The sequence below is a fragment of the Sinorhizobium saheli genome (assembly GCF_001651875.1).
Lineage (GTDB): Bacteria > Pseudomonadota > Alphaproteobacteria > Rhizobiales > Rhizobiaceae > Sinorhizobium > Sinorhizobium saheli.
This window is the reverse complement of the sequence record NZ_LNQB01000101.1, coordinates 1-55,565: the sequence shown is the minus strand read 5'-3', so window position 1 is coordinate 55,565 and position 55,565 is coordinate 1. Positions and strand designations below refer to the sequence as shown.

50 protein-coding genes and 5 pseudogenes (1 of these 55 running past the window's edge) are annotated in these 55,565 nt (G+C 64.5%); 24 read left to right on the top strand and 31 right to left on the bottom strand.

The features are described from left to right. Positions 1-1,861, bottom strand: partial view of a 3-hydroxyacyl-CoA dehydrogenase NAD-binding domain-containing protein gene (locus tag ATB98_RS25970; RefSeq protein WP_066879008.1) — the 5' portion only. Its footprint begins 185 nt before the window's first position; 1,861 of the gene's 2,046 nt are visible here — the first part of the coding sequence; the start codon lies at positions 1,859-1,861; the stop codon falls past the left edge of the window. Between the two features lie 288 nt (positions 1,862-2,149). Between ATB98_RS25970 and paaG the strand changes: the two genes are divergently transcribed. The 3 genes from paaG to ATB98_RS25955 all read left to right on the top strand — a co-directional run bounded on the left by paaG (position 2,150) and on the right by ATB98_RS25955 (position 4,261). Next, the gene (gene paaG, locus ATB98_RS25965; RefSeq protein ID WP_066879006.1) at positions 2,150-2,941 is read left to right on the top strand and encodes a 2-(1,2-epoxy-1,2-dihydrophenyl)acetyl-CoA isomerase PaaG; all 792 of its coding nucleotides are present in this window, start codon (positions 2,150-2,152) and stop codon (positions 2,939-2,941) included. Beyond that, positions 2,938-3,408, top strand: a complete 471-nt coding sequence (gene paaI / locus ATB98_RS25960; protein ID WP_066879004.1) for a hydroxyphenylacetyl-CoA thioesterase PaaI — start codon at positions 2,938-2,940, stop codon at positions 3,406-3,408. The genes paaG and paaI overlap by 4 nt, the downstream gene beginning before the upstream one ends. Before the next feature lie 256 nt (positions 3,409-3,664). Continuing rightward, the gene (locus ATB98_RS25955) at positions 3,665-4,261 is read left to right on the top strand and encodes a TetR/AcrR family transcriptional regulator (protein ID WP_066879002.1); all 597 of its coding nucleotides are present in this window, start codon (positions 3,665-3,667) and stop codon (positions 4,259-4,261) included. Positions 4,262-4,309: 48 nt separating this feature from the next. Here the strand turns inward: ATB98_RS25955 and ATB98_RS25950 are convergent, their stop codons facing one another. The 10 genes from ATB98_RS25950 to ATB98_RS25905 all read right to left on the bottom strand — a co-directional run bounded on the left by ATB98_RS25950 (position 4,310) and on the right by ATB98_RS25905 (position 12,432). Further along, on the bottom strand, positions 4,310-4,819 hold the full coding sequence (locus tag ATB98_RS25950) for an acyl-CoA thioesterase (RefSeq protein ID WP_066879000.1): 510 nt from the start codon (positions 4,817-4,819) through the stop codon (positions 4,310-4,312). 4 nt (positions 4,820-4,823) lie between these two features. Beyond that, positions 4,824-6,881: a phenylacetic acid degradation bifunctional protein PaaZ gene (gene paaZ / locus ATB98_RS25945; RefSeq protein WP_066878998.1), complete on the bottom strand. Its 2,058-nt coding sequence runs from the start codon at positions 6,879-6,881 to the stop codon at positions 4,824-4,826. A gap of 15 nt (positions 6,882-6,896) precedes the next feature. Next, on the bottom strand, positions 6,897-7,673 hold the full coding sequence (locus tag ATB98_RS25940) for a Phenylacetic acid catabolic protein (RefSeq protein WP_066878996.1): 777 nt from the start codon (positions 7,671-7,673) through the stop codon (positions 6,897-6,899). A 23-nt stretch (positions 7,674-7,696) separates the two neighbouring features. Continuing rightward, positions 7,697-8,770 carry a 1,2-phenylacetyl-CoA epoxidase subunit PaaE gene (gene paaE, locus ATB98_RS25935; RefSeq protein ID WP_066878994.1) on the bottom strand — a complete coding sequence of 358 codons (1,074 nt, stop codon included), beginning with the start codon at positions 8,768-8,770 and terminating at the stop codon, positions 7,697-7,699. Between the two features lie 28 nt (positions 8,771-8,798). After that, positions 8,799-9,323 carry a 1,2-phenylacetyl-CoA epoxidase subunit PaaD gene (gene paaD / locus ATB98_RS25930; protein WP_066878991.1) on the bottom strand — a complete coding sequence of 175 codons (525 nt, stop codon included), beginning with the start codon at positions 9,321-9,323 and terminating at the stop codon, positions 8,799-8,801. A gap of 9 nt (positions 9,324-9,332) precedes the next feature. Then, positions 9,333-10,118, bottom strand: coding sequence for a 1,2-phenylacetyl-CoA epoxidase subunit PaaC (gene paaC, locus ATB98_RS25925; protein WP_066878990.1), 786 nt, complete (start codon positions 10,116-10,118; stop codon positions 9,333-9,335). After that, positions 10,118-10,402 (bottom strand): 1,2-phenylacetyl-CoA epoxidase subunit PaaB, encoded by a 285-nt coding sequence (gene paaB / locus ATB98_RS25920; protein WP_066878988.1) that lies wholly within the window; start codon positions 10,400-10,402, stop codon positions 10,118-10,120. Before paaB ends, paaC begins: the two co-directional genes overlap by 1 nt. A gap of 16 nt (positions 10,403-10,418) precedes the next feature. Then, on the bottom strand, positions 10,419-11,423 hold the full coding sequence (paaA, locus tag ATB98_RS25915) for a 1,2-phenylacetyl-CoA epoxidase subunit PaaA (protein ID WP_066878986.1): 1,005 nt from the start codon (positions 11,421-11,423) through the stop codon (positions 10,419-10,421). Positions 11,424-11,435: 12 nt separating this feature from the next. Further along, positions 11,436-11,855, bottom strand: a complete 420-nt coding sequence (locus ATB98_RS25910) for a hypothetical protein (protein ID WP_066878984.1) — start codon at positions 11,853-11,855, stop codon at positions 11,436-11,438. 109 nt (positions 11,856-11,964) lie between these two features. Next, on the bottom strand, positions 11,965-12,432 hold the full coding sequence (locus tag ATB98_RS25905) for an Lrp/AsnC family transcriptional regulator (protein ID WP_066878982.1): 468 nt from the start codon (positions 12,430-12,432) through the stop codon (positions 11,965-11,967). A 126-nt stretch (positions 12,433-12,558) separates the two neighbouring features. On the opposite strand from ATB98_RS25905, the gene ATB98_RS25900 reads away from it, so the two are divergent. The 3 genes from ATB98_RS25900 to ATB98_RS25890 all read left to right on the top strand — a co-directional run bounded on the left by ATB98_RS25900 (position 12,559) and on the right by ATB98_RS25890 (position 16,403). Continuing rightward, a complete protein-coding gene (locus ATB98_RS25900; RefSeq protein ID WP_066878980.1) occupies positions 12,559-14,637 on the top strand; it encodes an alpha-ketoacid dehydrogenase subunit alpha/beta in 2,079 nt (692 codons plus the stop codon). A 2-nt stretch (positions 14,638-14,639) separates the two neighbouring features. Next, a complete protein-coding gene (locus ATB98_RS25895; RefSeq protein WP_066878977.1) occupies positions 14,640-15,845 on the top strand; it encodes a dihydrolipoamide acetyltransferase family protein in 1,206 nt (401 codons plus the stop codon). A 69-nt stretch (positions 15,846-15,914) separates the two neighbouring features. Beyond that, positions 15,915-16,403: an SRPBCC family protein gene (locus ATB98_RS25890; protein ID WP_066878975.1), complete on the top strand. Its 489-nt coding sequence runs from the start codon at positions 15,915-15,917 to the stop codon at positions 16,401-16,403. Between the two features lie 39 nt (positions 16,404-16,442). Here the strand turns inward: ATB98_RS25890 and melA (ATB98_RS25885) are convergent, their stop codons facing one another. The 6 genes from melA (ATB98_RS25885) to melA (ATB98_RS25860) form a co-directional block, all read right to left on the bottom strand. After that, entirely contained in the window at positions 16,443-17,816 is a 1,374-nt protein-coding gene (melA, locus tag ATB98_RS25885; RefSeq protein WP_066878973.1) for an alpha-glucosidase/alpha-galactosidase, read from the bottom strand. 22 nt (positions 17,817-17,838) lie between these two features. Next, positions 17,839-19,509 carry an ABC transporter ATP-binding protein gene (locus tag ATB98_RS25880; RefSeq protein ID WP_066878971.1) on the bottom strand — a complete coding sequence of 557 codons (1,671 nt, stop codon included), beginning with the start codon at positions 19,507-19,509 and terminating at the stop codon, positions 17,839-17,841. Positions 19,510-19,520: 11 nt separating this feature from the next. Continuing rightward, entirely contained in the window at positions 19,521-20,648 is a 1,128-nt protein-coding gene (locus ATB98_RS25875) for an ABC transporter permease (RefSeq protein WP_066878969.1), read from the bottom strand. A 2-nt stretch (positions 20,649-20,650) separates the two neighbouring features. Beyond that, the gene (locus ATB98_RS25870) at positions 20,651-21,658 is read right to left on the bottom strand and encodes an ABC transporter permease (protein ID WP_066878967.1); all 1,008 of its coding nucleotides are present in this window, start codon (positions 21,656-21,658) and stop codon (positions 20,651-20,653) included. Positions 21,659-21,776: 118 nt separating this feature from the next. After that, positions 21,777-23,858 (bottom strand): ABC transporter substrate-binding protein, encoded by a 2,082-nt coding sequence (locus ATB98_RS25865; RefSeq protein ID WP_066878964.1) that lies wholly within the window; start codon positions 23,856-23,858, stop codon positions 21,777-21,779. Positions 23,859-24,183: 325 nt separating this feature from the next. Next, the gene (gene melA / locus ATB98_RS25860; RefSeq protein WP_066878962.1) at positions 24,184-25,656 is read right to left on the bottom strand and encodes an alpha-glucosidase/alpha-galactosidase; all 1,473 of its coding nucleotides are present in this window, start codon (positions 25,654-25,656) and stop codon (positions 24,184-24,186) included. A 197-nt stretch (positions 25,657-25,853) separates the two neighbouring features. On the opposite strand from melA (ATB98_RS25860), the gene ATB98_RS25855 reads away from it, so the two are divergent. Beyond that, complete coding sequence (locus tag ATB98_RS25855; RefSeq protein WP_066878960.1) at positions 25,854-26,789, top strand: AraC family transcriptional regulator; 936 nt, start codon at positions 25,854-25,856, stop codon at positions 26,787-26,789. A gap of 70 nt (positions 26,790-26,859) precedes the next feature. Then, entirely contained in the window at positions 26,860-27,909 is a 1,050-nt protein-coding gene (locus ATB98_RS25850) for a LacI family DNA-binding transcriptional regulator (RefSeq protein WP_066878957.1), read from the top strand. Here ATB98_RS25850 and ATB98_RS25845 read toward each other — a convergent pair. After that, positions 27,906-28,319, bottom strand: a complete 414-nt coding sequence (locus ATB98_RS25845) for a type II toxin-antitoxin system VapC family toxin (protein ID WP_066878955.1) — start codon at positions 28,317-28,319, stop codon at positions 27,906-27,908. The two genes, ATB98_RS25850 and ATB98_RS25845, sit on opposite strands and share 4 nt — an antisense overlap. After that, entirely contained in the window at positions 28,316-28,564 is a 249-nt protein-coding gene (locus ATB98_RS25840; RefSeq protein ID WP_066878953.1) for a plasmid stabilization protein, read from the bottom strand. The genes ATB98_RS25845 and ATB98_RS25840 overlap by 4 nt, the downstream gene beginning before the upstream one ends. Positions 28,565-28,759: 195 nt before the next feature. On the opposite strand from ATB98_RS25840, the gene ATB98_RS25835 reads away from it, so the two are divergent. The 5 genes from ATB98_RS25835 to ATB98_RS25815 all read left to right on the top strand — a co-directional run bounded on the left by ATB98_RS25835 (position 28,760) and on the right by ATB98_RS25815 (position 35,171). Next, positions 28,760-30,034 carry an ABC transporter substrate-binding protein gene (locus tag ATB98_RS25835; RefSeq protein WP_066878950.1) on the top strand — a complete coding sequence of 425 codons (1,275 nt, stop codon included), beginning with the start codon at positions 28,760-28,762 and terminating at the stop codon, positions 30,032-30,034. A 79-nt stretch (positions 30,035-30,113) separates the two neighbouring features. Further along, on the top strand, positions 30,114-31,013 hold the full coding sequence (locus tag ATB98_RS25830; protein WP_066879156.1) for a carbohydrate ABC transporter permease: 900 nt from the start codon (positions 30,114-30,116) through the stop codon (positions 31,011-31,013). Beyond that, a complete protein-coding gene (locus tag ATB98_RS25825) occupies positions 31,010-31,831 on the top strand; it encodes a carbohydrate ABC transporter permease (protein ID WP_066878948.1) in 822 nt (273 codons plus the stop codon). The genes ATB98_RS25830 and ATB98_RS25825 overlap by 4 nt, the downstream gene beginning before the upstream one ends. 8 nt (positions 31,832-31,839) lie before the next feature. Beyond that, positions 31,840-34,104, top strand: coding sequence for a glycoside hydrolase family 2 protein (locus tag ATB98_RS25820; protein ID WP_066879153.1), 2,265 nt, complete (start codon positions 31,840-31,842; stop codon positions 34,102-34,104). Continuing rightward, the gene (locus tag ATB98_RS25815; protein ID WP_066878946.1) at positions 34,101-35,171 is read left to right on the top strand and encodes an ABC transporter ATP-binding protein; all 1,071 of its coding nucleotides are present in this window, start codon (positions 34,101-34,103) and stop codon (positions 35,169-35,171) included. Before ATB98_RS25820 ends, ATB98_RS25815 begins: the two co-directional genes overlap by 4 nt. Positions 35,172-35,214: 43 nt before the next feature. Here ATB98_RS25815 and ATB98_RS25810 read toward each other — a convergent pair whose 3' ends face one another. Together ATB98_RS25810 and ATB98_RS25805 are read right to left on the bottom strand one after the other, a co-directional pair. Next, positions 35,215-35,595, bottom strand: a complete 381-nt coding sequence (locus tag ATB98_RS25810; RefSeq protein ID WP_066878944.1) for a VOC family protein — start codon at positions 35,593-35,595, stop codon at positions 35,215-35,217. Between the two features lie 105 nt (positions 35,596-35,700). Then, positions 35,701-36,582: a LysR family transcriptional regulator gene (locus tag ATB98_RS25805; protein ID WP_066878942.1), complete on the bottom strand. Its 882-nt coding sequence runs from the start codon at positions 36,580-36,582 to the stop codon at positions 35,701-35,703. 147 nt (positions 36,583-36,729) lie between these two features. Between ATB98_RS25805 and ATB98_RS25800 the strand changes: the two genes are divergently transcribed. Together ATB98_RS25800 and ATB98_RS25795 are read left to right on the top strand one after the other, a co-directional pair. Beyond that, entirely contained in the window at positions 36,730-37,320 is a 591-nt protein-coding gene (locus ATB98_RS25800) for a GNAT family N-acetyltransferase (protein WP_066879150.1), read from the top strand. After that, positions 37,317-38,507: an MFS transporter gene (locus ATB98_RS25795; RefSeq protein ID WP_066878940.1), complete on the top strand. Its 1,191-nt coding sequence runs from the start codon at positions 37,317-37,319 to the stop codon at positions 38,505-38,507. Before ATB98_RS25800 ends, ATB98_RS25795 begins: the two co-directional genes overlap by 4 nt. Positions 38,508-38,519: 12 nt before the next feature. Here the strand turns inward: ATB98_RS25795 and ATB98_RS28435 are convergent. Then, a pseudogene (locus ATB98_RS28435) lies at positions 38,520-39,422 on the bottom strand (LysR family transcriptional regulator); the annotation flags it as partial. Positions 39,423-39,542: 120 nt separating this feature from the next. On the opposite strand from ATB98_RS28435, the gene ATB98_RS25785 reads away from it, so the two are divergent. Then, positions 39,543-40,154, top strand: a complete 612-nt coding sequence (locus ATB98_RS25785; protein WP_066878936.1) for a glutathione S-transferase family protein — start codon at positions 39,543-39,545, stop codon at positions 40,152-40,154. Positions 40,155-40,166: 12 nt separating this feature from the next. Continuing rightward, positions 40,167-41,108, top strand: a complete 942-nt coding sequence (locus tag ATB98_RS25780; RefSeq protein ID WP_066878934.1) for a pyridoxamine 5'-phosphate oxidase family protein — start codon at positions 40,167-40,169, stop codon at positions 41,106-41,108. A 114-nt stretch (positions 41,109-41,222) separates the two neighbouring features. Here the strand turns inward: ATB98_RS25780 and ATB98_RS25775 are convergent, their stop codons facing one another. After that, entirely contained in the window at positions 41,223-41,651 is a 429-nt protein-coding gene (locus tag ATB98_RS25775; protein WP_066878932.1) for an OsmC family protein, read from the bottom strand. A gap of 230 nt (positions 41,652-41,881) precedes the next feature. Next, positions 41,882-42,316, bottom strand: coding sequence for a GFA family protein (locus ATB98_RS25770; protein ID WP_066878930.1), 435 nt, complete (start codon positions 42,314-42,316; stop codon positions 41,882-41,884). Positions 42,317-42,600: 284 nt separating this feature from the next. Here ATB98_RS25770 and ATB98_RS30630 point away from each other — a divergent pair, with 284 nt between their 5' ends. The 3 genes and pseudogenes from ATB98_RS30630 to ATB98_RS28420 form a co-directional block, all read left to right on the top strand. Further along, positions 42,601-42,696, top strand: a complete 96-nt coding sequence (locus ATB98_RS30630) for a twin-arginine translocation signal domain-containing protein (RefSeq protein ID WP_084435812.1) — start codon at positions 42,601-42,603, stop codon at positions 42,694-42,696. Positions 42,697-42,996: 300 nt separating this feature from the next. Next, positions 42,997-43,454, top strand: a pseudogene (locus ATB98_RS28425) (L-seryl-tRNA(Sec) selenium transferase); the annotation flags it as partial. Positions 43,455-43,651: 197 nt separating this feature from the next. Then, positions 43,652-44,118, top strand: a pseudogene (locus ATB98_RS28420) (transposase); the annotation flags it as partial. 427 nt (positions 44,119-44,545) lie between these two features. Here the strand turns inward: ATB98_RS28420 and ATB98_RS25750 are convergent. The 3 genes from ATB98_RS25750 to ATB98_RS25740 all read right to left on the bottom strand — a co-directional run bounded on the left by ATB98_RS25750 (position 44,546) and on the right by ATB98_RS25740 (position 50,080). Then, positions 44,546-47,761, bottom strand: a complete 3,216-nt coding sequence (locus ATB98_RS25750) for a beta strand repeat-containing protein (RefSeq protein WP_066878922.1) — start codon at positions 47,759-47,761, stop codon at positions 44,546-44,548. 1,145 nt (positions 47,762-48,906) lie between these two features. Then, the gene (locus ATB98_RS25745) at positions 48,907-49,545 is read right to left on the bottom strand and encodes an NrsF family protein (RefSeq protein ID WP_066878920.1); all 639 of its coding nucleotides are present in this window, start codon (positions 49,543-49,545) and stop codon (positions 48,907-48,909) included. 1 nt (position 49,546) lies between these two features. After that, positions 49,547-50,080 (bottom strand): sigma-70 family RNA polymerase sigma factor, encoded by a 534-nt coding sequence (locus ATB98_RS25740; protein WP_066878918.1) that lies wholly within the window; start codon positions 50,078-50,080, stop codon positions 49,547-49,549. Positions 50,081-50,352: 272 nt separating this feature from the next. Between ATB98_RS25740 and ATB98_RS25735 the strand changes: the two genes are divergently transcribed. The 4 genes from ATB98_RS25735 to ATB98_RS25720 are packed head-to-tail and all read left to right on the top strand — an operon-like array spanning position 50,353 to position 52,931. Next, on the top strand, positions 50,353-50,676 hold the full coding sequence (locus tag ATB98_RS25735; RefSeq protein ID WP_066878916.1) for a BufA1 family periplasmic bufferin-type metallophore: 324 nt from the start codon (positions 50,353-50,355) through the stop codon (positions 50,674-50,676). A 36-nt stretch (positions 50,677-50,712) separates the two neighbouring features. Continuing rightward, on the top strand, positions 50,713-51,639 hold the full coding sequence (bufB, locus tag ATB98_RS25730) for an MNIO family bufferin maturase (protein ID WP_066878914.1): 927 nt from the start codon (positions 50,713-50,715) through the stop codon (positions 51,637-51,639). Beyond that, positions 51,626-52,426: an HvfC/BufC N-terminal domain-containing protein gene (locus ATB98_RS25725; RefSeq protein ID WP_066878912.1), complete on the top strand. Its 801-nt coding sequence runs from the start codon at positions 51,626-51,628 to the stop codon at positions 52,424-52,426. The genes bufB and ATB98_RS25725 overlap by 14 nt, the downstream gene beginning before the upstream one ends. Position 52,427: 1 nt before the next feature. Beyond that, complete coding sequence (locus ATB98_RS25720; RefSeq protein ID WP_066878910.1) at positions 52,428-52,931, top strand: DoxX family protein; 504 nt, start codon at positions 52,428-52,430, stop codon at positions 52,929-52,931. Positions 52,932-53,220: 289 nt separating this feature from the next. On the opposite strand, the gene ATB98_RS25715 is transcribed toward ATB98_RS25720, so the two are convergent. From ATB98_RS25715 to kdpF, 4 genes and pseudogenes are all read right to left on the bottom strand, one after another. Then, positions 53,221-54,249, bottom strand: coding sequence for a sulfate ABC transporter substrate-binding protein (locus tag ATB98_RS25715; RefSeq protein ID WP_066878908.1), 1,029 nt, complete (start codon positions 54,247-54,249; stop codon positions 53,221-53,223). A 462-nt stretch (positions 54,250-54,711) separates the two neighbouring features. Next, positions 54,712-54,878 (bottom strand): annotated as a pseudogene (locus ATB98_RS29250) (potassium-transporting ATPase subunit KdpA); the annotation flags it as partial. Between the two features lies 1 nt (position 54,879). Beyond that, positions 54,880-55,367, bottom strand: a pseudogene (locus tag ATB98_RS28415) (potassium-transporting ATPase subunit KdpA); the annotation flags it as partial. Positions 55,368-55,391: 24 nt separating this feature from the next. Beyond that, positions 55,392-55,478: a K(+)-transporting ATPase subunit F gene (gene kdpF, locus ATB98_RS30625; protein ID WP_084435810.1), complete on the bottom strand. Its 87-nt coding sequence runs from the start codon at positions 55,476-55,478 to the stop codon at positions 55,392-55,394. Between the last annotated feature and the right edge of the window lie 87 nt (positions 55,479-55,565).

Below are 55,565 nucleotides of genomic sequence, written 5' to 3'. Positions count from 1 at the left end.
AGGCCCTGAGCGCCGTCCCGTCCGCGACAATACGAGCCGCCTCGTTGACCATCGGCCAGAGGATGCAGTCGACCATCGCCGCCTCGCCCCAGGCGCGGCGGGGCCATCCCTTCGCCTCCTCGGCAATGATCGCCGCGACGGTCTCCGAGGGGCGCGGCGTGCGGTCGCCGGGCTGGTAGTCGTACCAGCCGCCGCCGCTCTTCTGGCCGAAGCGCCCGATCGCCGAGAGGCGATCGGCGATCGGCGCGAAGGCGGTCTCGCCCCGCGCCCGGGCGGCCCGGCGCTGGAGGGCGGCGATATCGAGGCCGCCAAGGTCCTGCACCTCGAACGGTCCCATCGGCAGGCCGAACCCGCGCAGGGCGGCGTCGACCGCCGCGGGGGTGGCGCCGGTAAGAAGAAGCCGCTCGGCTTGCGCCCGCGTCACCTTGAGGATGCGGTTGCCGATGAAGCCGTCCGAGATGCCGGCGCGCACCGGAACCTTGTTCAGCATCCGCGCCAGGACGAAGCCGGTCGCCAGCACTTCCGGCGCTGTCGCCGTCGTCGGCACGATTTCCATGAGCCTCATCACATGCGCCGGGCTGAAGAAATGCAGGCCGAGGAAGCGCTCCGGGTGGCCGATGCCCTCCGCGATCCGCTCCGGATCGAGATAGGAGGTGTTCGTCGCGAGCACCGCGTCGCGACGGCAGGCGGCGGCGAGCCGACGGAAGACCTCGCGCTTCACCTCGAGATCCTCGAAAACCGCCTCGACGACAAGGTCGACATCGGCGAGCGCCGCATAGTCGGTGGTGGCGGTGACGCCGGCCATCCGGTCAACGGCAGCATCGATTGAAATTCGGCCGCGTTTCGCGGCGCCGTCGAAAATCGCCCGCAACCTGGCGAGGCCCCGCTCCAGCGAGAGATCGTCGCGCTCGACCAGGATGAGCGGCAGCCCGGCATCGCGCAGGGCGGCGGCAATGCCGGCGCCCATGGTGCCGCCGCCGATCACCGCCGCCGATTTGATCGGCCGTGGCGCGACACCGGCAAGCTCCGGAGGCCGCGTCGCCGCCCGCTCGGCGAAGAACACGTGGCGCAGCGCCGCGGCCTGGGCCGAGCCGCGGAGCGCCAGAAAGGTTTCGCGCTCGAAGGCCGTCGCCGTCTCGAAATCCGCCTCCGCCGCACGGCGCATGCAGGCGAGCGCCTTCAGCGGCGCCACCTCCCGCTTCGCGCGGGCGGCGACGGTCTTTTCCGCCGCCTCCCAGAAGCCTTCCGCCGGCGGGGCGACGGGGCGATCGCCAAGCGCCGGCGGCAGCGGCCGTCCGAGCGCCGCGCGGGCGAAATCGACGGCGCCGGCGACGAGGTCACCCTCGATCACGGCGTCGATCAATCCGGCCTCCTGCGCCTCGCGCGCTCTGAGCGGCGATCCGGTGGTGACCATGTCGACGGCCGTCTCGACGTCCGCGAGCCGCGGCAGGCGCACCGTTCCGCCGGCGCCCGGCACGATACCGAGGCGCACTTCCGGCAGGCCGACGCTCGCGGACGGGACGGCGACGCGGAAGCGGCAGCCGAGCGCCACCTCGAAGCCGCCGCCGAGCGCGCTGCCGTGGATCGCCGCGACCCAGGGCTTCTCCGCCCGTTCGATCCGCGCGACGAGGTCCGGCAGGTGCGGCGGCCGAGGGGGCTTATCGAACTCGCCGACATCGGCGCCGGCGATGAAGGTGCGGCCGGCGCAGACGAGCACCACCGCCTTGACGGACGGATCGGCATCGAGCCGCTCGGCCGCCTCGTAGAGCTGCCGGCGGAGCGCCTGCGACAGGGCGTTGACCGGCGGGTGGTCGACGGTGACGATGGCGATCTCGCCGCGGTGTTCGATGCTGGCGGTCATGGCTGGATTCCAGGGTCGCCTTCGCAAACGCCTCGGCGGTGAGCCTGGTGACAGGCGCCTCCTCTTTCGCGGCTTTCGCCGTATACTGGGCGGCTCGGCGCCTCGGGAAAGGCGGAGACCAGCCTTCGGCGATCCTGCGCCGCTTGCAAGCTCGCGGCAAGCGCCGCGGATGCCGCTCGAAAAACTCGCTTCATGTCCACTCCTTCCGGCGGGTTTATCATTGACTGACCGGTCGGTCTATGCAAGTGTTTTCTACGGGCCGCCGCGGGTTGGCGGCAGGGAGGAACCATGTCCCAATCCGACACCGTCCTGTCGGCGCTTGCGGACGGCGTGCTGCGCCTGACGCTCAACCGCCCCGACAAGCTCAACGCCTTCAACGACGAAATGCATCTCGCACTGCGTGCCGGTTTCGAGCGTGCACATGCGGACGAGCATGTGCGCGCGGTGCTGCTGACCGGCGCCGGGCGCGGCTTCTCGGCGGGCCAGGACCTCGGCGACCGCGATCCCCGCAAGGGCGGCACGCCGGACCTCGGCCACACGATCGAGACCTTCTACAATCCGCTGCTGCGGCTGATCCGCAGCCTGGAGAAGCCCGTCGTCTGCGCCGTCAACGGGGTTGCGGCGGGCGCCGGCGCCAACATTGCGTTTGCCTGCGACATCACCCTTGCCGCCCGCTCCGCCCGTTTCATCCAGGCTTTCGCGAAGATCGGGCTGGTGCCCGATTCCGGCGGAACCTGGAGCCTGCCGCGGCTCGTCGGCGAAGCCCGCGCCAAGGCGCTGGCATTGACGGCCGAGCCGCTCGACGCGGAAACGGCGGCAAGCTGGGGGCTGATCTGGCGCGTGGTCGACGACGCGGCGCTGATCGATGAGGCCTCCGCCCTCGCCGCACGGCTTGCCGCCGGCCCGACCAGGGGGCTTGGGCTGACCAAGCGGGCGATCCAGGCGGCCGCCACCAACGCCTTCGACGAACAGCTCGACCTCGAACGCGACCTGCAGCGCGAGGCCGGCAGGAGCGCCGACTATGCCGAGGGGGTGACCGCCTTTCTGGAAAAGCGCAAACCGGAGTTCAGCGGCCGATGACGGACGCCGCGGCGATGACGGCGGAAGAGCTGGCGCGCGCCTGCGCCCGCGTCATGTGGGACGACGACCGGGCTTCGCAGCGGTTGGGAATGAGCCTCGACCACGTCGCGCCGGGCGCCGCGACCCTGTCGATGGCGATCACGCCGGAGATGACCAACGGCCACGGCACATGTCATGGCGGCTACATCTTCGCACTCGCCGATTCCGCCTTCGCCTTCGCCTGCAACTCCTACAACCAGCGCACCGTCGCCCAGCACTGTTCGGTGACCTATCTCGCGCCGGCCTTCGAGGGCGACCGGCTGACCGCGACGGCGCACGAGGTTTCGCGGCGCGGCCGCGGCGGCCTCTACGACATCCGCATCACCAACCAGCGCGGCGACCATATCGCCGAGTTCCGCGGCCATTCGCGCACCGTCAAGGGCACGCACGTGCCGCCGCCAGGCAATATGCGGACGGACACCGAATGATCGTGGCATCCGCCCCCGCGGCCGCGCTGGACCCGGAGGAGATCGAATGAGGCCGATCGCATACCAGGTTACACGGCGAAGACTTTACGGTGCCCCTTGTTCGTGGGATTGAGCGGCAACCGAAAGCCGTTGCAAGGACTTGGAGCATTTTGCAGTCGGTGGAATCACCTGACGTCGCACAAATGGGGCGAAAACAAACAGATAGAGCGGTGGCGCGAACGCATGTGAGCGCATCTCGCGCTAAAGCAGGATAAACATGGCACGCAGGCGCGCAGTCGATTTCGAGGAAAAGCAGCGGAGCATTCTGGAGAGTGCCGCCGCGGTCTTCGCCGAGATGGGGATGGAAAAAGCCTCGATGGCGCAGATCGCAGCCCACAGCAACGTGTCCAAGGCCCTGCTCTATCACTATTACCCGAGCAAGGACGCGCTGATCTTCGACATCATCCGCACGCACCTGGCCGAGCTCGACGCCGCCATCGAAGCCGCCGACCGGCCCGATCTCGCGCCGGAGATACGGCTGCGCGTGCTCGTGCGCCAGGTCCTCGAAAACTATCGCGATGCCGACAACCAGCACAAAGTGCAGTTGAACGGCACCAGCGCGCTGTCACCCGAGCAGATGGCCGAGATCCACGCCATCGAGCGGCGGATCGTCAAGCGCTTCTCCGCCGTGATCGGCGACATCAATCCGGACCTCAACACGGGCCGCCCGCTCCTGATGCCGGTGACCATGTCGCTCTTCGGCATGATGAACTGGGTCTATATGTGGTTCCGCCCCGACGGCCCGATCAGCCGCGACGAATACGCCGACCTCGCCACGACGCTGGTCCTCGACGGCGTGAAGGCTGTGCGGTGAGCGTTGGCCCTCGGGCAGAGGGATATCAACACGACTCGCGTCGCATCCCTACTCCCCCGCACTCTCCACGTCCCGCCCGGTCTCCGCCACCGTCTTCAGCCGATGTGCGAATTCCCGCCTTAGCGTGCGGCGGAGTTCCGCCGCCTGGTGGCGGCGTTTGTCGGCCGGCGTCTCGGGATGGAATTCCGGCACCGCCACCGGACGGCCGGCATCGTCGACGGCGACCATGGTGAAATAGCAGGAATTGGTGTGCCGCCTCGTGCCGGCGCGGATGTTTTCCGCCTCCACGCGGATGCCGACCTCCATAGAGGTCCGGCCGGCGTAATTGATCGAGGCGCGGAAGGTCACCAGTTCGCCGACATGGATCGGTTCCTTGAAGATCACCTGGTCGACGGAGAGCGTCACCGCATATTGCTTGGAAAAGCGCGAGGCGCAGGAAAACGCCACCCGGTCGAGCAGGTTCAGAAGCGCGCCGCCATGCACCTTGCCGCTGAAATTCGCCATGTCCGGCGTCATCAGCACGGTCATCTCCAGCCGCCGCGTCTCCTCGTCCGTCATCTTGCTAACCCTTCGTCTTGGCCACCATCGTCAATACATCATATTGCGCCACGGTTGCGCCAGTCTGATTGGTCACGCGGCAATCCCAGCGGACTTCCCCGTGCTCGGCGTTGGCCCGCGGGTTGATCTCCTTGCAGGTGAGCCGGACCTGCAGCGTGTCGCCGGGATAGACCGGCGTCAGGAAGCGCAGCTTGTCGACGCCGTAGTTCGCCAAGACCGGACCCGGGGCGGGATCGACGAAGAGGCCGGCGGCGAAGGAGAGGATCAGGTAGCCGTGGGCGACGCGTCCGTCGAAGAACGGGTTGGCGCGCGCCGCCGCCTCGTCCATGTGGGCGTAGAAGGTGTCGCCGGTGAAGCCCGCGAAATGCTCGATGTCCTCCAGCGTCACCGTGCGGGTCGCCGTGACGAGCTGGTCGCCGACGCGAAGCTCGGCGAGCGATTTGCGGAAGGGATGTTCGTCGTCGGCGCGCGCCGGGGCGCCATCGACCCAGCGGCCGGTGATCGCCGAGAGGAGGGCCGGCGCGCCCTGGATGGCGGTGCGCTGCATGTAATGCTTGACGCCGCGCATGCCGCCGAGCTCCTCACCGCCGCCGGCCCGGCCGGGGCCGCCATGGACGAGGCCCGGCAGCGGTGAGCCGTGCCCGGTCGAGGATTTGGCGCTCGAGCGGTTGCCGATCAGCACGCGCCCGTGGAAAGGCGCCACGCCGAGGACGAGCTCCTGCGCAAGGCCGGGATCATTGGTGAAGACGGAGGTGACGAGGCTGCCCTTGCCGCGCCGGACGAGCGCCACCGCCTCTTCCGCCGTGTCATAGGGCATGACGGTGCTGACCGGACCGAAGGCCTCGACATCGTGCACCGCGCGCCCGGCCTCCGGCTTGCCGCAATAGAGAAGGACGGGATTGAGGAAGGCGCCCGCCTCCGCGTCGCCGGAAACGACCTCTGCCCTCTCCGGCTCTCCGACGACGATCTCCGCTTCGGCGCCGAGATCGCGGATGCGCGCCCGGACTTCCTCCCGTTGGCCAAGGCTTGCGAGCGGCCCCATCCGCACGTTCTCGTCCGCCGGGTTGCCGAGGGCGACCTTGCCGAGCCGCTCGCCGAGCGCGGCGACGAGCGCGTCGCAATGGGCGCGCGGCGCGATCACCCGGCGGATGGCGGTGCATTTCTGCCCGGCCTTCGCCGTCATCTCGCGGGCGACCTCCTTGACGAAAAGGTCGAATTCCTCCGTCCCGGGGGCCGCGTCGAGCCCGAGCACGGCGGCATTGAGGCTGTCGGCCTCCATGGTGAAGCGAACGGAATTCCCGACGATCGCCGGGTGGGTCTTCAGCTTGCGCCCGGTCGGGGCCGAGCCGGTGAAGGTCACCACGTCCTGGCCGTCGACATGGTCGAGGAGGTCGCCGACGGAGCCGCAGACGAGCTGCACGGCGCCTTCCGGCAAAAGTCCCGTCTCGACCATGCGCCGCACCATGAGTTCGGTCAGATAGGCGGTCTGGCTCGCCGGCTTGACGATCGCGGGCATCCCGGCAAGCAGGGTCGGCGCCAGCTTTTCGAGCATGCCCCAGCAGGGGAAGTTGAAGGCGTTGATGTGGATTGCCACGCCCTCAAGCGGCGTCAGGATGTGCTGGGCCGAGAAGGTTTCGTCGCGCGACAGCGCCTCGACGTCGCCGTCGACGAGCACGCGGGCATTCGGCAGTTCCCGCCGCCCCTTGGAGGCATAGGAGAAGAGCGTGCCGATGCCGCCTTCGATGTCGATCCAGCTATCGGTCCGGGTGGCACCGGTAGCGGTCGAGAGCGCATAGAACTCTTCCTTGCGCTCCATCAAGGCCTGCGCCAGCGCCTTCAGCATGACCGCGCGTTCATGGAACGACATGCGCCGCAGGGCCGGGCCGGCCTTCTCCCGGCCGTAGGCGAGCGCGGCGGCGAAGTCGATGCCGCTCGCATCGATCAGTGCCACCGGCGCGCCGGTCGAGGCGTCGAGCAGGGCGGCCCCTTCCTTCGTCCCCCTCGTCCAGACGCCGCCGACATAACTCTCGAGCCGGCGGGGACGGTTTGCCACTATGTTCATCGGGTCTTCCTTCCGTCAGTTCAGGGTCAATGCGGCAAGCTCGGCATCGACGGCCGCCTGCCATTCGGCAAGCAGCGCCTCGTTGGGCGTATGGCGAAGGCCGAGGCGGGCGAGCTTCTCGTAGCGGGCGGAGCCCGCAAGACCGAAGCTCGAGGCGACCCGCGGCCGCCAATAGGCGATCGCTTCCCGCGCTGCCCGCCGCCCTTCCTCCGTCCCGGCAATGCGCTTCAGCCCCTCGAGGCCGAGCCCGGCATGATGCGCCTCGCGCGGCAGGATCGCCCGGAACACCTCGGCGAGCGGCTGATAGGAGACGCGCGCCAGCTCGCCGAGCTGGATGACCACGGCCCTGCCCATGAGCGCATTCATTGCGACCGCATCGATCCAGCCCTCAAGCGGGTAGTGCAGAACCGAGAGGCGCATGTCGCCGCCGCGGCGCTCCGCGGCGATATCGGCATCGCGGGGAAGTCGCGCCGACCAGGGGTGATGGACCGCATAGCGGGCCGTATCGGCGCCGAAGCTGCCCATGATCTCGAGCACCCGGCCGGCGTGGTCGGCCTTCTCCAGCACGATCCGCGCCGCGGCGATGCGCTCCTTGATGCCCGGCGCTTCGTTGATGACATCGGCGAAACCCGCCGAGCCGGCAAGCTCGCTGTCGACGAAGCTCGCCATCAGCCGCAACAATTCGCCGCGATAGCGCGGCGGCACATTGTCCGGCGAGGTCAGCATGCCGCCCTGGGCGAGATAGTCCTCGATCGGCATGGTTTCGGGCGTATCGGACGTTTCATCGGGCATGGTTTCCTCCCGCCCCTCGCCGCTCATTGGTCGTAGCTGACGACGATGCGGTCGCTCAGCGGATAGGATTGGCAGGTGAGCACATAGCCCTGCCGTACCTCGTAGTCCTCGAGCGCGTGGTTCGTCTCCATCTCCACCTCGCCCTCGATCACCCTGGCGCGGCAGGTGGAGCAGACCCCGGCCTTGCAGGCAAAGGGCGCGTCCATCCTGTTTTCGAGCGCGGCCTCGAGCAGGCTCTGTCCCGCTTTCGGAAAGGTGAAGCTGCGCGCGGTGCCGTCGAGCGTCACGATCGCCTCGCAGGTCGCGTGGCGATCCGCGCTTTCGCTGACGACCTTGCGGCGGGCGCGGCCGGGCTGCGAGGAGGCGAAGAGCTCGAATTTGATCTGCTCGTCACGAAGACCATGTTTGCGCAGCGCCGCGGCGACCGCGAGCATCATCGGTTCCGGCCCGCAGATGAAGGCGGTATCGACCGATTTCACGTCGATCCAGCCGCGGAACAGCGCCTCGCACTTCTCCACGTCGATGCGCCCGGTGAAAAGATCGATGTCCTGCGCTTCGCTCTCGAGGATATGCAGGACCGACAGCCGGCCGAGATAGAGATTCTTGAGATCGTCGAGCTCCTCGCGGAACATGATCGAGCAGACATGGCGATTGCCATAGACCAGCGTGAACTGGGACCGCGGCTCGCGCGAAAGCGTCGTCTTGATGACCGACAGCACCGGCGTGATGCCGCTGCCGCCGGCGAAGGCGAGATAGTGCTTGGCGACGGCCGGCTCGAGCGGGGTGAAGAAGGCGCCCGTCGGCGGCATCGCCTCCAGCGTGTCGCCGGGCTGAAGCGCCTCGTTCGCCCAGGTGGAGAAGCAGCCGCCGTCGACGCGCTTGATGCCGACGCGCAGCACGCCTTCGTCGAGCCCGGCGCAGATCGAATAGGACCGGCGCAGTTCCTCACCGTCGAACATCCGGCGGAAGGTCAGATACTGACCCTGGGTGAAGCGGAACGTGGAGCGGTCGTCCTCGCGCGGCTGAAGCGTCACGACCACGGCATCGCGCGTTTCGCGCCGGACTTCGGTGACTTGAAGGGGGTGGAACCGTGCCATTTAAGCGGGCCTCACTCGCGGCATCCCGTCAGATGCACTTGAAATAATCGAAGGGTTCGAGACAGTCGGAACAGCGATAGCTCGCCTTGCAGGGGGTCGAACCGAACTGGCTGACCTTCTCGGTGCGGGTGGAGCCGCAGCGTGGACAGGCGACCGTCAGGTTCGCGCGGCCCGTGAGGCGATCGATCCGCTTCGAGAGCCTGCCATCGGCGGCCGTGCCGTCGACCGGCGGCGCGATGCCATAGGCCTTGAGCTTTTCGCGGCCCTCGGCGCTGATCCAGTCGCTGGTCCAGGCGGGCGAAAGCCGGCGCTCCAGTCTGAGCTTTTCGATCCCCTTCCCGTTCAGCGCCCGCTCGATATCGAGGTTGATGGCGCTCGTGGCGGGACAGCCGGAATAGGTCGGCGTCACCGACACGACCAGCGTCTCGCCCTCCCAGGCGACGTCGCGGAGGATGCCGAGATCGACGACCGAGAGAGCCGGGATCTCCGGATCGGGCACTTCCGCAAGCCAGCGCCAGATATCCTTGACCGAGGGCCGTGTGAGCGTCGCCATCGCCGTCTCCTACCACGTGGCGCCCGGATAGGCGCGCTGCAGGAACTGCATATCCGCGAGGATATAGCCGAGGTGCTCGGTGTGGATGCCGCGCTTGCCGCCCTTCTGCATGTAACCTTCGGCCGGCTCCTTGAGCGTCGCTTCGGAAAGCGTTTCGCCAACCAATGCGTCCCATTCCGTCTTCAAGCCCGCCGGCTCCGGCGCCACGCCCGCGGCGGCAAGGACGGCATCGGACGCCTCGTTCATGAACATCTCGCCGGTATAGGGCCAAAGGTCATCGAGCGCGCCTTGCATGCGCCCATGGCTTTCCGCCGTTCCGTCGCCAAGGCGGATCACCAGGTCGCGGCTGCGTTCGAGATGGTAGGAAACCTCCTTCGACGCCTTCCCGGCGATCTCGGCGATGCGCGTATCGGAGGAGAGGCGAAGCGCGTTCAGAAAGAGGTGATGCCAGGCGTCGAAGAGGAACTGCCGCATCAGCGTCTTGCCGAAATCGCCGTTCGGGCGTTCGTTGAGCAGGAGGTTACGGAACTCGCAGGCGTCCCGGAGAAAGGCCAGATCGTCGGCGCTGCGGCCCTTGCCCTCGACCGCGCCGGCAAGCCCGAGCCAGAGCTGCGTCTGGCCGATGAGGTCGAGCGCGGTATTGGCAAGCGCGATGTCCTCCTCGAGCGCCGGGGCATGGCCGCACCATTCAGACAGGCGATGGCCGAGAATGAGCGTGTTGTCGCCCATGCGGAGCAGGAACTCGAAAAGTGCGGTCGGGTCGACGGCCGCGTCGGCCACGGTTGCCTCAGCCATCACATATGCCCCACTTCATCGGGAATGTCGAAGAAGGTCGGGTGGCGGTAGACCTTCGCGTTGGACGGCTCGAACAGCGGTCCCTTCTCGGAAGGCGAGCTTGCCGCTATGTCGCTCGAACGCACCACCCAGATCGAGACGCCCTCGTTGCGACGGGTGTAGACGTCGCGGGCATTGTTGATCGCCATCTCGGCGTCCGGCGCGTGCAGGCTGCCGACATGGCGATGATTGAGGCCGTGCTGGCCGCGGATGAAGACCTCCCAAAGGGGCCATTCGCTGGACATGCTTCTCTCCCGATCTCTATTCCGCCGCGGCCTCATTGCCGGCGCGGCGGGCGGCCTGCTTTTCGGCATAGGCGGTCAGGCCGTCGCGGAACCAGGCGCCATCCGCCCAGGCCTTCCGGCGCGCCCCGAGGCGTTCTGCATTGCAGGGGCCGTTGCCGGCGAGTACCTCGAAGAACTCGTTCCAGTCCGGCTCGCCGAAGTCATAACCGCCCTTCTCCTCGTTCCACTCGAGCTTCGGATCCGGGATCGTCAAGCCGAGATATTCGGCCTGCGGCACCGTCTGGTCGACGAACTTCTGGCGGAGCTCGTCATTTGAGTTCTGCTTGATCTTCCAGGCCATGGACTGGGCCGAATGCACCGAGGCGTCGTCGGAGGGGCCGAACATCATCAGGGACGGCCACCACCAGCGGTTCAGCGCGTCCTGCACCATCGCCTTCTGGGCGGGCGTTCCCTTCACCATCTTCATCAGGATGTCGAAGCCTTGGCGCTGGTGGAAGCTCTCCTCCTTGCAGATGCGGATCATCGCGCGCGAATAGGGGCCGTAGGAACAGCGCTGCAGCGGCACCTGATTCATGATCGCCGCGCCGTCGACCAGCCAGCCGATCGCGCCGATGTCAGCCCAGGTGAGCGTCGGGTAGTTGAAGATCGACGAATACTTCGCCTTTCCGGAATGAAGCTGCTCATACATCTCGTCGCGGCTGATCCCGAGCGTCTCGGCCGCGCAGTAGAGATAGAGGCCGTGGCCCGCTTCATCCTGCACCTTGGCAAGCAGGATCGCCTTGCGCTCGAGCGTCGGCGCACGGGTGATCCAATTGCCCTCGGGCAACTGCCCGACGATCTCGGAATGGGCATGCTGGCTGATCTGGCGGATGAGCGTCTTGCGGTAGCCTTCCGGCATCCATTCCTTCGGCTCGATCTTCTGGCCCTGATCGATGCGCTCCTGGAAGCTGCGCTCCTGAGGGTCCATCTCGTCGAGCGTCTTGACGCGCGGCGCGTCCGTTTTCACCATTTGCGCATACATGGCTCTCCTCCGTCAGACGCACTCGGGAATGATGGCGATGCTTGGCCGGCGCCGATACGCATCTTGAACGGAGCATAGCCGCCGCCCCGACGATGAAGCTGATAGGTGGCGGTCGTCACCGGCCTGCGCCCGGCTTCGGCGCTTTCGAGCACCCTCTGCCGCGGGCGCCGGAGCGATGCCCGTGATGCGTGGCTCAACGCTCGCGGCTGTCGCTCTGTCGCCTCGTTCCGCGATCGCCTTCTCGCCGGCGATCGACAGCGCAGCGGCGACGCCGAAATCCTCACCCGCATTCTCGGCCGCTTCCGGCAGGGAATCAACATCGAACGCCCGCGCAGGGGCGAAGGCGAGGCCATCGACCCGGACGGATGGGAGCACGCCCCCATAGCGGCCGATGGGCGTGCGCACCGCATCGCAGATGAAGGCGTCGGACATGGCGCTCCTCCCGATCCGGCGGCTTGTCCCATTTGATTAACCGACCGATCGGTTTATTATTTAGCACCAAGCGCGGCAGAGTTCAACCACCTCTCCCACGCCTCGAAGCTCACACCGGCACCGCAGTCGAATATTTCACGCTCTTCAGGGCGAAATGGGACGACGAATTCGCGACCGCCTCGTGGGTGAGAATGCCGCGCATGAGCAGTCGCTCGTAGTCGGCGACATCGGCGACGACGACGCGCAGCAGATAATCCCAGTCGCCGGACATGGAATAGCATTCGAGGACCTCCTCGTGGTCTTCCACGAACCGCTCGAAATTGCGGCGGGCGACGGGGTCGTGGGATTTCATCCGCACCTGGCAGACGACGGTCAGCCCGCGTCCGACCATCTGCGGATTGACGAGCCTGACCGTCTTGCCGACGACGCCTGCCGTCTCCAGCGCCTTGATCCGCCGCCAGCAGGACGCCGGCGAGGCGCCGACCGCCTCCGCCAGCGCCGCATGACTGATGTCGGCCTGCTCCTGGAGGATTCTCAGAATCTTTCGGTCGATCGCGTCGAGATTGAATGCATTCATCACAATTCTTCCAAAAGCGAAACGGATTGATCAATCACTAGCGAAAATGATGCAAGATTGAAACCGTTTTGCGGATAGGGCGCGCTACTCTTCAAGGACGGGAGAGGAAGAGGAGGAGTCTCTGCGATGGCACATGCCGCACTGAAACCGGACCGGCGGAACGCACCGGACGAGAGCATCGACTGGAAGCGGGTCGTCCGTCTCATGCTGATCTCCCGTGCGCTCGACGAGATGGAGGAAAAGCGCCTCGTTCCGGAAAAGAAGGTGCTCTACCAGTTCTCCGCCCGCGGCCACGACATGGCGCAGATCCTGCTTGGGCTGAACCTCACCGAAAAGCACGATGCCGCCTGCGGCTACTATCGTTCGCGCCCGCTCCTGCTCGCGCTTGGCGTCGATCCCGCCGATGCGCTCGGTTCCGCCATGGCGCGCGCCGGCGGATATTCCGACGGCCGCGATATCGGCGTCGTCTTCAACTATCCCAATCTGAACGGTCCTTCGGCGCTGCCGATGTGCGGCGGCGTCGGCTCCCAATACACGCCGACGGCCGGCTGGGCGCAGGCGATCACCTATTTCAGCAAGCATCTCAACGACAGGGATTATGATCGCGCCATCGCCGTCGTGCTCGGCGGCGACGGCTCGGTCGCCTCCAACGGCTTCTGGTCGGCCCTGACGGTCGCCACCACGCAAAGACTGCCGATGCTCTTCTATATCGAAGACAACGGCTTCGGCATCTCCGTCCCCTCGACCTTCCAGACCCCCGGCGGCGATATCGCCGCCAATCTTGCCGCCTGGAAGAACCTGACCGTGCTGGACGGCGACGGCTCGGATCCGGATGAGGCCGCCAGGCTGACCAGGGGCGCGGTCGAACTGGTGCGCGAAGAACGGCTGCCCGTCCTCCTGCGGGTGAAGGTGCCGCGCCTCGAAGGACACAGCTTCCAGGACACGCAGACCTACAAGAGCGAGGAACTCGTCCGCAGCGAATGGGCACGCGATCCCTTGCCGCGGCTCAAGGACTATCTCGTGCCCGCGGTCTTGAGCGACGACGACTGGGAGGAAGCCTGCGAGGCAGCGAAGGCGGCGGCCGAACGGGCGCGCATCGACGCGGAATCCCGGCCGGTCGCGGATCCTGCAACCGTGACCAGCAACGTCTTCTTCGAAGGCCGCATGCAGACCATGGGCGGCCAGTACCCCGCCGGTTACCGGCCACCCGAGACGACCGAGACGGCGACGGGCGACGGCCAGAGGATCAACATGGTGACGGCGATCCGCCGCACGCTCGACCACGAAATGTCGATCAACGAGCGGGTCGTGCTCTTCGGCGAGGACATCGGCCCGAAAGGCGGCGTTCATGCCGTGACGCTCGGGCTGCAGGAGAAATACGGCACGACCCGCGTCTTCGACACCTCGCTGTCGGAGGAAGGCATCGTCGGCCGCGCGGTCGGCATGGCGCTGGCGGGCCTCGTGCCCGTTCCGGAGATCCAGTTCCGCAAATATGCCGAACCCGCAAGCGAGCAGATCAACGATTGCGGCACGGTGCGCTGGCGGACAAACAACCGCTTCGCCGCGCCGCTCGTGCTGCGCATGCCCGGCGGCTTCTTCAAATGCGGCGACCCGTGGCACAGCCAGACCAACGAGGTCGCCTTCGTCCATCAGCCGGGTTGGAAGGTCGCCGTTCCGTCCAATGCCGAGGATGCCGTCGGCCTCCTGCGCGCGGCGCTTCGCGGCAACGACCCGGTGATCTTCTTCGAGCACCGCGCCATGCTCGACCACCCCTGGGCGCGGCGCCCCTATCCGGGAGACGCCTTCGCCCTTCCCTTCGGCAAGGCAAGGTTCATTCGCCAGGGCGGCGACATCACCATCGTCACCTGGGGCGCCATGGTGCCCCGCTGCGAGGAGGCGGCCGAGGGGATTTCCGCCGACGTCATCGACCTCAGAACCCTGATGCCGTGGGATCGCGATGCGGTCCTTTCCTCCGTCCGCCGTACCCGCCGGTGCCTGATCGTTCACGAGGATCTGGGCACGGCAGGCTTCGGCGCCGAAATCGCCGCGGCGGTCGCGGACGAGGCCTTCATCGATCTCGATGCCCCGGTTTCGCGTCTCACCATGCCCGATATTCCGAGCCCCCATAATCCCGTTCTGCTCGACTGGGCGGTCCCCTCCACGGAGCGGATCCGCCAGAAGATCACCGCACTCCTGGAGTATTGAGCATGGCCGACCTGATCGACATTACCGCTCCCCTGGAGCAGGAGGGGACGAAGGCGGTCGTGCGCAACTGGCTGAAGAAGATCGGCGAGACCGTGCAGGAGGGCGATGCGATCGTCGAGCTCGAAACCGACAAGGTGACGCAGGAAGTGGCCTCTCCCGCCGACGGCGTTCTCCTGGAAATCCTGATGGAGAACGGCGACGACGCGACGCCCGGTGCCGTTCTCGGCCGGCTCGGCAGCGACACGGCCGCAAGCGACCAACCGGCCGCGCCGGCGCCGGCTGCTTCACATGCCGTGCATTATTCGCCAGCCGTGCGCCATGCGGCCGAGGAATACGGCATCGACCCCGCGACCATTACCGGCAGCGGACGGGACGGACGCGTCACACGCGCCGACATGGATCGGGCCTTCGCCGGGAGCGGAGGTAGGGCCGAGCGTGCCACGCCGGCCCATGAGCGGATGGCCGCACCTCGGCCAGGTCTTGTGCCGCCCGCCGATGCGGGCGCGGCGCTTGCCTCCCGACGGGTTCCGCATAGCGGCATGCGCGCGGCAATTGCCGCCCACATGCTGCAGTCCGTCACGACCGCCCCGCACGTGACCGCGGTCTTCGAGGCCGATTTCTCGGCCATCATGCGCCACCGGGCGGCGCACAAGGAAGGGTTTGCGGCAGACGGCATCAATCTCTCCTATACCGCATACATCGTCTCGGCCTGCGTTTCGGCAATGCGGGCGGTTCCCGAAGTCAACAGCCGCTGGCACGAGGATGCGCTCGAAATCTTCGAGGATATCAATATCGGCGTCGGCACCGCTCTCGGCGACCAGGGCCTGATCGTGCCGGTCATCCGCCGGGCGCAGGACCTCTCGCTCGCAGAGATTGCGGCGAGGCTGCAGGATCTGACGACGCGCGCTAGGGAAAACGCTCTGACCGGCGCCGACGTCAGGGGCGGCACCTTCACCATCTCCAACCATGGCATCTCCGGATCGCTGCTCGCCGCGCCGATCATCATCAACCAGCCGCAATCGGCGATCCTCGGCGTCGGCAAGGTCGAAAAGCGCGTCGTCGTCCGCGAGGTCGACGGCGTCGACACCATCCAGGTCCGGCCGATGGCCTATGTGTCGCTCACCATCGACCACCGCTCCCTCGACGGCCACCAGACGAACGCCTGGCTCACGCATTTCGTCGAGGTGCTCGAAAACTGGCCGCAATAGGGCAGGCTGGATCGGGTGAGCCAAGGAGGTCAGGATCGTCTTCTCGTTCGCGTGCCGGAGGGAATTGCGATGTCATCGACCGAGTTTCATCTTGTGACGAAATGGGCCATCGACGCCTCGGTTGAGGATGTCTGGCAAGTGCTGAGTACGCCCGAGACCTGGCCCGGCTGGTGGCCTTCGGTGAAGGAGGTTACTCTTCTGCGCAAAGGCGACGAGATGGGCATCGGTGCCGTCCGTCGGATGACATGGTCCACCGCCCTGCCCTATGACCTCGCCTTCGAAATGGAAACGACCAGGATAGAACCGCAATCCCTCATCGAGGGAAGAGCTTACGGCGAGCTCGAAGGTGTCGGTCGGTGGACGTTGCAATCCAAGGGTTTGAAATGCGACGTGCGCTATGACTGGATCGTCAAGGTCACGAAGCCTTGGATGGTGAGGCTGTCATTCATCCTGAAGCCGGTCTTCAGTTGGAACCATTCGGTTGTCATGGAGCGCGGCCGGCGAGGTCTCGTGCATCACCTTGCCCGCGACTCCGAAAAGAAGAACCCCGGAACCTGAGGTTCCGGGGCCATCCGGTCGCCTGACCGGGAGAAAGAATCAGGCGGCCTGTACCTTCTTCGAGACCCGGGCCCATTCCGGGATCCAGTCGCGATGGGCGACGAGCAGGTCGTCGACGAGCGACCATATCTGGTCGAGGTCGAGCTCGGCGGCCGTGTGCGGGTCCATCATCGCGGCGTGATAGAGGTGGTCGCGGTTCTCGGTGACGAGCGCCTGCACCGTCAGTTCCTGCACGTTGATGTTGGTGCGGATGAGGGCGGTGAGCTGCGGGGGCAGCGCGCCGACATAGGTCGGCTGGATACCGGAAGCGTCGACGAGGCACGGCACTTCCGCGGCGCAGTTTTCCGGCAGCGAGGTGATGCAGCCGTTGTTCCTAAGGTTGCCGTAGATCACCGACGGCTCGCCGGTCCAGACCGAGTTCATGATCGAGGAGGCGTATTCGTGGCTCTCGGCCACCTCGATCGTCTCGGCCTCCTTGAAGGCCGCCGCCTGGCCCTTCCAGCGTTCGATCTGCTCGATGCAGCGCTTCGGATATTCGTCGAGCGGAATGCCGAATTTCTCGATCAGGTCCGGACGGCCGTCCTTGATGAAATAGGGCGTGTATTCGGCGAAATGCTCCGAGCTTTCGGTGACGAAATAGCCGAGCCGCGTCAGCATCTCGTAGCGCACCTTGTTCGGGCAGCGCGGGTTCCAGTGGCTGGGCTTCGGGAAGCGCCCTTCGCGATAGCCGCGGATCAAGTCCGGATAGAGGTCGCGATAGCTGCCGTCCTTCTGCCGATGCTCGAACTTGAGGTAGAAGGCCATGTGGTTGATGCCGGCGGCCCGGTAGCGGATTTCTTCGAGCGGGATCTCGAGGTCGCGAGCGAGCTCGAAGGCCGTGCCCTGAACGGAGTGGCAGAGGCCGACCTGCCTGATCGTCGGGTATTTCTCGGCGATCGCCCAGGTGTTGATCGCCATCGGGTTGACGTACTGCAGGAGGATCGCCTCCGGGCAGACGGCAAGCATGTCCTCGCAGATCTTCCAGAGGTGCGGCACGGTGCGAAGCCCGCGCATGATGCCGCCGACACCGAGCGTGTCGGCGATCGTCTGCCGCAGGCCATAGTTCTTCGGCACCTCGAAGTCGGTGACGGTGCAAGGCTCGTAGCCGCCGATCTGGAAGGCGACGACGACGAAATCGGCCCCTTCGAGCGCTTTCAGCTGGTTCGAATAGGTCTCGACCTTCGCCTTGACGCCAAGCGTGCGCACCAGCTTGCCGGCGACGATCTCGCTTTCGGCGAGCCGCTCGGGGTTCAGGTCCATCAGCGCGATGGTCGCGGCCGAAAGCGCCGGCCGCTGTAAGACGTCGCCGATGATGTTCTTCATGAAGACGGTCGAGCCGGCGCCGATGAAGGTGATCTTGGGTTCTCTGGTCATGGAAAGCCTCTGTTCTTGAAGGTCACGCGGCCACTTCGAACGCGGCTCTGACGAGCCGCTCCGTATAGGCAGTCTTGGGATTGGAAAGGATGTCGTTCACCGGACCCTCCTCGACGATCTTGCCGTGCTGCATCACAACCACGCGGTGGCAGAGTGCGCGCACGACCTTCAGGTCGTGGGAGATGAAGAGGTAGCTCAAGCCCCGCTCGTCCTGCAGCCTGCGCAGGAGCTCGATGATCTGGGCCTGCACTGAGAGATCGAGCGCCGAGGTCGGCTCGTCGAGCAGGATGAATTCCGGCTCGAGCGCAATGGCGCGGGCGATCGCGATGCGCTGGCGCTGGCCGCCGGAGAACTCGTGCGGGAAGCGCGACAGGATATTGGCCGGCATGCCGGCGCTGATGAGCGCATCCTGGACCCGCTTGAGCCTGTCCCTGCGGTTCTCGCCGATGCCGTTGACGATCAGCCCCTCCTCGATGATCTGGCCGACCGACATGCGCGGATTGAGCGAGGAGAAAGGATCCTGGAAGACGATCTGGATCTTCGAGCGCAGCGGCCGCATGCCCTTGCGGTCCTTGCCGTGGATCGGCTCGCCGTCGAAATAGATCTCGCCGCCGTCGGTGTTGATCAGCCGGATCAGCGCCTGGCCGAAGGTGGTCTTGCCGGAGCCGGATTCGCCGACGAGGCCGAGCGTCTCGTGGCGGCGCAGATTGAGGCTGAGGCTGTCGACCGCGACCAGTTCTTTGAGCTCCGGCTTGAAGAAACCGCCCTTCTTCAGCATGAAGGAGACCCTAACGTTGCGACCGTCGAGCACGATCGGCGCGTTGTCCGGGAGCGGATTGGCCCTGCCCGACGGCTCGGAGGCGAGCAGCCGGCGCGTATAGGCGTGCTGCGGGCTGGCGAAGAGCGCTTCCGTGGTGTTGTGCTCCTTCACCTCGCCGAGCTGCATCACATAGACGTAGTCGGAGAATTGCCTGACCACCGTCAGGTCGTGGGTGATCAGGATCACCGCCATGCCGAGCTCCTGCTGCAGCTTGCGGATCAGGTTGAGGATCTGCGCCTGCACGGTGACGTCGAGCGCCGTCGTCGGCTCGTCGGCGATCAGCACGTCCGGATCGTTGGCGAGCGCCATGGCGATCATCACGCGCTGGCGCTGGCCGCCGGAAAGCTGGTGCGGATATTGGTTGAGGCGGGCCTCCGGGTCCGGGATCTGCACGTGGCGCAGGAGTTCGAGCGCCCGCTCGGCGGCGGCCCGGCGGCTCACGCGGCGGTGCGCCCGGATCGCCTCGATGATCTGGCTGCCGATCGTATAGACCGGGTTCAGCGAGCTCATCGGCTCCTGGAAGATCATCGAGATACGATCGCCGCGCAGCGCCCGGCGCTCGCGCTTCGAGAATTTCAGGACGTCCCTGCCGTCATATTCGATGCGCGAATGCGACGCGATCGTGGCGCGCTTGGAAAGCAGCCCCATGACGGTGCGGGCCGTCACCGACTTGCCCGAACCGGACTCGCCGACGATCGCGATCGTCTCGCCGCGATAGAGCTGGAAGGAGACGTCCTTCACCGCCTCGACGGTGCCGTTCTCGACCTTGAAGGTCACGGCCACCTTGCGGGCATCGATGACCGGCCGCGTGTCCTTGGTTTCGCGGTCGCGCCGTTCTTCCGGTGCCGCGACAATGGTTTCGACTGTTGCCATCGGCGTGCTCCTCAATAGGGATCGATTGCGTCGCGCAGGCCGTCGCCGAGCGCATTGAAGGCGAAGACGGTGACGAGCACGAAGGCGACGGGCGTGAGAATCCAGGGATAGGATCCGATCGCCGAATAATTCGAGGTATCCTGCAGCATCAGCCCCCAGGAAATGAGCGGCGGCTTGACCGCAAAACCGAGGAAGCCGAGGAAGGATTCGAGCAGCACCACCTGCGGGATCGCCAGCGTGACGGCGACGATGACGTGGCTCATCACATTCGGGAAAATGTGCTGGAAGATGATGCGCCGGTCGGTGGCGCCGATGGCAATTGCCGCCCGCACATAATCGATCCGCGCCAGCGCCAGCGTCTTGCCGCGCACCTCCCGCGACATCTGTGCCCAGCCGAGCGCCGACATCACGATGATGACGAAGGCGAGAAAGACGTTGGTCGGCGCCGTCACCGGGATCAGCGAGGCGAGCGCCAGATAGAGCGGCAATTGCGGGAAGGCGAGCACCAGTTCGACGAAGCGCTGCACCCAGGCATCGAAGCGCCCGCCGAAATAACCCGAAACCATGCCGACGGTCGTGCCGACCGCGGTGACGATGGAGACCACCACGAGGGCGATCATCAGCGAGATGCGCGAGCCGTAGAGGATGCGGGAAAGGACGTCGCGGCCGAACTTGTCGGTGCCGAGCAGATGCACCGGCGTTCCGTCGACGGCGCCGAACAGATGGCGCTCGGCCGGGATCAGCCCGAAGAGCCGGTAGGGCGCGCCCTTGACGAAGAAGCCGAGGATCTGCGGATTGTCATAATCGGGGCCGATGACTGGCTGGAAGGTGATCGGGTCGAGCTCTTCCCCCTCCCGCAGCGGATAGCTCCTCGGCGGGAAGACGAAATTGCCCTCCTTGTCGCTGAAGCTGATCGCCTGCGGCGGCGCGAAGGCAACGCCTGTTGCCTTCGGATCGACGGGCGAAAGGAAATCCGCAAGGATCGCCATCAGGATCAGCAGGCCGACGAGGATCAGGCCAAGCAGGCCGGTCCACGAACGCTTCAGGCGTCGCCAGACGAGGGCGGTATAGCTCTCGTGATGATGTTTTTCTTCCGGCTGCATGGTAACCGGCACGGTGCCGTTGACTTCGATGGTCATGGTCAGGCCCCTCCTCCCATGCGCACGCGCGGATCGAGCGCGGCGAGCAGCATGTCGGCGATGATGTTGCCGACGATCAGCGTTGCCGAGAGAACCAGCATGAACGTGGCGGTCACGTAGACATCGCCTACCCACATGGAGCCGACGATCGCCGGCCCGACGGTCGGCAGCGCGAAGATGATCGCCGTCTCGATCTCGCCGGTCAGCATGTAGGGAAGCACGACGCCCTGGTACATGACGAGCGGGTGCAGCGCGTTCGGGACGGCGTGGCGCAGCACGACGGCGCCCTCGCTCAGGCCCTTGGCGCGCGCCGTCTCGACATATTGGGCGTTAAGCGTGTCGAGCAGGTTGCCGCGCATGACGCGCATGTTGTAGGCGAGCCCGCCGAAGGTGGCGATCGCCACGACCGGCCAGACATGCTTCACCAGGTCGACGAATTTGTCGAAGGACCAGGGTGCACCGCCATAGCGGGCGGAATGGAAGCTGTTGATCTCGCTCACATTGAAGTGGAAAACGAGGATATAGACGATGATCAGCGCCATCAGGAAGCGCGGCACCGTCATGCCGAGGAAGGAGACGGTCGAAAGCAGGCTGTCGACCCAGGAATATTGCCGCGTCGCCGCCAGAATGCCGAAGCCGATGCCGATCACGGAGGCGAGGATGTGGCAGACGAGCGCCAGTGCCAGCGTGCGCGGCAGGCGTTCGCCGACGACGTCGGCAACCGGCTTGTTGTAATAGAGGCTGTGGCCGAAATCGCCGCGCGTGACGATGCCGGTGATCCAGTCGACGTATTGGACCGGCAGCGGCTTGTCGAGGCCGTGTTCCTTGCGATAGGCCTGCGCCTGCGCGTCAGCCTCCTCGAAGGATGCCCCGCCCTGGTTGATGAGCTGGGAGCGGATATAGTCGCTATAGTCGCCGGGCGGAGCCTGGATGATGGCAAAGGTCACCACGCTCAGCACGAAGAGCACCGGTATGGCAGAGGCGACGCGGACAAGCAGAAACCTGAACATGGCCGTTTCCTTCTGTCGTTTTCCGTGGACGATGCGGCAACTGCCGGCACTCGCCCTCGGAGTGAAATGGCTGTCGCCTCCCGGCCCGCGGCCTGGAACCGGGAGGCGCGGTTCAGTTTCAGTTGATCGGGCCCGCCTCGCCCGGCTTGCCGGGGAGCTGATCCGCATAGAGCTCGTAGTCGCCCTGCTTGTCGGCCGCCACGAAGACCCGCTCGCGGATGATCGTGTCCTCCGCCCAGTTGAACATGAAGATCGGCGCGCCCGGAGGAATGTTCGAGAAGCGCTTGTTGATGATCAGCGCGCCCGGATATTCGGTGAGACCGACCGTGTCGACATTCTCCGTCGAGACCTTCTGGAACTGCTTCATCAGTTCCGCCCGCTCTTCGTTATCCTGGCTGGCGATGAACTTGTTGACGAGATCGACGAGTTCCTTCTCGTGCGGCAGGAGGTCGACCTCACCGCTCTCCGGCGCCCGGTGATGCCAGCTGGTACGCGGACCGGTGGGGGCAAGCTGCGTCGTGTTCTGCACGACAGAGGTCAGCTCCTGGTCGTTGCGGCGGATGAGCCAGTCGAACTTGCCGGCATATTGCGTCGCATCGCGCTTGGTGCCGTCGACGGCGTTCAGGACCACCTTGAGGCCGAGATGTTCCATCTGGCCGATCAGGCCTTCCGCGAGGTTGCGGTCGGTGCCGTAGTCGGAATTGACGAGCATCACGATCTGCACGTCGGCGCCGCCGGCGGTCCCTTCCGGGAAGTTGACGATGCCGTTGCCGTCGGTGTCCTTGAGGCCCACCTTTTCGAGGAGCGCCTTGGCGCCTTCGAGGTCGTAGGGATAGTAGATCGTCGAGTTCCGATCATAGAAGCTGGTGCCGGAGGAGAGCCCGCCCGGATAGATCGCCGTGAACGGGCCCTTCACCAGCGCTTCGCCAAGCTTCTTGCGATCGACCGCCATGGTGACGGCCTTGCGGAAGTCGAGATTGCGGTTGAGCTCGCGCACCGCCTGGGCCCGCTCGTCCGGCTCTCCCCAGCCGTTCGCCGAATAGTTCATGCGCAGATTGTAGCCGATGACGCGCGGGCCGAAGGCGAGCCGCGCCGGGGCCGCTTCATTGGCTGCCCGCTTCAGCGACTCCACGAAGTTCTCGGGCTGCTCGAGGTTGGAGAAATCGCCCGATCCGGCGATCGCCTGCACGTCGCGGTCGGCCCAGGTCGAGAGCTTGTAATGGACTTCGTTCAGATAGGGGAGCTGGTTGCCGGCCTCGTCGACCTTCCAGTAATAGGGATTGCGGCGCAGCACGATGATGTCGTCCGGCCGGTATGCTACCGGCACCCAGGCGCCCATCACCGGAATGTTCATGTATTCCGGCGGGAAGCCGTTCTTGTACTGGTCGTAAGTCGTGCCGGCGTATTTCGGATGCTTGGTCTTCAGGATATGCGACGGGCCGGGGCAGAAGGTGCCATAGGCCATGGCATAGAGATGCTGGCGCGGGAAGGCCTCCTTGAAGGTCCACTCGACCGTATACTGGTCGACCTTCTTGAGCGTCGTCCCCTCGCCGAAGGTCTCGGGCGTCGCGCCATTCAGCGGCGAGACGTTCGGATCGACGACATTGTCGTCCCAGTAGAACATCACGTCGTCGGCATCGAAGGGGTCGCCGTCCGACCATTTCGCACCCTCGATCAGGTGCATGGTCAGCTTGTGGCCGTCCTCGGACCACTCCCAGCTCCGGGCGAGGTTCGGCAGCGGCTCGACGTCGCTGGCCTCGACCTGGTAGAGCGGCGCGGTGCGCGTCAGGCATTCCGACATGCCGATGTCGATGCCGCCCCAGCCCTGGGTCTGGCCGGCGCTGTAGTTCCAGCCCTCCGGCCGGCCGCCGATCACGTGGCGCATGACGTCGCCGTAGACGCCGGTGCCGTCCGGCATGTTGCCGGTCTTGAAGACCATCGGCTCCTTCGGCAGGCGCTCGGCGACCGGCGGCAGCTTGCCGGTCTTGACGAATTTCTCAGTGACCCATTCCGGCTCCTTGTATTCGGGAAGGGCCTTGAACTCGAGAATGGAATCGCGCGGCACATAGGTGATCTTGCCCTGCGCCGGCACGGGCGGCTGCTCGGGGACCACGGTCGGTTCGGACGCAAAGGCCTGCACGGCAAAGGCTGAAATGCCGATCAGCAGGCTGGCCGTTGTTTTCAGTCGATGGGTTTTCATTGTCTCAGGTTCTCCCTCCTGTTGTTCGCCACGCCGGGACGGGTGGCGCTCCTCCGTTGGCCAAGAGCACCCGCGTCTCCTCGCGCAGGTGTCATCGTGGCGTTTTTTCGATGCGGGCGGTCTGTTGCCGCAGATTATGCGTTTTCATCCGGGACTGCCCCTCGTCCGGCCTGCCGGCCACCTTCTCCGCGCAGGCGGGGCGAAGGGGATTCGCGGCGCCGCTCTGCCCAAGTCCCCTCTCCCCGCCTGCGGGGAGAGGGTTAGGGTGAGAGGCAATCTCAGGCCAAGCGGGTTGCAATCGTCACCGTAGTTTATGCCCACCGGCCTACCCCGCAGCGCGCAGCTTTGCCGCTTCCTTCTCGGCGCGGATCTCCTCGATCGAGCGCACCTCGCGCCGCGCGGCACCCTTCCAGTCGCGGGTCTTCACCGTCGCCTTCATCAGCCGCTCCTTCGCGGCGTCGAGCGCATGCGCATATTGCGGCAGCCATTCAGCCTGGGCCACCACCATCTCGTCGACCATCTGCCAGACCTCCTCCGGCGTGCAGATCGCGCCGACCAGCGGGTCGTGCAGCACCGCGAGCTTCAGGAGGTCGATATCGCCGGTGATCGCCGCATGGACCGACATGCGCTGGACGTTGATCGACGACAGGCAGGTGGCGGCACAGGCCTCGGGAAGCGTGATGCCGGACACCATGTTGATGCCGAAGCGGTCGACGAAGCCGGGCGACTCGATGATCGCGTCCGCAGGCAGGTTGGTGATGACGCCGTCGTTCTTGACGTTGAAGTGGCCGCGATAGACGCGTCCGGTCTCGAGCGCCTCGAGAATATGGCTCGCATGCTCGTTCGAGCGCTTGATCGTCTCGAGCGGTCTCGCCGCCTCTTCGAGGAAGCGCGGATATTCCGTCTCGAACCAGTTGCGGGTCTCGGTCGAGTAGCGCAGATATCCGCCGGTCTCGCCATGGATCCAGTCCGACATGTCGATCCATTTGGTGATCTCGTCCGGGCGCTTGCGGTACCAGGGCAGGTATTCGGAGAGATGGCCGTTGCTCTCCGTCGAATAGACGCCGAAGCGCTTCAGCACGTCGATCCTGAGCTTCTCCTGCTTGGAAAAGACCGGATGCCTCTCGAAGGCGGCGACGAGTTCGTCCTTGCCGATCCTGCGGCCGTTGAGCCGCACATCGATGAACCAGGTCTGGTGGTTGATGCCGGAGCAGATGTAATCGAGCTCGCCGTCCCTGGCGCCGAGGATCTCGGCGATCTGTTCGGCGCCGTGCTGGACGCCGTGGCAGAGGCCGACGGTGTCGACCTTGCCGTACTCGATCGCCGCCCAGGTGTTCATCGCCATCGGATTGGCATAGTTCAGGAACTTGGCGCCCGGCTCGGCCACTTCGCGGATGTCCTTGCAGAAGTCGAGGATCACCGGAATGTTGCGCTGGCCGTAGAGAATGCCGCCGGCGCAGATCGTGTCGCCGACGCATTGGTCGACGCCGTATTTCAGCGGAATGCGGATGTCGTCCGCATAGGCGTCGAGACCGCCTACCCGCACGCAGCTGATGATGTAGCGCGCGCCTTCGAGCGCCTTGCGACGATCGGTGGTTGCCGTCACGCGCGTCGGCAGCTTGTTCGCCTCGACGATCCGGTCGAGGATCGTCTTGATCATGCCGAGATTGTGCTCGCTCAAATCCGTCAAGGCGAACTCGACGTCCCTAAGCTCCGGCACCGACAGGATATCGGTGAAAAGCTTCTTGGTGAAACCGACGCTGCCAGCGCCGATAATGGCGATCTTGAAGCTGCTCATTTTCGTTTGATTCCTCCTCGCGAACGGCGATCTTCGCGCAATAAGGGTAAAATCAATTCATCGAATTGACGTTGCCACTCTTTGCGGACCTTCCCCGCTGAAAACCCTGATCTTACGCCGGCTGCCGTGGGCCCTTGCGTGTTCTGCGGCCATTATGTGTATAATCGGACGCACGACTAGAGAGGGATTGTGCTTTTATGGGTAATTCTGTGCTGCAGCAATTGATCGACCGCGGGCCGAGCATGCGGACCGTTTCGCTGCCGCGGGGAAGGCAGAGCCTGCACACGATGCCGACGAGCACCGGCTATGAGATCAGGACCGATGCGAACTACGACTGGGACGGGCGAAAGCGCGGCCAGACGCCGTTTACCGTGCTGCAGCACACGATCGGCGGCGCCGGCAATCTGCGTTACGAGAACCGCACCCACAGGCTGCGGCCGGGCGAAACGCTCTTGCTCCTCGTGCCCCACAACCACCGCTATTGGCTGGAGGAGGGCGGGCGCTGGGAATTCTTCTGGATATCCATGAACGGCGAGGAGGCGCTTAGAATCCACCGCGCCATTCTCGCCGTCACCGGCCCGGTCCTGAAGCTGCAGCCGGAGACGATCGAGCACCTCGCCGATTGCAGCCTGCGTCTCATCACCGGCGGGGAGACGCCGGGCCGCGCCTCGGCGATCGCCTACGAGGCGGCGATGGCGCTTTACGACGATGTCTTCGGCTCGCATCCGGTCTTAAGCGAAGAATACCGGAAGATGCAGCACGTCATCGATCACATACTTGCCAATCTCGACAAGGCGCTGCCGGTCGAGGAGCTTGCCCGGGTGTCGGGCATGAGTCGCGCCCATTTCTCGCGCGTCTTCGCCGCGAGCGAAGGCATGCCGCCCGCCGAGTTCGTGCTGCAGAAGCGGCTGCAGCGGGCGGTGAAGCTCCTCACCAAAGCCGCCGACCTGCCGGTCAAAGAGGTCGCGATCCTGTCCGGTTTCGAAGATCCGAACTATTTCGCAAAGGTCTTTCGCCGCGTCTTCGGCGCCAGCCCGACCGAATTCCGCACGACCGGCATGTATGCGAGTGTGCCGCCCAAGGCCGCGAGGATCGGCGAATCCGTGACCACGCTTGCTGCCGCTTGCGATTGAAAAAAGCGCGATAAAATTTTACTAAACGAGTGATACACTGCACGCGGCTGACAGGCGGGACTGAAAGAGAATGGTCACAATCAAGGAAATCGCAGCGGCTGTCGGCGTCTCGTCGGCGACCGTGTCGCGGGTCTTGAACTACGATCCGACACTGTCGATCTCGACAAGCAAGCGCCAGGCGATCATCGAGACGGCGGAGGCGCTCAACTACGCGACACCGCGCAACCGCGGCCGCGCTGCGGCACAGGGCCTTGGCGCCGGGCTGAAGATCGCGCTCGTCCATTTCCTCGTGCCGGCCCAGGAACTGGCCGACCCCTATTATGTCGGCGTGCGGCTCGGCATCGAAAGCCGCTGCCAGACGCTGAAGAGCGAGATCATCAAGGTCTTCCCGACCGGCAACGCTCCGGAAGCGGCGATGCTCGAGGGCGCGTCCGGCGTCGTCGCCGTTGGCCACTACTATGGCGAGGCGCTCGAATGGCTGCGCCGCCACAGCCGCCACCTCGTCTTTGCCGATTACGCGCCGGCCGGCGATGCGGACGACAGCGTCTTGAGCGACGTCGCGCTGGCAATGACGCGGCTCCTCGAAGCGGTTCATTCCATGGGCTACCGGCGGATCGGCTTCATCGGCTGGATCGATGCATTCCACGAGCCCGAGAACATCCATTCGGAGCGCCGCTGCCGCACCTATATCGAATGGATGACGAGTGCCGGGCTCTACGATCCGGATTTGTGCCTGGTCGAACGGATGACGCCCGACAGCGGCTACGCGCTGACAAGGGCAATGCTCGCAAGGCCCAATCCACCCGAGATCCTGATCACCTGCAACGACAACATGGCGCTCGGCGCCTACCGGGCGATCCACGAGCTGGGCCTCAGGATCCCCGAGGACGTCGCCGTGGCGAGCTTCAACGACATTCCGGTCGCGCAGTTTCTCGGACCGCCGCTTTCCACCGTCAAGATACCCGCGGAGCTGATCGGAGAAACGGCGGTCGATCTCTTGCTGGAACGTCTTTCCGGGCGGGAGGTATCCAAGAAGGTGGTTCTCGGCACCGAAATGATCTGGCGGGAAAGCACGCCGGCTGCGGCCGAAAAGAGAGACCCGGAAAAGCGGCTGGCCTAAAAATCCCAGGGCGAGATCAGGTCGAGGCCCGTCGTTGCGAAGTCCGCAAGGTTACGCGTGGCCAAGCGCCCCCCGTTCACCCGCGCAATAGCGGCGATCATTCCATCAGGCGCCGACATGGTGCGACCTTGCCGCGACGACGCACCCATGATCTCGCCATATGCCAAAGCAGCCTCCTCGGTCAGGCCGAATATCCGATCGGCGAAGCGTTGCCGCCACTCGGAGAGCCCTTGCTGCAGTCGCTCGGCCCTTTGATCCGGCATGATCTTTTCGATGCCGTAGGCGATTTCGGCAATCGTTACCGTCGGAAGCGCAAGCTCCGCATCGTGGCGCACGAGCCAGGCGACGACGGCTTCGGACGGAGTTTTGCGCAGGGTTTCCGAGACGACGTTGGTGTCTACGAAAATCAAAGTTCAGGACCCGTGTGGGCTTTGCGCCCTTCCCTGATGACCGCCTCGAGGTCGACATCGGCGCCGTAGCTCGCGGACAAGCGCGTATAAAAGGCCGCGGCTGGTTCTCGACCAGCTTCTCGCACCTCATACAATTCGAGAGCCCGCTCCACGATATCCGCAATCGAGCGGTTTTCGCGGCGTGCGAGCCGATGCGCGAGATCGCGAGCCTTGGCACTTCGGACAGAAAGTTGCGGGGCAGCCATTTCCATCTCCTTTGTCACCAATATAGGCCCTGTGGCTGCTGCCATCAAGATGGCAGCAGCCATCGAGCTGGCATGCCGGAACAGACCCAAGTAAAAATTTACTGAAAATATTGCCTCCGCCGAAATTTTGAGAAATACTCCCTCCCCGAGACAGAGAGGACCTGTCTCGGGGAACGAACATTGAGGGAGGAATCAATGGACAATCTGGCGCGTGCCTATCTGCCGCGTATCGCCGGCCTCGCTTTGGCGGGCGCAAGCTTCCTGGCGGTGACTGCCGCCGAGGCCAAGGAAATCACCATCTGGTGCTGGGATCCGAATTTCAACGTGGCGATCATGAAGGAGGCGGGCGCCCGCTACACGAAGACGCATCCGGACGTCACCTTCAATGTCGTCGATTTCGCCAAGACCGACGTCGAGCAGAAGCTGCAGACGGGTCTCGCATCCGGGACCGCCGACGCGCTGCCCGACATCGTCCTCATCGAGGACTACGGCGCGCAGAAATACCTGCAATCCTTCCCCGGCGCCTTCGCGCCACTCTCCGGCACCGTCGACTATTCCGGTTTCGCTCCCTACAAGGCCGAGGTGATGACCGTGGACGGTCAGGTCTACGGCATGCCTTTCGATTCCGGCGTCACCGGCCTCTACTACCGCAAGGACTACCTCGAACAGGCCGGGTTCAAGCCGGAGGACATGCAGAACCTCACCTGGGACCGCTTCATCGAGATCGGCAAGCAGGTCGAGGCGAAGACCGGCAAGAAGATGATGGGCCTCGACCCGAACGATGCCGGCATCGTCCGCATCATGATGCAGTCGGCCGGGCAATGGTATTTCGACAAGGAAGGCAAGCCGAACATCACCGGCAATGCGGCGCTGAAGGCGGCGCTCGAGACCGTCGGCAAGATCATGCAGGCCGATATCTACAAGCCCGCCAACGGCTGGACCGACTGGGTCGGCACCTTCACGTCCGGCGATGTCGCGACGGTCGTGACCGGCGTGTGGATCACCGGCACCGTCAAGGCACAGCCGGACCAGGCCGGCAAATGGGGCGTCGCCCCGATCCCGGCGCTTGCCGTCGACGGTGCCACCCATGCCTCGAACCTTGGCGGATCGAGCTGGTATGTGCTTGAGAGCTCCGCCGAGAAAGCCGAGGCGATCGACTTCCTGAACGAGATCTACGGCAAGGACATCGATTTCTACCAGAAGATCCTGCAGGAGCGCGGCGCCGTCGGCACGCTGCTCGCCGCCCGGGGCGGCGCGGCCTACGAGGCTGCCGACCCGTTCTTCGGCGGCGAGAAGGTCTGGCAGACCTTCTCCGACTGGCTGTCGAAGGTTCCCTCGGTCAACTACGGCGTCTTCACCAACGAGGCCGACACCGCCGTCACCGCGCAACTGCCGGCGATCACCCAGGGAACGCCCGTCGACGAGGTACTGAAGGCGATCGACTCCGAGATCAGCGGCCAGATCCAGTAGGCGGCGCATCCGACCTCTACCCGCTTCCGGTCGTGGCGATGAGCCACGGCCAACCATCCTTGCTATCACGGGGTTGACGATGGCTCTCGCACGCCGCGGCGGCATCGGCCGATACTATGACGTCAATGGCTGGCTGTTCGTCGCGCCGGCACTCGGGCTCATCGCCCTCTTCATGATCTATCCGATCGCCTGGTCGCTCTGGATGTCATTCCAGTCCGGCCGCGGCATGATGATGAAGTTCGCGGGCTTCGCCAACATCGTTCGGCTCTGGAACGATCCGGTCTTCATCAAGGCGCTCACCAACACGATGACCTATTTCGTCGTGCAGGTGCCGATCATGATCCTGCTGGCGCTGATCCTCGCCTCGCTCCTCAACAACCCGCGCCTCGTCGGCCGGGGGCTTTTCCGCACGGCGATCTTCCTGCCTTGCGTCACCTCCCTCGTCGCCTATTCGGTTCTCTTCAAGGGCATGTTCGCGATCGACGGCATCGTCAATTCGACGCTTGCGGCGGTCGGCATCATATCGTCGCCCATCCCGTGGCTGACGCATCCCTTCTGGGCGAAGACGCTCGTCATCATCGCCATCACCTGGCGCTGGACCGGCTACAACATGATCTTCTACCTCGCGGCGCTGCAGAACATCGACCGGTCGATCTACGAGGTCGCCCGCATCGACGGCGTCCCCGCCTGGGCCCGCTTCACCCACATCACCATTCCGCTCCTGAAGCCGGTCATCCTCTTCACCACCGTTATCTCGACAATCGGCACACTGCAGCTTTTCGACGAGGTCTACAACCTCACCGAGGGCAAGGGCGGCCCCTCCAACGCGACGCTGACGCTCTCGCTCTACATCTACAATCTCACCTTCCGCTTCATGCCGAGTTTCGGCTATGCGGCGACGGTCTCCTACGTCATCGTCATCCTCGTCGCGCTGCTCGCCTGCATCCAGTTCTACGCCGCAAGGGAGCGCGACCGATGAAAAACGGCATTGGACGCATCGCCACCGCGACGTTTACCTACGGCTTTCTCGGGCTGATGGCCTTCCTCTCCATCTTCCCCTTCATCTGGATGGTGCTCGGCGCCAGCAATTCCTCGATCGACATCATCAAGGGCAGGATCCTGCCGGGCGAAGCATTCACGGCGAACGTCGGCAAATTCTTCACCACCGTGAACGTACCGCTCGTCTTCTGGAACTCGGCGAAGGTCGCGATCTTTGCGACGGTGCTGACGCTCGCCGTCTCGTCGCTTGCCGGCTACGGCTTCGAGATGTTCCGCTCACGCCATCGCGAACGGGTCTATCGCGCGATGCTGCTCACGCTGATGATCCCCTTCGCCGCGCTGATGATCCCGCTCTTCATCATGATGGGCAAGGCGGGGCTCATCAACACCCATATCGCGGTCGTCCTGCCCTCGATCGGCTCGGCCTTCGTCATCTTCTACTTCCGCCAGAGCACCAAGGCCTTCCCGTCCGAGCTGCGCGACGCCGCCAAGGTCGATGGGCTGAAGGAATGGCAGATCTTCCTCTTCATCTACGTGCCGGTGATGCGCTCGACCTATGCGGCGGCCTTCATCATCGTCTTCATGACCGCGTGGAACAATTATCTCTGGCCGCTGATCGTGCTGCAGTCCAACGAGACGAAGACGATTACGCTGGTCATCTCGTCGCTCGCCTCCGCCTACTACCCCGATTACGGCGTGGTGATGGTCGGCACCATCCTGGCGACGCTGCCGACGCTTGCCGTCTTCTTCTTCATGCAACGCCAGTTCGTCCAGGGCATGCTGGGCTCAGTCAAATAGGAACGATGATGCGCTCTGTTACTTCCTTCAATGATTCATGGGTCTTTTCCGAAGGCTTCGACCCCGCCGACGCCGGCAGGCTCAAGGCCGGCACCGCCGTGAGCCTGCCGCACAATGCGGTCGAGCTGCCGTTCAACTATTTCGACGAGACCTCCTACCAGCGCGCCTTCACCTATCAGAAGGTCATCGCCTGGCACCCGGATTTCGCCGGCCGCGAGGTCTCGCTCGTCTTCGACGCCGCGATGGCCGATGCCGTCGTCTACTTGAACGGCGAAGAGATCATCGCGCACAAGGACGGCTACACGCCCTTCGAGGCGCGGCTGACCGGCAAGCTCCGTGATGGCGACAACCTGATCACCGTCAAGATCGACGGCAGCGAGAACCCGGAGATTCCGCCCTTCGGCGGCCGGATCGACTATCTGACCTATGCCGGCATCTATCGCGACGTCTGGCTGAAAGTCACGGACGCCGTCTCGATCGCCAATATCAAGATCGAGACGCGCGACGTGCTTTCCGACAGGAAATCCGTCTCGGTCCGCTGCGATCTTTCCAATCCGCAGGGGCTTGCCTTTGCCGGCACGGTAACGGCGCTGTTGAGGGATGCGGACGGCGCGCTGCTCGCCGAGGCGGTTGGCGAGACCAGCGGCGAAGACGTGACGCTCGACATGACCGGCCTTGCGGGGCTGTCGCTCTGGGACATCGACGCGCCCATCCGCTACCAGATCGAGGTGCAGCTGCGGACGGACCGGGGGCGTGACCGCCTCACATCCCATTTCGGCTTCCGCACGGCGGAATTCACCACCGAGGGCTTCCGGCTGAACGGCCGGCCGCTCAAGATCCGCGGCCTCAACCGCCACCAGTCCTTCCCCTATGTCGGCTACGCCATGGGGCGCAGCGCCCAGGAGCGCGACGCGGAACTCTTGAAGCACACGCTTCACTGCAACCTCGTCCGCACCTCGCATTACCCGCAGTCGAAGTGGTTCCTCGACCATTGCGACCGCATCGGCCTTCTGGTCTTCGAGGAAATCCCCGGCTGGCAGCATATCGGCGGCGAGGCCTGGAAACGGGAAGCGATCCTGAACGTGCGCCGGATGATCGAGCGCGACTGGAACCATCCCTCGATCGTCATCTGGGGCGTCAGGATCAACGAGTCGCAGGATTCGCACGATTTCTACGTCGAGACGAACCGCCTCGCCCGCGAGCTCGACCCGACCCGGCAGACGGGCGGCGTGCGCTACATCACCGACAGCGAGTTCCTCGAAGACGTCTATACGATGAACGACTTCATCCTCGGCAACGAGGAACTGCCGGGCGCCAACCGGCCGCGCACGGCGTTGCGCCCGCAGCAGGAATGCACCGGGCTTTCCCGCAAGGTGCCCTACCTCATCACCGAATTCGGCGGCCACATGTATCCGACGAAGATCTATGATCAGGAGCAGCGGCAGGCCGAGCATGTCCGCCGGCATCTGGAGGTGCTGAACGCCGCCCATGCGGACCCAAGCATCTCCGGCGCGATCGGCTGGTGCATGTTCGACTACAACACCCACAAGGATTTCGGCTCCGGCGACCGCATCTGCTACCACGGCGTCATGGACATGTTCCGCGAGCCGAAATTCGCGGCCTACGTCTATGCAAGCCAATGCGATCCGTCGGAAGAAGTGGTGATGAAGCCGGTCACCTTCTGGGCACGCGGCGAGCGCAACATCGGCGGCGTGCTGCCCCTGATCGTGCTCACCAATTGCGACGAGGTGGAGCTCAAATACGGTTCGCTCACCAAGCGCGTTCGCCCGGACCGCGAGAACTTCCCGCACCTGCCGCATGCGCCAGTCGTCATCGACCACCGCCACTTCACCAAGGACGAGCTCGGTGTCTGGGGCATGAAGTGGGAAAGCGCCGAATTCAGCGGTTTCATCGGCGGCAAGCCGGCGGCCCACCTCAGGATGGTCGCCGATCCGGTGCCGATGACGCTCGAGGTCAAGGCCGACAGCAAGACGATCAGCGCCGAGGGGCGCGACAGCGTCCGCGTAATCGTTCGCGCGCTCGACCAGGTCGGCAATATCCTGCCCTTCCTGAACGATGCCGTCGACATCACCGTCGAGGGTCCGGCGCGGCTGATCGGACCGGCGCGGCTGGTTTTCCAGGGTGGCACGACCGGCTTCTGGCTGGAATCGACGGGCACCGCCGGCGCGATTCGCCTCGGCGTCGCATCGTCGCGGCTGGGCACGGCGAAGCTCGAGCTCTCCGCCACGGCCGAAGGAGCGGCGAGCGCATGAGCGAGCTGCAACTGAGCGACGTCCGCAAGTCCTATGGCGGCTTTGAAGTTATCAAAGGGGTCGATCTCGACATCAGGTCCGGCGAGTTCGTCGTCTTCGTCGGCCCGTCCGGCTGCGGCAAGTCGACCCTGCTCAGGATGATCGCCGGGCTGGAGGACATCACCTCCGGCGACCTCACGATCGACGATGTGCTGATGAACGATGTCGATCCGTCGAAGCGCGGCATCGCCATGGTCTTCCAGTCCTATGCGCTCTATCCGCATATGACGGTGCGCGAGAACATGGGCTTCGCCCTGCGCTTCGCCGGCGTACCCAAAGCGGAGATCGAGAAACGCGTGAGCGAGGCGGCCGGGATTCTCGAACTCGGACCGCTGCTCGACCGCAAGCCGAAGCAGCTTTCCGGCGGCCAGCGCCAGCGCGTGGCGATCGGCCGGGCGATCGTCCGGCATCCGAAGATCTTCCTCTTCGACGAGCCGCTCTCCAACCTCGATGCGGAACTGCGCGTGCACATGCGCATCGAGATCGCGCGGCTGCACAAGCAGCTCGCCGCCACCATCATCTACGTGACCCACGACCAGGTCGAGGCGATGACGCTCGCCGACAAGATCGTCGTGATGCGCGGCGGCGTCGTCGAGCAGGTCGGCTCGCCGCTCGATCTCTATGACGATCCGGCCAACCTCTTCGTCGCCGGCTTCATCGGCTCGCCGAAGATGAATTTCTTGAAGGGCGTGATCGAGGCGGCCGACGGGCGGACGTATGCGCGCCTGCCGGACTACGGCGACGCGAGAATACCCGTGAACGCGAGGGCGGCACCGGAAACGCGGGTGACGATCGGCATTCGCCCCGAGCATTTCAACGATCAAGGTTCGGCAAGCCTCGACCTCACGATCGACATGCTGGAACATCTCGGCGGCGAGACCTTCGCCTATGCCCGCCACGGCAATGGCGAACTCGTGGTCATCGAAACGAAGAACGGCCGCGGCCTCAAGGCGGGCGAGCGCATCGCCGCCCGCTTCGACCCGGCCTGTGCGCTCGTCTTCGACGCCGACGGCAAGCGATTGCGATAGCCCCGCTTCAGGATGCCGAGACGCGGCTCATGACGCACCGCGTCTATTTCCCGGCGGGCTGGAACAGCTCCACCAGGTTCCCCGACGGATCGATAAGCAGAACCTGCTGTCCGCCGGGGCCGGAAACAACCTCGTTGCGAAAGCGGGCTCCGGCTTCTTCGAGCCGCTTCATCTCATCCGCAAGGTCGTCGACGACGAGATGGATGCGGTTCCAGCCGCCGGGAACCGGACGCTCGCCATCGGCCATCGCACGCCCCGCCGAGCTTTTCGGGCCGCTGACAAGGAGGCGGAGCGCCCCGCGTTTGATGTCCGCGAAGGCCGGCGCGTGGTTCGAGATCAGTTCGAAGCCCAGAAGTCGTTGATACCAGGAAACAGCCGCCTCGACATCGTCGACGATGTATCGAACATTCACCATATCCTGCATAGCCTTGCTCCTTCGGATGACAATCGCGGCAAGAGCCGCAATCTCACCGGTCAGATCCTACCAGAACAGACTTGGGAGCCACAGAAGCGCGATCAGTGACGCGGATCATTCGGCCAGCGAGAGCAACGCGTCGTAGGTCACCTTGAGGCCGCGCGAAAGGCGCTTGTCGCGACGGATCACGACGGCGAGCTGGCGATCAAGACGCGGCGAGAGCGGCCGCACCACAAGGCCGGACGGTCTCTCCCCCGGCACCGCCATGCCCGGCAGCACCGAGCAGCCGAGGCCGGCACCGACCATCGCCTTGATCGCCTCGACGCTGCCGAGCGACATGGCCGGGTTCAGGGGGACGTTGCTGCTGGCAAACCACCTGTCGACGATCCGTCGCGTGTTGCCGCCGGGCTCGAACAGAAGCAGCGGCAGCTCCGCCAGGCGCGCGGCCGTTACGCGGTCCGGCAAGACGACGCCTTCGGGGGCGATGGCGACGAACTCGTCGTCGAGCACCGGCGTCATCTCCAGCATGCGGCCTGCCGCCGGCATGGTCACGAGGCCGATGTCGATGATATTCTCCTCGATGGCCTTGACGACATCCGCCGTATTGCCGGTGGTGACGGTGATTTCGAGGCTGGGATAGTTCCGGCGCAGCGTTCCGAGGACGGACGGCAGCAGGAAGATGCAGGCCGTGGCGCCGGTTCCGAGACGGACACGGCCCAGGACGCCGCTCGCATGGCGCCCCACCGCCTCGATCGCCGACGAGACCGCGCTGGCAATTTGGTCCGCATGGGCGAGCAGTTCGCTGCCTGCGGCCGTTGGCCTGGCATTGCGGCCGACGCGCTCGATGAGCGCCGTTCCGAGTTTCTTTTCCAGCTGGCGGATCTGCAGGCTGACGGCGGGCTGCGTGAGCCCGAGCCGCTCGGCGGCAGCCGAGAAGCTGCCCTGTTCGATCACGGTCACGAAGGCCCTGAGATAGTCGAGGTTGAGACTCTGCATCCAAAGAATTTCTCATACTCCTTATAACTTTCCAAAGCTTCTTTTATGCATTGCGATCGGCGATGATGCAGTGACTGCCGGAAGGGTGCGATTCCCCCGCGATGCTCGCGGGCGGCATCGGGCGGGCTTATCGAGAAGAGATCCATGATGACAGGCGAGAGTACCATGAAGGAATCGGCGAACTCCGGGCGCGCGGGCCGGCTCGTAGTCCGCGACGCCGATGAAGCGGACATGGACGCGGTCCAGAAAATCTACGCCGAGCACGTCCTGAATGGGCTCGCGACCTTCGAGGAAGTCCCTCCCTCCTGCGATGAGCTGGTTTCGCGCCGGGCCGCCGTGCTCGCGCTCGGGCTACCCTATCTGGTCGCCGAACTGGACGGCCAGGTCGTCGGCTACGCCTATGCGTCGACCTATCGGCCCCGTCCCGCCTACCGCTTCACGATCGAGGATTCGGTTTATGTCGCCGATGGCTTCGGCGGGCGCGCCATCGGCAGCGCCCTGCTCCGGGAGCTCATCGCCCGCTGCGAGCGCGGGCCCTGGCGGCAGATGCTCGCCGTCATCGGCAACAGCGGCAATGCGGGCTCGATCGCGCTTCATCGCCGCATGGGCTTTCAGCCCGTCGGCACACTCCGCTCCGTCGGGTTCAAGCTCGGCCAATGGGTGGACACGGTGCTGATGCAGCGGCCGCTCGGGGACGGCGACGGGACCGCTCCCTCTCGGCCGGAAGACGCCCGGTGATCCCCCGCAAAATCGTCCTTTGCCTGGCATTCGGGCAGCTCATCGCCTGGGGCATCACCTATTATCTGATCGGCGTGTTCGGCGACCGCATCGCCGCCGATCTCGGCTGGTCGCGGCAGGTTGTCCATGGCGGCTTTGCGGCGGCCCTCTTGGTGATGGGCATGGCATCGCCACTCGTCGGTCGGCTCGTCGACCGCCGGGGCGGACGGCGGGCGATGGTCGCCGGGGCGCTCCTCACCGCGGCCGGATGCATCCTCCTCTCCCTCTCCCGAAGCCTGGCCGTCTATTATGCAGCCTGGGTGCTCCTCGGCGTCGCCATGCGATTGACGCTCTACGATGCGGCCTTCGCGGCGCTTGCCCGGCTCGGCGGTCCGCGTGCGCGCCGCCCCATGTCCGAGATCACCCTCCTCGGCGGCCTCGCTTCCAGCACCTTCTGGCCGCTCGGCCATCTGCTTGCCGACCATTTCGGCTGGCGCGGCGCCGTCGTGATCTATGCCGGTCTCGCCCTCTTGACGATCCCGCTCTACCTCTCGATCCCCGAGGGCCGCGCCGACGTCTCGCATGATGCCGAGACGGTCGTCCGCTCCCTCCCCCTTGCGGCCGACGGCCGGGACCTCGCGCTCTTCGGCGGGCTCTATGCTCTCATCATGAGCCTCGCGAGCTTCCTGAACGCCGGCATGGCCGCGCATATGATCGGCGTCCTGAACGGTCTCGGCTTAAGTGCCTCGGCAGCCGTCTGGATCGCCTCGCTGCGCGGCGTCGGACAGTCGCTCGCCCGCCTCTGCGAGGTGCTGTCCGGCGGCAGGATCGATCCGCTAACGCTCAACTTGGTCGCGACGCTGGTGCTGCCCTTCGCCTTCGCGGCCGGTCTTGCCGCCGGCGTTTCGATGGTGGCGGCAATCGTCTTCGCCTTCTTCTACGGCGTCGGCAATGGCCTGCTGACGATCACGCGCGGCACCCTGCCGCTCGTCCTCTTCGATTATCGGACCTACGGCACCGTGGTCGGACGCCTCATCGCCCCGAGCTTTGCCCTCTCGGCGACGGCGCCCGTCATCTATGCTTTCGTCGCCGAGCATTTCGGCGATCGCGGCGCGCTCTACCTGTCGGCCGGCCTCTCCGCCGTGGCACTGGTCGCCGCGGCGCTGCTGCAAGCGTTTTGCAGAAGACGGCGTCTCGCCGGCTCGTGATCCGCCTTCCCAAAGCTCCGCATTCGCGCCCGGACGGCGCCGGAGGCGCTCGGCGGCGAAATCCACGAAGGCACGCACCCGGGCCGACACCTTGCGGCCTTCCGCGTGCACGATGTGGATCGGCACCGGCTCACGCTCATAGTCGGCCAGCACCACCTTGAGCCGGCCGGCGTCGATCTCCGGCGCCACCTGGTAGGAATGGAAGCGCGACAGTCCCCAGCCGGCCACGGCGGCAGCAATGGCCGCGTCGTTGGTGTTGACGACGAGGCGGGCGCTGGTCGGCACGCGAATGCTGCTGTCGCGCCCGAAAAGCCACTCGGAATGACCGAACAGGCCGTCGCGTCCGATCATGCGGTGACGCTCAAGGTCCTGCGGCCGCTCAGGCTCGCCAAAACGGGCGAAATAATCCGGCGAGCCGCAGAGCACCTGCCTGATCGAACCGACGCGGCGGGCAATCAGACCCGAGGCGGGAAGCGCCGCGATGCGGATCGCGACATCCAGCCCTTCTTCAACAAGATTGGTCACGCGGTCGACGAACACGGTCCTCACCTGCATCGCCGGGTGGAGATCGAGGAAATCGAGAATGACGGGAAGCACATGAATGCGCCCGAACAGTGCCGGCGCCGTCACCGTGAGCAGCCCCGCCGGCTGCGTGAAGCTGCCCGCCGCATTGGCTTCCGCCTCGGCGATCTCGGCGAGGATGCGCCGGCAATCGGCGAAATAGCCCTCGCCGGCCGCCGTCAGTTTCAGCGACCGGGTGGTGCGAACGAGGAGCCGCGTGCCGATCTGCGCTTCAAGCTTAGCGATCGCCCGCGTCACCGACGGCGGGCTCGTGTGCAGCAGCTTGGCGGCAGGCGCAAAGCCGCCGCTCTCCACCACCTGCACGAAGATGCGCATCGCCTGCCAGCGATCCATCGCGTTCCCGCCAAATATTATTGCATCAGATGAAATGGTCTAGTGCTTTCCGGACGGCTTATCAACTCCGCGCCTAATAATCATTCTGCAGCTCTCCCCGTCCTTCTCCAGGAGACAGACATGAAGCTCTACCATCATCCGCTCTCCGGCCACGCGCATCGTGCCCGGCTCTTTCTCTCGCTCCTCGGGATCGAGCACGAGCTCGTCCAAGTCGACCTTGCCAAGAGAGAGCACAAGCAGGAGCAGTTCCTGAAGCTCAACCCGTTCGGGCAGGTTCCGGTGCTCGATGACGGCGGCACGATCGTCTCTGATTCCAACGCCATTCTCGTCTATCTCGCCAAGAAGACCGGGCGCACGGATTGGCTGCCGGAAGACCCCGAGGGGGCTGCCGCCGTCCAGCGCTGGCTTTCGGTCGCCGCGGGCCAGATCGCCCATGGCCCGGCGCAGGCGCGCCTCATCAACGTCTTCAAGGCGCCCTACCGGCCGGAGGAGGTCATTCCCCGCTCCCATGCGATCCTGGCGCTGATCGAGGCGGCGCTCGAAGGCAGGAGCTTCATCGTCGCGGAGCGGCCGACCATCGCCGACGTCGCGCTTTACAGCTATGTGGCGCGCGCGCCTGAGGGCGACGTCGACCTTCAGCCCTATGCGAACATCCGCACCTGGCTGGAGCGCATCGAGGCACTGCAGGGCTTCGTCCAATTCGACAAGACGCCGGTCGGCCTCGTCGCCTGAGGAGGCGTTGCCATGGACAGTCGCGTCCCGTCACCCTGGCATGAGGGCGAGATAGCCCTGCAGAGGCGGCTCGGTCTCGAAGACCGCATGGACGAGATCGGCCGCCGAGTCATGCGCGATCACCTGATCGAGCAGCACCGCGAATTCTACCCGCTGCTGCCGATGGTGGTGCTGGGGGCGGTGGACGAGCACGGCGACGCCTGGGCGACGCTCCGGGCGGGACGTCCGGGCTTCCTCAGCGCACCCGACGCGCACCGGCTCACGGTCGCTTTCGCCCGGGAGCAATCGGACCCGGCGGAGGCGGGCATGGAGGACCGCGCTTCGCTCGCCCTCCTCGGCATCGATCTCGCCACGCGCCGCCGCAACCGGCTGAACGGCACGCTGCGGCGCCACGCGGCGGGCTTCGATCTCGGCGTCAGCCAGAGCTTCGGCAACTGCCCGAAATACATCCAGCTCCGCGAAGTCGAGTTCGTCCGCGATCCGGCTGAGCCGCCGGCAGCGACCCCCGTCGTCAGCGCCGAGCTGGACGATGCCGCCCGCGCGCTCGTCGGGCAGGCGGATACCTTCTTCGTCGCCACCTACGCCGACCTCGAAGGCGGCCGGCAGGTGGACGTCTCCCATCGCGGCGGCCGTGCGGGTTTCGTGCATGTCTGCGAGAACGGCTGGCTGACGATCCCGGATTTCCTCGGCAACCGCTTCTTCAACACGCTCGGCAACATCGCCCTCAACCCGCGTGCCGGGCTCGTCTTCCCGGACTTCGCGACCGGCGGCCTCCTGCAGATGACCGGAGAGGCCGAGCTCCTCTTCGACGAGCCGCCGCGCAAACCTCTCGAAGGCGCCGAGCGCTACTGGCGTTTCCGCCCCCGCCGCATCGTCTGGCGTCCCGATGCGCTGCCGATCCGCTACACCTTTGCCGAATGGTCACCGTTCGCGCTGGCGACCGGCAGCTGGTAGCGTTCGCCTCATCGGCCACACGCCGCAGCCGTGCGCAACGCCGCCATCCGGCGCTCGCGAAATCGCCCCTCGGCGTCGAACCATGACACGTTCCGATGCGATGACGGCTGACAATCACGCCGGCGTGGCGGTGTCGACGACCTCGAAGTCATGGGTGATCGTCGCCGTCTTGGCGAGCATCGCCGATGCCGAGCAGTATTTCTCGATCGATAGCGCGACCGCACGCTCGACCTTCTTCGCCGAGAGGCCGCGCCCCTTGACCACGAAGTGCATATGGATGCGCGTGAACACGCGCGGATCCTGCTCGGCGCGATCCGCATCGAGCTCCACGACACAGTCTTCGACCGGCTCGCGGCCTTTCTCGAGGATGTGGACAACATCGAAGGCGGAGCAGCCGCCGGCGCCGATCAGCACCAGTTCCATCGGGCTCGGTCCCGGCGTTTTTCCCTCCGGCCCGGAAGCCGTGCCGAGCACGACCTTGTGCCCGCTTCCGGACTCGCCGACGAACGTCCGCTCCTCAACCCATTTGATGCGCGCCTTCATGAGAATCACTCCTTGTCCTGAGACCCTTCATAGCCCAGCAAACGTCGATAATCATCGGGTCGGCTGAGGCGCGACCGGTACGCTCTGCTGAGGCAGGCCGCCGGGAGGTCTCGTGATCGGTGCGTTCAGGCGCGTGGTCGAGGCGATGAGCTCGGCACAGGCATCCGGCGGCAGCGCGCCTTTCTTGGAGGCTGCATGTCCGGGACCGCTAGAGAATTGGGCGAGATGCGCTACTCCTCCACGAGTTCTCCGGTTCCGCCGAAACCCGGCGGAAAGTCCCGCTGCTTCGGCAGGCCGTCCTTCATCGGCAGCACGGTCTCCTGGTAATTCACATGGAGCATCGGCTTGAAGGGCAGTGCCGGGATGACGGCGGCGTAGACATCCGTCAGGCCCCACAGCGGATGCTCGGTCAGGACATGCCCGCCGCACGTCTTGCACCACTTGCGGATGCTCCTCTCGGTCTTCTGGTAGCTCGCGAGACTGTCGGCACCTTTGGTGATCGTCACCGCGTCCTGCGGCCAGAGCGAGAAGGCGTTGACCGGCCCCGCCGACCACTCGCGGCACGAGCTGCAGTGGCAATAGCCCATCGCCACGGGCTCGCCGCTCACCTTGAGCTCAACCGCACCGCAGAAGCACTTCCCGTTGTAGCCGCCGTTCGCTGCCATGGTCTCCTCCCTTGGGTTCGCCGTGACGACGGGCCGGTCCGATGCCTCTAAGGCCAGTCGTGGCTTGCGCAGATTATACAGGCATAGCCCGCCGACGCCATGCGGTGAGATGCCGTTTCGGAAATGACCCGAGCATGGCGTACACGCTCGTTTTTCGTATCAAATTGAATATAAAGGGATAAGATCCAAGTTCAAAAGCCGAGCTATGTCTAAAGCGCGCAGGGCGTAGCAAGGCTTTCCGGCGCGCCCGGATCGGCAGAGCCGGTTTTCGGGGAGGTCACGCCATGACCATGGAACTCTCGCGGCGCCAATTTCTCGGCGCAGCCGGTGCCGGGGGGGGCGGCGGCGGCCCTCGGCTCCCTCGGCGTCGGCGACATTGAGACGACACCTCGATGTGGATGATTTCCGCCTCTTTGCCCTTCTTAAGGTCACCCTTCGAATAGAGGATGACGCCGCAGGCGACGGCGCGGCTGCGCGAACTGGTGGCGAGACCGCCGGCGAAGGACGAGAAGAAAACCGGCCGCCGCATAGGCCGATAGTTCCTTCGCATCACGTGGCCCGTCGGGTTCGCGAGGGAGTGTGATGCTAGGCAAAGACGCGCCAGCGCCCGATCCGACCGCCATTGGCGAGGTCTCGTCACCGCCTTTGCGCGCCTTCCTGATCCCGCTTCCCTCTTCGCCGGTGCGCAGGATGCGACCGTCGTCAACAACAATGCCGCGGCGGTCATGCTGACCCTGAACAGCCTGTCGGCCGACAAGGCGGCGATCGTCTCGCGCGCCGAGCTCATCGAAATCGCCGGCGCGTTCCGCATGCCGGACATCATGCTGCGCTCCGGCGTCCGCCTCGCAGAGGTCGGTACCACGAACCGCACCCATCAACAGAATTACCGGAACGCGATCGGCCCGATACTGTCCTGATCCTGAAGGTCCACACCTCCAACTACCGCATCGAAGGCTTCACCAAGGCTGTCGGTGTGCACGAGCTCGCGGCAATCGCCCATGAGCACGGGCTGCCGCTCGTCGACGATCTCGGCTCGGGTACGCTTATCGACCTCGTCCGTTTCGAGCTCACGCACGAGCCGATCCTCGCCGAAGCGATCGCCGATGGCGCCGATATCGTCACCTTTTCCGGCGACAGAACAAAATCAATCGGTTGTTATTTACGGATGGAAACTAGCTAGCTAGTTTTCGTCCATGAACAACTCGCGCTTGATTATGTTCGATTAATCGCAATTTCTGCGGGCAAGGCCCGGCGGTTTCAGGTATCCTGGATCATGCCACTGATTCCAAGTCCTGCCACCGCCGGAGCCGACAATGCGCCAAGAACGCACCGTCCAAGCCAAGTCGCGACGTCGAATACGGCCACAAGCTCAATCTGACCGCCTGCCGGACCGGCATGATCCTCGACCTGGTGGTGGAGGCTCGCAATCCGGCCGACAGCCATCGGTTGCTGCCAATGCTGGAACGCCACATAGTTTCTATGGCAACGCGCCACGGCAGGCGGCGGCGCGATGGTGGCTTTGCCACGCGCAGCAACTTGGCCGCAGCGAAGGCATGGGGCGTCCACGACATGGCCTTCCACAAAAAGGCCGGCCTCAAGGTCGAGGACATGTCAAAAGCAACTGGATCTGTCGCAAGCTCGCAACTTCCGCGCTGGCATCGAGGCCGGCATCTCCTGCCTGAAGCGGGCCTACGGCTTGGCGCGCTGCACCTGGCGCGGCCTTGACCACTTCAAGAGTTATGTCTGGGTCTTCGGTCGTGGCCTACAACCTCGTCCTCCTCACGCGCCTCAAACCGACCTGATGCCGACTCGCATTGCATCTCAGCCGGCCTCCCGCCGGCGCAACGCCGTGCGCGCGAATACCCAAGCAACCACCGTTCTGACCAAAACCAGTGGCCCTGATCCCGGCAAGCCCTCCAAGATGACGTCGACTTGAGACAAGTGCTTGCAAACGCTGTAAAATGTGCATGTTTATGGATGGAAACTAGCTAGCGCCGCGGCCCGATGATTCCGCCGGACCACAAGCCTTCCCGCCGACAGCAGCGGATACATCGCCGGCCACGATAAACGCCCGTGCACCGCGGCACCGGCCCGTCCTCGCGTTCGAGCACCACGAGACCTCGCCGCCAATCCAAACCAGAACCGCCGCGAGAAAAGCGGCTTAGAACGTCAGGAGGCAACGATCCGAAGCGCGCCATCTATGCGCCGCGGCTCCAATGCCGGCACCCGTTAGGCGATCAGCAAATCTCCAGCGGTCAGGCCCGGATGCGTCGAGAGCACGGCAAACTGCACGGCCGTGGCACCGGACAGGCTGCCGTCGGCATCGTAGTAGAGTGCACCGGTCGTCGTATCATAGATGACCCTGTGGTTCGCATCCTGCGCCTCGGTTGCGCCGGCGGCTGCGTAGAACTGGGTGCTCGCGAGCGATCCGACGCTCAGTGTGGTGAAGATCGCCTTCGACAGGGCGAGCTTGTCTCCCGTGGCAAAATCCGAAACAGTGTCGATGTTCGTCGCTCCTAACGCGAAATCGAACTGGAACGTGTCGGCCCCGGCTCCACCGAACAGCGTGTCGCTTCCGCCGCCGCCCGAAAGAAGGTTGGCGTTCGCGTCGCCCCTCAGATTGTCGTCACCGGTCCCGCCCCAGATGTTCTCGATGTTGCGAATCGTGTCTTCCGCCGTGCCGCCGACGGTGACTGTCGCATAGGTGGCGCCATTGAGAGTGACGGAGACCGCTGCGCTCTTGTCGCGATAGTTCGCCGTGTCGACGCCCGCGCCGCCGTCGAGAGTGTCGGCCCCGCCGCCGCCCGTGAGCAGGTCCTTGCCGTCATTGCCGTTCAAGGTGTTGGCGAGGCCGTCCCCCGTCAGCGTGTCGTTGCCTTTGCCGCCGAACACATTCTCGATGTTGCGGATGGTGTCTTCCGCCGTGCCCCCGACGAAGACGAAACTGTCGTTGCTTCCATCGAGCGTCACCCTTACCGCCGCACTCTTCTCGCGATAATCTGCCGTGTCGACGCCTGCGCCGCCGTCGATGAAATCGGCCCCGAGAGCGCCGCGGAACAGATTGTTTGCGCCGTCGCCGATGAGGGTATCGGCGCCAGATCCCGCCAGAATATTCTCGATGCCGCGGATCGTGTCCTCGGCTACGCCGCCGACGAGAACACTCGCATTCGCCGTGCCATTGAGGGTGACGCTGATTGCGTCGGTCTTTTCGAGGTAATCGGCGGTATCGGTGCCGTTGCCGCCGTCCAGCACATCATTGCCCAAGCCGCCCTTCAGCGTGTCGGCGCCATCGTTGCCAAGCAGGACATTAGCCTGACTGTCGCCGGTGAGCGTGTCACCGGCGGCGCCGCCCGAGATGTTCTCGAAGTTCCAGATAGTGTCCTCGTTCACGCCGCCGACCTTAACGGTCACGGCATTTGCTCCGTTGAGCGTGGCGACGACGGATTTCGTCTTGTCGCGATAATCGGCCGTGTCCACACCGGCGCCGCCGTCGAGACTGTCCGCGCCCCCGCCACCCCGAATCGTGTTGTTGCCGCCGTCGCCGGTCAGCACGTCGGCGCCGGTGCCCCCGAAGATGCTCTCGATGTTGCGCACCGTGTCCTCGGCCACTCCACCGACGGTCGCAATCGCGTTGGCCGCACCCGCCAATGTCAGGACGACCGCAGCGGTCTTGTCGCTGAAGTCGATCGTGTCGGATCCCGTGCCGCCGTCGATGACGTCGAGTCCACCGCCGCCCTTGAGGATGTCGCCGCCGCCGCCGCCGAGGATGATGTTTGCCTGCGTGTCGCCGGTGATCACGTCCGCCGCGGCGCTGCCCGTCACATTCTCGATGTTGCGGATGGTGTCCTCGGCAACGCCGCCGACGAAAACCGTTGCATTGCTGGCACCGTTGAGCGTCACCGCGATCCCCTTGGAAGAGGCAGAATAATCGACCGTGTCGCTGCCGGCACCGCCGTCGAGCACGTTCTGAAAGCCGTCGCCGGCGAGGATGTCGTTGCCCGATCCGGCGATGATGTTCTCGATGTTGCGGAGGGTATCCTCCGCCACGCCGCCGACGAAGACCGTCGCGGGACTTGCGCCGGCCAGAGCCACGACCACCGACGCTGTCTTGTCACTGAAATCTGCGGTGTCGCTGCCGGCGCCGCCGTCCAGGACGTCGGCACCCAGGCCGCCGCGAAAGGTGTTGACGGCGGCATCGCCGGTGAACTGATCGTTGCCGGATCCGCCGACGATGTTCTCGATGTTGCGAACGGTATCCTCGGCCGTTCCGCCGACGGTCGCGACGGCGTCGATGGCACCGTTGAGGGTAAGCAGGACGGATTGGGCCTTATCGCTGAAATCGGCCGTGTCGCTGCCGGCGCCGCCGTCCAGCACGTCGGCGCCCGCGCCCCCGCGGAACGTGTTGGTGGCCGCATCGCCGGTGAGCTGGTCGTTGCCCGATCCGACGACGATATTCTCGATCTTCGCGATCGAGTCCTCGGCAACGCCGCCCACTGTCACTGTAGCGAGACTGCTGCCGTTCAGCGTCACAGCAACGGCGGCCGTCTTGTCGCTGTAGTCGGCGGTATCGACGTCCTCGCCGCCGTCCAGGATGTCGGCCCCGGCGCCTCCCATCAGCCAGTCATCGCCGCGCGCGCCCGAGAGCTTGTTGGCGGCGGCATCGCCGATGAGCGTATCGCCCGCCGACCCGCCGACGATGTTCTCGACATTGCGGATCGTGTCCTCGGCGACCCCACCGACAAAGACGGTGGCGGCGTTGCCGTCGTTGAGCCGTACGACGAGTGCACTCGTCTTCTCCCGGAGGTCGAATGTGTCTACTCCGGTGCCGCCGTCGACCGTGTCATTGCCGGCGCCACCGAACAAGGAGTCGTTGCCATCACCGCCATTGAGGATATCGTTCCCGGCCTCGCCGCGCAGCACATTGTTCTGTCCGTCCCCGGTCAGGATGTCGTTGGCCGATCCGCCATAAACGTTCTCGAAGTTGCTGATCGTGTCCTCCGCGGCGCCGTTGACGAAGACGATTGCCGGGCTCGCGCCTGTCAGGGTGATCACGACCGATGTCGTCTTGTCGCTGTAGTCAGCCGTGTCGATTCCGGCGCCGCCATCGAGGACATCGTTTCCCGGCCCCCCCCGGAAGAGGTTGTCCTGGGCATCACCCGTGATGGTGTCGTCGCCCGAACCGCCATAGACGTTTTCGATTCTGCGGAGGATATCTTCGGCAATGCCGCCGACCATCACGATCGCGTCATTGCCGCCGTTGAGCGTGACGCTGATCCCTACCGTCTTCTCCCGGTAGTCGGCCGTGTCGACGCCCGAGCCGCCGTCGATGATGTCAGATCCTCCCAATGCCTGGATGAGATCGTCACCGCCCAGGCCATTGATCGTGTCGTCCTGAGTCGTGCCGATGAGTATGTTGTTTCCGGATGTGCCGCTGATCACTGCCATAGAAATCCCTCCCACCTGACGGTCGCCCTGGCTCCCTGCGTCCAAACCCTCGAAGGATCGCTCCCAAGTGAAGTCAAACATTTTCGATTATGGGCAAAATCCTGTAGTGCTCGGGAACGAGCAGCGCGAAATCGGAAATGTCCGTGCGCTTGCCGTGCCCATCCCGCTCTAATATTCAATCGAACACGTTCTTTGGCTGGCCTCTCGGCTCGACCAGTGATCCCTTTTGCAAACGCGGATCATGTTTTATCTTGGCGACTTCAAGCGGCAAGGTCAGACCGACGGCGCACCCTGATGTCAGCACTCTTACTCGCGCTGATGCGAGCAAGGGCACGAGACCGGCGCAACCGACACCTACCTTGTGCCTGTCGGGGGGCGCCCCTCGCAGTTTCCATCCTGTCCCGAGCGCGCCGCAATAGTATTGGGGATATTGGCAGTTCGATTTGCGGACGAAAATATAGAGAGCTTTATATAGCAGAGCTTAAAGACTTGGCAAAAAATCGAAGCAGGGTCATTGTTTGAGGGCCCTGACGGAATCTCGCTTGCCCTGGCCAGTGTTTTACCCGGCGCCCTATATCGTTCCATATATTTCGAAGACCTCAACCCGGTGTAATATATAGGCGCAGAGGCAAGTGGTACTTACGAAGCCAAACCTGGCAGTGAAATATTGCGCGAAACAATTTTAGAACGCAACTTCTCCTACAGGAAGAGGGAATAGCCATGCTTACTAGACGCAGGATTTTTTCAATATCTGTACTCGTGTTGTCTTTCCTGTTTGTGTTGCCGCTGCTTTCGACAGGCGTCTTCGACGGGCCGTCATCAGGCAAGGCATTCGCAGACAGCCGTGATTTAGGTCACAAGAAAGGCGACAAGAAAGGCGACTAATGCAGCGGCACCGTTAGTCCGACTGACGGCAGCGTGTTAAACGTGTCATGCAGCGCTTGGAGGCCTTAGACTAAGACTAGGGCCTCCATTTTTGTGCGGCCACGGGACAACCCCACGAACGTGTCCGACAAGGAAAGCAATACCTCTGCCAAAATGAGCCTCCGGGTGGAATGGTCGAGCGCACATCCGATCATCGTACAGACGTATCGCCATCGCGAGTAATGCAGAATTTCCACTGCAATCGGGCAAAGGGGCGGCCGCTACCAGTGCACAAAGCGGCGCGAGGTGAGTGCACCGAGGGCAGTCAGCACGGCAATTGCTATGGTATACCACGTCGCCACGAAGAGGGGGGAGTCGTCCGTGCAATGGGCGGCATAGAAGGTCGCGGCGACGCCTCCGGCCGTGAGACCGGCCATCGCGCCCGCCAGCGTCGGCTGAGAGGGGGCGCCGTGGCGTAGCGCGAGCAGCAGCAGGGCCAGCGGACCGATACCGATCAGCGGAATGAAAGTCACGCACACGAGGCTGTTCGTTCCAACGAGCTTCGTAGACCATGTGTCAGGCGCCGAGATGGTAAGTTCGGCGATAATGCCTGCTGCCAACAGCGCCGGCGCGATGGCGAGACGCGCCATCAACGCCCTTGCGTCGGCGTCCGGCCGCGACAGCATTGTGAGCGGGCCGAACGCGCTCGCCGCGAGTGCGATCGTCACCACGAACTTGAATAGAAAGCGGAAGCTTTGCGCCGCCCCGACAATGTCGGGCCTCGCGCCGAGCAGGGAGAAGAAGACGATGCCGGCGACGGCGACGGCAGCTAGAACGGCGCCCGACCAGGCAGCGGGCGTCGAAAGGCGGCTCCGCCTTGCGTCTGCCGCGAGCGCCTTGATGAGGTCGTCTGTTTCCATGTCAGTCCCGTCCAAAACGCTTGGCGATGGCAGTAAGTCCGCGATGGAGTGCGACGCGAACCGCGGTTTCATTCATATCGAGGCTTCGAGCCGCTTCCGATATCGTGCGCCCTTCGACGGATATAGCCGTGACCACCGAACGCTGGCCAGGCGTCAATGTCTCAAGCGCACGGCCGATCTCCCAATCCCTGGCGGCTTCCGGCTCCTCCGCCGCGATCCGGTCTTCCACCTCACCGATGTCAACGCGCGGATGGCGGCCCTGCCGTCTCAACGCATCGACAAGCTTGTGCCTGGCGATCGCATAGAGCCATGGCGCAACCGGACCGTCGCGCCGCCAGGTGTGGCGCTTCACATGGATCGCCAGCAATGTTTCCTGGACGATGTCTTCCGGATCCAGGCCGGCGACCGTCCTCCGGTGCGCCCAGCCGCGGATAAGGTCTGCGGTTCCCCGCAGGAAGTCGCCGTAGGCCCGCTCGTCGCCTTCAAGCGCCACGCGAAATAGTCGGGCGAGTTCGCTGTCGTCGGCACCGCTCAACCTTCCTCCTCCCCTTTCGCCGGTTCTCGCCATTTGTTACGTGCCGCTTGGGAGGTTTTACCGCCGTCGCGGGAAAGAGGCCCTCCGCTTACCGCTCCCGACGAGCACATTCATGACGCCGGGGCAAGTCAATCCAAAATCATCGTGACCCGGCGCGGCGGGATGCTCACGAAACCGTGTAGGCGGCAACTGTAACATATTTCCCATTGGCGGCGAACGAGCCTCTGTGTGGCCTTACCGGGCACACGGGACCATCAAAATGGAGAGATCTCATGTCTACCAAATCCACACTCAATGCGGCCGTACTGGCAGGTGCCGTGGCGGCAGCGGTGTCGTCGCTGGCGATCGCTGCGCCGCTCTCGGAAGCAGAAGTAAAGGCGGCCATGGATGCCGGCAAGGAGAAGTGCTTCGGTGTCGCCCTCAAGGGCCAGAACGATTGCGCGGCCGGTCCGGGGACGACCTGCCAGGCAACGTCAACGGTCGACTATCAGGGTAATGCCTGGAAATTCGTCGATGGAGGCACCTGCACAACGATGGAGCTGCCGGGCGGTCGGAAGGGTTCGCCGGAAGCGCTCTCGCGCGACCTTCCCTCTTAAGCCGCAGCGCTAGGGGAACGGAAAGTGGAGGAAAAAATGCTCGAATTGCCAATTCACGCGGATCCTGGCGCAATGGAGGTTCTCCGCTTTCCGACGCACCCGATCGATGGACTGGCCGGCACCAGTTTCAAGCACCAGCATCTGCCGTTCATCCTTGCGGATGAAAGCCGGGATGGCGGCTTCTTCGAAGCCCATGCGGAAAACTACATGGGGGCAGGCGGACCTCCACATGCCGCACTCACGCGGATACGCGAGGACTATCCCGTCTCGCTTCATGGCGTCTGCATGTCGATCGGCGGGCCACAACCGCTGGACAAGGCGCATCTTGGCCGCTTCGCCAGGCTCGTCGAACGCTACGAGCCAGCGCTCGTCTCGGAACACCTCGCCTGGTCGACGCACAACACGACCTACTACAACGACCTCCTGCCACTGCCCTACACAGAGGCCACGCTGCGGCGTGTGGCCGATCATATAGACGAGGTTCAGGAGGCAATCCGCCGGCCGATTTTGCTGGAGAATCCCTCGACTTACCTTTTATTCAGGGAATCGACGATGACCGAGACCGCCTTCATCCGGGAGCTCGTGAGACGCACCGGCTGCGGTCTGCTGCTCGACGTCAACAATGTCTTCGTCTCGGCGACCAATCACGGTTTTTCCGCTCTCGAGTATCTCGCTGACTATCCGCTCGAATGGGTCGGCGAGATACATCTCGCCGGTCATGCTGAGCAGGAGGACGAGCAAGGTGATCGGCTGTTGATCGATAGTCATGACGGGCCTGTCGCCAACACGGTGTGGAAACTCTTCGACATCGTGATCGGCCGATGCGGCCCTATCCCGACGCTTATCGAATGGGACAGCGCCATTCCCGAATGGCCGGTGCTGAGGGCCGAAGCGAAGGCGGCGCAGGCGATCCTTGATCTGCACGCAGCTCTGCAACAGGAGAGGATCCATGCACGTGCCTAGCAAACGGGAGGCCGAGGCTGCTGATGGGCTCCGCTACTCGGCGGTCTTCGTCCCCGGGCTGCTCGATCCCGGCCGGGAAACGCCTGGGTCCGTCGCAGGTCCTAATGGGAAGGCGGCCGACAAGGGCTTCAATGTCTACCGCAACAATGTGATCGTCAGTCTGATCGACGCGCTGGCTGCCGCATTTCCTGCAACGATGCGCATCACCGGGGAGACGTTCTTTCGCGCCATGGCGCGTTTCCACATCCGAGAAACACCGCCGACATCGCCGCTTCTGTTCGAGTACGGCCGGGACTTTCCCGATTTCATCGAGCGCTACGAACATGCGCAGGCAATGCCGTGGCTTGCGGATGTCGCGCGCATCGAGCGTGCGTGGCTCGATGCCTACCATGCGGCGGACGCCGCCGTGTTGCAGCCGGAGGAACTGGCCGCAGTTCCGTCGGAGCGGCTCGGAGGCCTCGTCTTCGAGCCGCATCCGGCGACACGGCTTGTCCGCTCCGCCTATCCGGCCGCGACGATCTTTTTAGCGAACCGGTCGAGCGATCTGGTAGGACGCATCGACGCGACCGCGCCGCAGAGCGCGCTGGTAACAAGGCCGGCGCTGGAGGTGAAGGTTCGCCACCTTCCGCCCGGTGCGGATGGCTTTCTCGGGTGGCTAATGGCAGGTGAGCCATTGGGGAACGCGGCGGTGATGGCGGGCGCATGCTGCGCGGATTTCGATCTCACGACTACCATTCGCATAACGCTCGAGACAGGCGCCCTCGCCGCGATCCACTACGGAGGATGAGATGTTTGCTCCCAGACGAAAGCTCTTCGACACATCCGGTCGAAGGGTGGGCTGGCTCGACCGCATTGACGGATTGATTGCGGCGACCGCACCCGCGTCCCTTGCGCAGCTTGCTTTGCGCCTTGGTCTTGCCGTTCCGTTCTGGCGCTCCGGCATGAGCAAGTGGGATGGCTTCCTGCAGCTCAACGATGTTGCTGTCCTTCTATTCACGTCCGAGCTCAGATTGCACCTGCCGGGTGGCCCCTATGGCTTCCCGGCGCCGGGCGCCACGGCATTTCTTGTCGCTTGCGCGGAAATCCTGTTGCCGACCCTGGTCGCGCTTGGACTGGCAACGCGCCTCGCCGCGCTCGGGCTGCTTGCGATGACGATCGTCATCCAGTTGACGGTGCCGGATGGATGGCCCATCCACCTGAGCTGGGCCGCGATGGCGCTTGCTGTCGTTGCCTGGGGTGCGGGTAAGCTGTCGCTGGATTGGTGGCTGGTTTCTGGATTGGGAAAGGGATAGACGGTTTTTGCCCTGAACGAGGTCTGGGCTATTCGAACCCGCCTCAGATGCCGGGTGATGTGCGTGATCTGGCACTCTTCAATCAGGCGAACGGCACGAAGTTGCGAATCTGTGATCTCGCCGCAGTCTCGGTTTGTGATATTTCGTTTCGAATTTTGGACGGGTTTGCTTCCCTCGATCCAGTGCGGCCATTCACAGCTGAAGACACGGCGGCCAGTGACACTGGTGGCAATTCCTGCGCTTTGCCTCTTTTGAGTCCGATCTTTTAAACTGCCGGAGGCGTTGAACTCTATCGTCCCGGCTTGTAGATCTGGTCAAAGATCCCGCCATTGGCGAAGAATTTCGGCTGTGCTTCTTCCCAGCCGCCGAAGTCGTCGATCGTGACCAGTTTCACCTCGGCGAAGCGGGCGATGTCCTCGGGATCCGCTGCCTCTGGCCTGAAGGGCCGATAGTGGTGCTTGGCGACGATCTTCTGGCCGACATCGCTGTAGAAATAGCTGAGGTAGGCTTCCGCCACCTTGCGCGTGCCCTTCGCATCGACATTGCCATCGACTAGCGCCACCGGCGGCTCGGCCTTGATCGAAATCGACGGCATAACGATCTCGAATTTGTCCGAACCGAATTCCGCGAGCGACAGATAGGCCTCGTTTTCCCAGGCGAGCAGCACGTCGCCGAAACCACGCTGCACGAAGGTGGTCATCGCCCCCCATGCGCCGGTGTTGAGAAAGATCACATGCTTCTGAAAAAGTTCGGCCATATATTGCTGCGCCTTGGCCTCGTCGCCGCCACCGGCGGCCCTTGCCCAGGCCCAGGCGGCGAGGAAGTTCCAGCGGGCGCCGCCGGAGGTCTTCGGATTGGGCGTTGTGACCTGGACGTCGCCCTTCACGAGGTCACCCCAATCCTTGATGCCCTTCGGATTGCCCTTTCGCACGAGAAAGACGATCGTCGATGTGTAGGGCGCGCTGTTGTTTGCGAGGCGGCTTTTCCAGTCGACCGGGATCTTGCCTGTCGCTTGGGCAATCGCGTCGATGTCGCCTTCGAGCGCGAGTGTCACCACGTCCGCGTCCAGGCCCTCTATTACCAATCGCGCCTGCCTTCCGGAACCACCGTGGGATGTCTGAATGGTCACCGTCTCGCCGGTTTCGGCTTTCCATTTTTCCGCGAAAGCCATGTTGAAGTCTTTGTAGAGTTTCCGTGTCGGATCATAGGAGACGTTCAGGATCGTGGTATCCCCGACAGCGAGGCCGATATCGCCGAATTGAAGGATCCCGGCCAGCACCACCATCTTCACGACTCCGGCACGCCTTCTCGCTCCCATATGCAAACTCCATCCTTTGTCAGATGAGCATACACTCCCAATCGCTTACGCGACAACTTGGCGATGTTAAGCGAGGACACAGCGCCTTGGCCTGCACCCCCTCTACCCGGTTCCTGGGACGCTCGCCGCGTGTGGCGACGTGAGGCGTAGCGGAACTTCCCTGAACCATGGGTACCGAGGTAGTGTGCTAAAGGTCCACTTGGCCTTGCTCATTTCGATGACGGCGATGAGCGTGTATCCTGTTCAAGGGTAAGGGACCGGCTCGCGTCGAAAGCCTGAGACATGACGCATCTCCTTCTGATCATGGTTTGAACAGCGAAGGATGACACACCCACGCCGCTCGCCCCGTAGCATCTACCCCATTGAACCTCCTCCAGAGCCGGCGCTATCTGGAACGAAGGGGCGCTCTTTATGAAATCTTTATGCGCGCGGCCGAAATCCCTCTAATCGAATCCAGACCTCGGCCACGAAGATGATCGCGACGAGGGCCGCGACCGGCAAGAGCACGTAGAGGGTCGCGCGGGTGAGATCGACCCAGAAGTTGCCGACCGTCGAGACAGCCGAGCGGGCGAAGGCCCTCGTGACCGCGAGGGCAAGGGCGATGCCGCTCGCCGCCGATACGAAATTCTNGCCGAGCGGGCGAAGGCCCTCGTGACCGCGAGGGCAAGGGCGATGCCGCTCGCCGCCGATACGAAATTCTGCACCGTGAGCCCGATCATCTGGCTGAAATGGCTCAGCGTCGTCTCGCCCGAATAGTTCTGCCAATTGGTGTTGGTGACGAAGCTGACGGCAGTGTTGAAGGCGAGGTCCGGGGGGACGTTGCCGAAGCCCTGTGGGTTCAGGGGCAGGTAGGCCTGGAGCCTCAGGATCGCGTAAAGGGAGACGACGCCGACCATGCTGAAGGCGAGCATGGACAATGTGTAGGCGAGCCAGCCCTGCTCCCTCACCGGATCGACGCCGGCGGCCGCGCAGAGACCGCGCTCGACCGGAGCAAGGATGGGCGAGAAGACGTTGCGCTCGCCGGAAAAGGCCCCCGCCAGCTAGAGCCCAAGCGGCTTGATGAAGACAAGAACGGCGAGAAAGAGCAGGCTGATCTGTGCCCAGCCGACGAGAGTCATGGGGAAATCTCCGCAAGGGATGCGTCAGAACCGCTCCGGCCGGACGAGCGTCACGACCAGGTAGGCGGTAAGCGCAATGGCAATGAATAGGCCGACAAGGGGTTCGATCATCGATCGCTCCTAGCAGGCTGCTGAAAATCGTGTTGCGTTACCGCAAGCCATCGCGGTGGGTGCGATTTTTTGGCGGATTTCGGCAGG

What these genes read in the sequence shown, in the direction of transcription:
- paaG (WP_066879006.1), top strand. Translation starts at nt 2,150, where the DNA reads ATGTCCCAATCCGACACCGTCCTGTCGGCGCTTGCGGACGGCGTGCTG.
- paaI (WP_066879004.1), top strand. Translation starts at nt 2,938, where the DNA reads ATGACGGACGCCGCGGCGATGACGGCGGAAGAGCTGGCGCGCGCCTGC.
- ATB98_RS25955 (WP_066879002.1), top strand. Translation starts at nt 3,665, where the DNA reads ATGGCACGCAGGCGCGCAGTCGATTTCGAGGAAAAGCAGCGGAGCATT.
- ATB98_RS25950 (WP_066879000.1), bottom strand. Translation starts at nt 4,819, where the DNA reads ATGACGGACGAGGAGACGCGGCGGCTGGAGATGACCGTGCTGATGACG.
- paaZ (WP_066878998.1), bottom strand. Translation starts at nt 6,881, where the DNA reads ATGAACATAGTGGCAAACCGTCCCCGCCGGCTCGAGAGTTATGTCGGC.
- ATB98_RS25940 (WP_066878996.1), bottom strand. Translation starts at nt 7,673, where the DNA reads ATGCCCGATGAAACGTCCGATACGCCCGAAACCATGCCGATCGAGGAC.
- paaE (WP_066878994.1), bottom strand. Translation starts at nt 8,770, where the DNA reads ATGGCACGGTTCCACCCCCTTCAAGTCACCGAAGTCCGGCGCGAAACG.
- paaD (WP_066878991.1), bottom strand. Translation starts at nt 9,323, where the DNA reads ATGGCGACGCTCACACGGCCCTCGGTCAAGGATATCTGGCGCTGGCTT.
- paaC (WP_066878990.1), bottom strand. Translation starts at nt 10,118, where the DNA reads ATGGCTGAGGCAACCGTGGCCGACGCGGCCGTCGACCCGACCGCACTT.
- paaB (WP_066878988.1), bottom strand. Translation starts at nt 10,402, where the DNA reads ATGTCCAGCGAATGGCCCCTTTGGGAGGTCTTCATCCGCGGCCAGCAC.
- paaA (WP_066878986.1), bottom strand. Translation starts at nt 11,423, where the DNA reads ATGTATGCGCAAATGGTGAAAACGGACGCGCCGCGCGTCAAGACGCTC.
- ATB98_RS25910 (WP_066878984.1), bottom strand. Translation starts at nt 11,855, where the DNA reads ATGTCCGACGCCTTCATCTGCGATGCGGTGCGCACGCCCATCGGCCGC.
- ATB98_RS25905 (WP_066878982.1), bottom strand. Translation starts at nt 12,432, where the DNA reads ATGAATGCATTCAATCTCGACGCGATCGACCGAAAGATTCTGAGAATC.
- ATB98_RS25900 (WP_066878980.1), top strand. Translation starts at nt 12,559, where the DNA reads ATGGCACATGCCGCACTGAAACCGGACCGGCGGAACGCACCGGACGAG.
- ATB98_RS25895 (WP_066878977.1), top strand. Translation starts at nt 14,640, where the DNA reads ATGGCCGACCTGATCGACATTACCGCTCCCCTGGAGCAGGAGGGGACG.
- ATB98_RS25890 (WP_066878975.1), top strand. Translation starts at nt 15,915, where the DNA reads ATGTCATCGACCGAGTTTCATCTTGTGACGAAATGGGCCATCGACGCC.
- melA (WP_066878973.1), bottom strand. Translation starts at nt 17,816, where the DNA reads ATGACCAGAGAACCCAAGATCACCTTCATCGGCGCCGGCTCGACCGTC.
- ATB98_RS25880 (WP_066878971.1), bottom strand. Translation starts at nt 19,509, where the DNA reads ATGGCAACAGTCGAAACCATTGTCGCGGCACCGGAAGAACGGCGCGAC.
- ATB98_RS25875 (WP_066878969.1), bottom strand. Translation starts at nt 20,648, where the DNA reads ATGACCATCGAAGTCAACGGCACCGTGCCGGTTACCATGCAGCCGGAA.
- ATB98_RS25870 (WP_066878967.1), bottom strand. Translation starts at nt 21,658, where the DNA reads ATGTTCAGGTTTCTGCTTGTCCGCGTCGCCTCTGCCATACCGGTGCTC.
- ATB98_RS25865 (WP_066878964.1), bottom strand. Translation starts at nt 23,858, where the DNA reads ATGAAAACCCATCGACTGAAAACAACGGCCAGCCTGCTGATCGGCATT.
- melA (WP_066878962.1), bottom strand. Translation starts at nt 25,656, where the DNA reads ATGAGCAGCTTCAAGATCGCCATTATCGGCGCTGGCAGCGTCGGTTTC.
- ATB98_RS25855 (WP_066878960.1), top strand. Translation starts at nt 25,854, where the DNA reads ATGGGTAATTCTGTGCTGCAGCAATTGATCGACCGCGGGCCGAGCATG.
- ATB98_RS25850 (WP_066878957.1), top strand. Translation starts at nt 26,860, where the DNA reads ATGGTCACAATCAAGGAAATCGCAGCGGCTGTCGGCGTCTCGTCGGCG.
- ATB98_RS25840 (WP_066878953.1), bottom strand. Translation starts at nt 28,564, where the DNA reads ATGGCTGCCCCGCAACTTTCTGTCCGAAGTGCCAAGGCTCGCGATCTC.
- ATB98_RS25835 (WP_066878950.1), top strand. Translation starts at nt 28,760, where the DNA reads ATGGACAATCTGGCGCGTGCCTATCTGCCGCGTATCGCCGGCCTCGCT.
- ATB98_RS25830 (WP_066879156.1), top strand. Translation starts at nt 30,114, where the DNA reads ATGGCTCTCGCACGCCGCGGCGGCATCGGCCGATACTATGACGTCAAT.
- ATB98_RS25825 (WP_066878948.1), top strand. Translation starts at nt 31,010, where the DNA reads ATGAAAAACGGCATTGGACGCATCGCCACCGCGACGTTTACCTACGGC.
- ATB98_RS25820 (WP_066879153.1), top strand. Translation starts at nt 31,840, where the DNA reads ATGCGCTCTGTTACTTCCTTCAATGATTCATGGGTCTTTTCCGAAGGC.
- ATB98_RS25815 (WP_066878946.1), top strand. Translation starts at nt 34,101, where the DNA reads ATGAGCGAGCTGCAACTGAGCGACGTCCGCAAGTCCTATGGCGGCTTT.
- ATB98_RS25810 (WP_066878944.1), bottom strand. Translation starts at nt 35,595, where the DNA reads ATGCAGGATATGGTGAATGTTCGATACATCGTCGACGATGTCGAGGCG.
- ATB98_RS25805 (WP_066878942.1), bottom strand. Translation starts at nt 36,582, where the DNA reads ATGCAGAGTCTCAACCTCGACTATCTCAGGGCCTTCGTGACCGTGATC.
- ATB98_RS25800 (WP_066879150.1), top strand. Translation starts at nt 36,730, where the DNA reads ATGACAGGCGAGAGTACCATGAAGGAATCGGCGAACTCCGGGCGCGCG.
- ATB98_RS25785 (WP_066878936.1), top strand. Translation starts at nt 39,543, where the DNA reads ATGAAGCTCTACCATCATCCGCTCTCCGGCCACGCGCATCGTGCCCGG.
- ATB98_RS25780 (WP_066878934.1), top strand. Translation starts at nt 40,167, where the DNA reads ATGGACAGTCGCGTCCCGTCACCCTGGCATGAGGGCGAGATAGCCCTG.
- ATB98_RS25775 (WP_066878932.1), bottom strand. Translation starts at nt 41,651, where the DNA reads ATGAAGGCGCGCATCAAATGGGTTGAGGAGCGGACGTTCGTCGGCGAG.
- ATB98_RS25770 (WP_066878930.1), bottom strand. Translation starts at nt 42,316, where the DNA reads ATGGCAGCGAACGGCGGCTACAACGGGAAGTGCTTCTGCGGTGCGGTT.
- ATB98_RS30630 (WP_084435812.1), top strand. Translation starts at nt 42,601, where the DNA reads ATGACCATGGAACTCTCGCGGCGCCAATTTCTCGGCGCAGCCGGTGCC.
- ATB98_RS25750 (WP_066878922.1), bottom strand. Translation starts at nt 47,761, where the DNA reads ATGGCAGTGATCAGCGGCACATCCGGAAACAACATACTCATCGGCACG.
- ATB98_RS25745 (WP_066878920.1), bottom strand. Translation starts at nt 49,545, where the DNA reads ATGGAAACAGACGACCTCATCAAGGCGCTCGCGGCAGACGCAAGGCGG.
- ATB98_RS25735 (WP_066878916.1), top strand. Translation starts at nt 50,353, where the DNA reads ATGTCTACCAAATCCACACTCAATGCGGCCGTACTGGCAGGTGCCGTG.
- bufB (WP_066878914.1), top strand. Translation starts at nt 50,713, where the DNA reads ATGCTCGAATTGCCAATTCACGCGGATCCTGGCGCAATGGAGGTTCTC.
- ATB98_RS25725 (WP_066878912.1), top strand. Translation starts at nt 51,626, where the DNA reads ATGCACGTGCCTAGCAAACGGGAGGCCGAGGCTGCTGATGGGCTCCGC.
- ATB98_RS25720 (WP_066878910.1), top strand. Translation starts at nt 52,428, where the DNA reads ATGTTTGCTCCCAGACGAAAGCTCTTCGACACATCCGGTCGAAGGGTG.
- ATB98_RS25715 (WP_066878908.1), bottom strand. Translation starts at nt 54,249, where the DNA reads ATGGGAGCGAGAAGGCGTGCCGGAGTCGTGAAGATGGTGGTGCTGGCC.
- kdpF (WP_084435810.1), bottom strand. Translation starts at nt 55,478, where the DNA reads ATGATCGAACCCCTTGTCGGCCTATTCATTGCCATTGCGCTTACCGCC.